The sequence below is a fragment of the Pseudomonas sp. SWRI68 genome (assembly GCF_014269165.1).
In the GTDB taxonomy this organism is placed as follows: domain Bacteria; phylum Pseudomonadota; class Gammaproteobacteria; order Pseudomonadales; family Pseudomonadaceae; genus Aquipseudomonas; species Aquipseudomonas capeferrum.
On record NZ_JABWRU010000004.1, the window covers coordinates 284,886 to 337,024 of the forward strand.

General features: G+C 64.1%; 52 protein-coding genes (1 of these 52 only partly in view). 18 read left to right on the top strand and 34 right to left on the bottom strand.

What is annotated here, in order from left to right:
• The 4 genes from livM to HU770_RS09390 all read left to right on the top strand — a co-directional run.
• Positions 1–1,267, top strand: the 3' portion of a protein-coding gene (gene livM / locus HU770_RS09375; RefSeq protein ID WP_186663523.1) for a high-affinity branched-chain amino acid ABC transporter permease LivM. The gene continues 35 nt to the left of window position 1, outside the view; 1,267 of the gene's 1,302 nt are visible here — the last part of the coding sequence; its start codon lies off the left edge, out of view; it ends in the stop codon at positions 1,265–1,267.
• Positions 1,264–2,139 carry an ATP-binding cassette domain-containing protein gene (locus tag HU770_RS09380; protein ID WP_033701787.1) on the top strand — a complete coding sequence of 292 codons (876 nt, stop codon included), beginning with the start codon at positions 1,264–1,266 and terminating at the stop codon, positions 2,137–2,139. Before livM ends, HU770_RS09380 begins: the two co-directional genes overlap by 4 nt.
• Positions 2,136–2,852 carry an ABC transporter ATP-binding protein gene (locus HU770_RS09385; protein ID WP_033701785.1) on the top strand — a complete coding sequence of 239 codons (717 nt, stop codon included), beginning with the start codon at positions 2,136–2,138 and terminating at the stop codon, positions 2,850–2,852. Before HU770_RS09380 ends, HU770_RS09385 begins: the two co-directional genes overlap by 4 nt.
• A gap of 596 nt (positions 2,853–3,448) precedes the next feature.
• Complete coding sequence (locus HU770_RS09390; protein ID WP_095063875.1) at positions 3,449–4,216, top strand: SDR family oxidoreductase; 768 nt, start codon at positions 3,449–3,451, stop codon at positions 4,214–4,216.
• A 48-nt stretch (positions 4,217–4,264) separates the two neighbouring features.
• Here the strand turns inward: HU770_RS09390 and HU770_RS09395 are convergent, their stop codons facing one another.
• The 4 genes from HU770_RS09395 to HU770_RS09410 form a co-directional block, all read right to left on the bottom strand.
• Entirely contained in the window at positions 4,265–4,510 is a 246-nt protein-coding gene (locus HU770_RS09395) for a hypothetical protein (protein WP_186652728.1), read from the bottom strand.
• Between the two features lie 74 nt (positions 4,511–4,584).
• Complete coding sequence (locus tag HU770_RS09400) at positions 4,585–5,682, bottom strand: AGE family epimerase/isomerase (protein WP_186663524.1); 1,098 nt, start codon at positions 5,680–5,682, stop codon at positions 4,585–4,587.
• Between the two features lie 50 nt (positions 5,683–5,732).
• Positions 5,733–6,365 (bottom strand): TetR family transcriptional regulator, encoded by a 633-nt coding sequence (locus HU770_RS09405; RefSeq protein WP_033701781.1) that lies wholly within the window; start codon positions 6,363–6,365, stop codon positions 5,733–5,735.
• Between the two features lie 123 nt (positions 6,366–6,488).
• Positions 6,489–6,896 (bottom strand): phage infection protein, encoded by a 408-nt coding sequence (locus tag HU770_RS09410; RefSeq protein WP_186663525.1) that lies wholly within the window; start codon positions 6,894–6,896, stop codon positions 6,489–6,491.
• 338 nt (positions 6,897–7,234) lie between these two features.
• Here HU770_RS09410 and HU770_RS09415 point away from each other — a divergent pair, with 338 nt between their 5' ends.
• On the top strand, positions 7,235–9,301 hold the full coding sequence (locus HU770_RS09415) for an AsmA family protein (RefSeq protein ID WP_186652724.1): 2,067 nt from the start codon (positions 7,235–7,237) through the stop codon (positions 9,299–9,301).
• Between the two features lie 31 nt (positions 9,302–9,332).
• Here HU770_RS09415 and HU770_RS09420 read toward each other — a convergent pair whose 3' ends face one another.
• Together HU770_RS09420 and osmE are read right to left on the bottom strand one after the other, a co-directional pair.
• The gene (locus tag HU770_RS09420; RefSeq protein ID WP_033701778.1) at positions 9,333–9,863 is read right to left on the bottom strand and encodes a ferritin-like domain-containing protein; all 531 of its coding nucleotides are present in this window, start codon (positions 9,861–9,863) and stop codon (positions 9,333–9,335) included.
• A 48-nt stretch (positions 9,864–9,911) separates the two neighbouring features.
• Positions 9,912–10,253, bottom strand: coding sequence for an osmotically-inducible lipoprotein OsmE (gene osmE / locus HU770_RS09425; RefSeq protein WP_033701777.1), 342 nt, complete (start codon positions 10,251–10,253; stop codon positions 9,912–9,914).
• A 123-nt stretch (positions 10,254–10,376) separates the two neighbouring features.
• On the opposite strand from osmE, the gene HU770_RS09430 reads away from it, so the two are divergent.
• Positions 10,377–11,267: a triacylglycerol lipase gene (locus tag HU770_RS09430; protein WP_186663526.1), complete on the top strand. Its 891-nt coding sequence runs from the start codon at positions 10,377–10,379 to the stop codon at positions 11,265–11,267.
• On the opposite strand, the gene HU770_RS09435 is transcribed toward HU770_RS09430, so the two are convergent.
• Positions 11,248–12,141: a DMT family transporter gene (locus HU770_RS09435; protein WP_186663527.1), complete on the bottom strand. Its 894-nt coding sequence runs from the start codon at positions 12,139–12,141 to the stop codon at positions 11,248–11,250. The two genes, HU770_RS09430 and HU770_RS09435, sit on opposite strands and share 20 nt — an antisense overlap.
• A gap of 133 nt (positions 12,142–12,274) precedes the next feature.
• Here HU770_RS09435 and HU770_RS09440 point away from each other — a divergent pair, with 133 nt between their 5' ends.
• From HU770_RS09440 to HU770_RS09450, 3 genes are all read left to right on the top strand, one after another.
• Complete coding sequence (locus HU770_RS09440) at positions 12,275–13,063, top strand: helix-turn-helix transcriptional regulator (RefSeq protein WP_186652720.1); 789 nt, start codon at positions 12,275–12,277, stop codon at positions 13,061–13,063.
• Between the two features lie 74 nt (positions 13,064–13,137).
• Positions 13,138–13,422 carry a PsiF family protein gene (locus tag HU770_RS09445; protein ID WP_047582340.1) on the top strand — a complete coding sequence of 95 codons (285 nt, stop codon included), beginning with the start codon at positions 13,138–13,140 and terminating at the stop codon, positions 13,420–13,422.
• Between the two features lie 71 nt (positions 13,423–13,493).
• A complete protein-coding gene (locus HU770_RS09450) occupies positions 13,494–14,501 on the top strand; it encodes a membrane protein (RefSeq protein WP_033701772.1) in 1,008 nt (335 codons plus the stop codon).
• Positions 14,502–14,539: 38 nt separating this feature from the next.
• On the opposite strand, the gene HU770_RS09455 is transcribed toward HU770_RS09450, so the two are convergent.
• The gene (locus HU770_RS09455; RefSeq protein ID WP_186652719.1) at positions 14,540–15,811 is read right to left on the bottom strand and encodes an Hsp70 family protein; all 1,272 of its coding nucleotides are present in this window, start codon (positions 15,809–15,811) and stop codon (positions 14,540–14,542) included.
• A gap of 164 nt (positions 15,812–15,975) precedes the next feature.
• Here HU770_RS09455 and cbpA point away from each other — a divergent pair, with 164 nt between their 5' ends.
• Together cbpA and HU770_RS09465 are read left to right on the top strand one after the other, a co-directional pair.
• The gene (gene cbpA, locus HU770_RS09460; protein WP_186663528.1) at positions 15,976–16,932 is read left to right on the top strand and encodes a curved DNA-binding protein; all 957 of its coding nucleotides are present in this window, start codon (positions 15,976–15,978) and stop codon (positions 16,930–16,932) included.
• 2 nt (positions 16,933–16,934) lie between these two features.
• Entirely contained in the window at positions 16,935–17,243 is a 309-nt protein-coding gene (locus HU770_RS09465; protein WP_033701768.1) for a chaperone modulator CbpM, read from the top strand.
• Positions 17,244–17,365: 122 nt separating this feature from the next.
• Here the strand turns inward: HU770_RS09465 and HU770_RS09470 are convergent, their stop codons facing one another.
• From HU770_RS09470 to cbiE, 17 genes are all read right to left on the bottom strand, one after another.
• Positions 17,366–17,881 (bottom strand): GNAT family N-acetyltransferase, encoded by a 516-nt coding sequence (locus tag HU770_RS09470; RefSeq protein WP_186652718.1) that lies wholly within the window; start codon positions 17,879–17,881, stop codon positions 17,366–17,368.
• A 31-nt stretch (positions 17,882–17,912) separates the two neighbouring features.
• On the bottom strand, positions 17,913–18,611 hold the full coding sequence (gene urtE / locus HU770_RS09475; RefSeq protein WP_047582342.1) for an urea ABC transporter ATP-binding subunit UrtE: 699 nt from the start codon (positions 18,609–18,611) through the stop codon (positions 17,913–17,915).
• A 37-nt stretch (positions 18,612–18,648) separates the two neighbouring features.
• Positions 18,649–19,506 (bottom strand): urea ABC transporter ATP-binding protein UrtD, encoded by an 858-nt coding sequence (gene urtD / locus HU770_RS09480; protein ID WP_047582345.1) that lies wholly within the window; start codon positions 19,504–19,506, stop codon positions 18,649–18,651.
• Positions 19,503–20,582, bottom strand: a complete 1,080-nt coding sequence (gene urtC, locus HU770_RS09485) for an urea ABC transporter permease subunit UrtC (protein ID WP_033701763.1) — start codon at positions 20,580–20,582, stop codon at positions 19,503–19,505. Before urtC ends, urtD begins: the two co-directional genes overlap by 4 nt.
• Positions 20,582–22,069, bottom strand: a complete 1,488-nt coding sequence (gene urtB / locus HU770_RS09490; protein ID WP_186663529.1) for an urea ABC transporter permease subunit UrtB — start codon at positions 22,067–22,069, stop codon at positions 20,582–20,584. The genes urtC and urtB overlap by 1 nt, the downstream gene beginning before the upstream one ends.
• A gap of 129 nt (positions 22,070–22,198) precedes the next feature.
• Positions 22,199–23,464, bottom strand: a complete 1,266-nt coding sequence (gene urtA / locus HU770_RS09495) for an urea ABC transporter substrate-binding protein (protein ID WP_033701760.1) — start codon at positions 23,462–23,464, stop codon at positions 22,199–22,201.
• Between the two features lie 185 nt (positions 23,465–23,649).
• Complete coding sequence (gene cycA, locus HU770_RS09500) at positions 23,650–25,056, bottom strand: D-serine/D-alanine/glycine transporter (RefSeq protein ID WP_186652717.1); 1,407 nt, start codon at positions 25,054–25,056, stop codon at positions 23,650–23,652.
• A 132-nt stretch (positions 25,057–25,188) separates the two neighbouring features.
• On the bottom strand, positions 25,189–26,553 hold the full coding sequence (locus HU770_RS09505) for a PepSY domain-containing protein (RefSeq protein WP_186663530.1): 1,365 nt from the start codon (positions 26,551–26,553) through the stop codon (positions 25,189–25,191).
• A 58-nt stretch (positions 26,554–26,611) separates the two neighbouring features.
• Positions 26,612–28,678: a TonB-dependent copper receptor gene (locus tag HU770_RS09510; protein WP_186663531.1), complete on the bottom strand. Its 2,067-nt coding sequence runs from the start codon at positions 28,676–28,678 to the stop codon at positions 26,612–26,614.
• A 66-nt stretch (positions 28,679–28,744) separates the two neighbouring features.
• Positions 28,745–29,185, bottom strand: coding sequence for a DUF2946 domain-containing protein (locus tag HU770_RS09515; RefSeq protein WP_186652714.1), 441 nt, complete (start codon positions 29,183–29,185; stop codon positions 28,745–28,747).
• Between the two features lie 23 nt (positions 29,186–29,208).
• Positions 29,209–29,694: a copper chaperone PCu(A)C gene (locus tag HU770_RS09520; RefSeq protein ID WP_186652713.1), complete on the bottom strand. Its 486-nt coding sequence runs from the start codon at positions 29,692–29,694 to the stop codon at positions 29,209–29,211.
• Between the two features lie 46 nt (positions 29,695–29,740).
• A complete protein-coding gene (locus HU770_RS09525) occupies positions 29,741–30,130 on the bottom strand; it encodes a DUF2946 domain-containing protein (RefSeq protein WP_033701753.1) in 390 nt (129 codons plus the stop codon).
• A 141-nt stretch (positions 30,131–30,271) separates the two neighbouring features.
• Positions 30,272–31,126, bottom strand: coding sequence for an SPFH domain-containing protein (locus tag HU770_RS09530; protein WP_186652712.1), 855 nt, complete (start codon positions 31,124–31,126; stop codon positions 30,272–30,274).
• A 26-nt stretch (positions 31,127–31,152) separates the two neighbouring features.
• Positions 31,153–31,590 (bottom strand): NfeD family protein, encoded by a 438-nt coding sequence (locus tag HU770_RS09535; RefSeq protein WP_186652710.1) that lies wholly within the window; start codon positions 31,588–31,590, stop codon positions 31,153–31,155.
• Between the two features lie 123 nt (positions 31,591–31,713).
• Positions 31,714–32,436, bottom strand: coding sequence for a cobalt-precorrin-6A reductase (locus HU770_RS09540; RefSeq protein WP_095063868.1), 723 nt, complete (start codon positions 32,434–32,436; stop codon positions 31,714–31,716).
• Positions 32,433–33,527, bottom strand: a complete 1,095-nt coding sequence (locus HU770_RS09545; RefSeq protein ID WP_186663532.1) for a cobalt-precorrin-5B (C(1))-methyltransferase — start codon at positions 33,525–33,527, stop codon at positions 32,433–32,435. The genes HU770_RS09540 and HU770_RS09545 overlap by 4 nt, the downstream gene beginning before the upstream one ends.
• Positions 33,520–34,731, bottom strand: a complete 1,212-nt coding sequence (cbiE, locus tag HU770_RS09550; protein WP_186663533.1) for a precorrin-6y C5,15-methyltransferase (decarboxylating) subunit CbiE — start codon at positions 34,729–34,731, stop codon at positions 33,520–33,522. Before cbiE ends, HU770_RS09545 begins: the two co-directional genes overlap by 8 nt.
• Before the next feature lie 131 nt (positions 34,732–34,862).
• Here cbiE and cobG point away from each other — a divergent pair, with 131 nt between their 5' ends.
• From cobG to HU770_RS09585, 7 genes are all read left to right on the top strand, one after another.
• Entirely contained in the window at positions 34,863–36,194 is a 1,332-nt protein-coding gene (gene cobG, locus HU770_RS09555) for a precorrin-3B synthase (protein WP_238347476.1), read from the top strand.
• The gene (locus tag HU770_RS09560) at positions 36,187–36,813 is read left to right on the top strand and encodes a precorrin-8X methylmutase (RefSeq protein WP_033701746.1); all 627 of its coding nucleotides are present in this window, start codon (positions 36,187–36,189) and stop codon (positions 36,811–36,813) included. The genes cobG and HU770_RS09560 overlap by 8 nt, the downstream gene beginning before the upstream one ends.
• On the top strand, positions 36,810–37,544 hold the full coding sequence (locus HU770_RS09565; protein ID WP_033701745.1) for a precorrin-2 C(20)-methyltransferase: 735 nt from the start codon (positions 36,810–36,812) through the stop codon (positions 37,542–37,544). Before HU770_RS09560 ends, HU770_RS09565 begins: the two co-directional genes overlap by 4 nt.
• Positions 37,532–39,229 (top strand): precorrin-3B C(17)-methyltransferase, encoded by a 1,698-nt coding sequence (gene cobJ, locus HU770_RS09570; protein ID WP_186663535.1) that lies wholly within the window; start codon positions 37,532–37,534, stop codon positions 39,227–39,229. Before HU770_RS09565 ends, cobJ begins: the two co-directional genes overlap by 13 nt.
• 99 nt (positions 39,230–39,328) lie before the next feature.
• A complete protein-coding gene (locus HU770_RS09575; RefSeq protein ID WP_186663536.1) occupies positions 39,329–40,018 on the top strand; it encodes a hypothetical protein in 690 nt (229 codons plus the stop codon).
• A gap of 63 nt (positions 40,019–40,081) precedes the next feature.
• Entirely contained in the window at positions 40,082–40,762 is a 681-nt protein-coding gene (locus HU770_RS09580) for a hypothetical protein (RefSeq protein ID WP_186663537.1), read from the top strand.
• The gene (locus tag HU770_RS09585; protein WP_186663538.1) at positions 40,749–41,372 is read left to right on the top strand and encodes a hypothetical protein; all 624 of its coding nucleotides are present in this window, start codon (positions 40,749–40,751) and stop codon (positions 41,370–41,372) included. Before HU770_RS09580 ends, HU770_RS09585 begins: the two co-directional genes overlap by 14 nt.
• Here HU770_RS09585 and HU770_RS09590 read toward each other — a convergent pair.
• From HU770_RS09590 to HU770_RS09630, 9 genes are all read right to left on the bottom strand, one after another.
• The gene (locus HU770_RS09590) at positions 41,369–41,965 is read right to left on the bottom strand and encodes a MarC family protein (protein ID WP_033701739.1); all 597 of its coding nucleotides are present in this window, start codon (positions 41,963–41,965) and stop codon (positions 41,369–41,371) included. The genes HU770_RS09585 and HU770_RS09590 overlap by 4 nt on opposite strands.
• 53 nt (positions 41,966–42,018) lie before the next feature.
• Positions 42,019–44,790, bottom strand: a complete 2,772-nt coding sequence (locus HU770_RS09595; RefSeq protein WP_186663539.1) for a hybrid sensor histidine kinase/response regulator — start codon at positions 44,788–44,790, stop codon at positions 42,019–42,021.
• Positions 44,791–44,925: 135 nt separating this feature from the next.
• Entirely contained in the window at positions 44,926–46,221 is a 1,296-nt protein-coding gene (purD, locus tag HU770_RS09600) for a phosphoribosylamine--glycine ligase (protein ID WP_186663540.1), read from the bottom strand.
• A 99-nt stretch (positions 46,222–46,320) separates the two neighbouring features.
• Positions 46,321–47,928: a bifunctional phosphoribosylaminoimidazolecarboxamide formyltransferase/IMP cyclohydrolase gene (purH, locus tag HU770_RS09605; protein WP_186652694.1), complete on the bottom strand. Its 1,608-nt coding sequence runs from the start codon at positions 47,926–47,928 to the stop codon at positions 46,321–46,323.
• 79 nt (positions 47,929–48,007) lie between these two features.
• Entirely contained in the window at positions 48,008–48,328 is a 321-nt protein-coding gene (fis, locus tag HU770_RS09610) for a DNA-binding transcriptional regulator Fis (RefSeq protein WP_012274390.1), read from the bottom strand.
• The gene (gene dusB / locus HU770_RS09615) at positions 48,325–49,338 is read right to left on the bottom strand and encodes a tRNA dihydrouridine synthase DusB (protein ID WP_186663541.1); all 1,014 of its coding nucleotides are present in this window, start codon (positions 49,336–49,338) and stop codon (positions 48,325–48,327) included. Before dusB ends, fis begins: the two co-directional genes overlap by 4 nt.
• 227 nt (positions 49,339–49,565) lie before the next feature.
• Positions 49,566–50,921 carry a DUF3426 domain-containing protein gene (locus tag HU770_RS09620; RefSeq protein ID WP_186663542.1) on the bottom strand — a complete coding sequence of 452 codons (1,356 nt, stop codon included), beginning with the start codon at positions 50,919–50,921 and terminating at the stop codon, positions 49,566–49,568.
• Between the two features lie 40 nt (positions 50,922–50,961).
• Positions 50,962–51,840, bottom strand: coding sequence for a 50S ribosomal protein L11 methyltransferase (prmA, locus tag HU770_RS09625; protein ID WP_033701732.1), 879 nt, complete (start codon positions 51,838–51,840; stop codon positions 50,962–50,964).
• Positions 51,841–52,056: 216 nt separating this feature from the next.
• Positions 52,057–52,139, bottom strand: an 83-nt coding sequence (locus HU770_RS09630; protein WP_186653653.1) for an IS3 family transposase, incomplete at its 5' end; no start/stop codon positions are given.

A 52,139-nucleotide genomic window follows, 5' to 3' on the forward strand; every position in this document is an offset into this window, starting at 1 on the left:
CAACGGTTTCGACCTCAAACGCAGCCTGCTGGAGACCTTTGTCGCCGGCCTGCTGGCGCTCATTGTCTTTGGCCCGGTCGTCGGCGTGGTGCTCGACGGCTACACCTTCAATGCCGAACCCCGCCGCGTGGCGTGGCTGGTCGGTGGTGTAATGGTCGGGCGCTTCCTGCTCAGCCTGTACCTGCAGAGCGGCGCTGGACGGCGCATGCTGCAAGGCTTCGACACTGGTGGCTCGGGCGTGCATGTGAACGCGCCGAACTACAAGTCACGCCTGCGCTACATCATCCCGGCGCTGATCGTGATCGCCATCGTCTTCCCGATCTTTGCCAACAAGTACCTGCTGACCGTGGTCATCCTCGGCCTGATCTACGTATTGCTGGGTCTAGGGCTGAACATCGTGGTCGGCCTGGCCGGCCTGCTCGACCTGGGGTACGTGGCGTTCTATGCCATTGGCGCTTATGGCCTGGCGCTGGGCTACCAGTACCTGGGCCTGGGCTTCTGGAGCGTGCTGCCGCTGGCGGCCATCGCCGCAGCGCTGGCGGGGTGCATACTCGGCTTCCCGGTGTTACGCATGCACGGTGACTACCTGGCGATCGTGACCCTGGGCTTTGGCGAGATCATCCGTCTGGTATTGAACAACTGGTTGTCGTTCACCGGCGGGCCGAACGGCATGCCGGCGCCGTCGCCAACCTTCTTCGGCCTGGAGTTCGGCCGTCGGGCCAAGGACGGCGGGGTGCCGATCCACGAGTTCTTCGGCTTCGATTACAACCCCAACCTGAAGTTCGTGTTCATCTACGCCGTGCTGTTCCTGGTGGTGCTGGCGGTGCTGTATATCAAGCACCGGTTGACCCGCATGCCAGTCGGCCGCGCCTGGGAAGCGCTGCGCGAAGACGAGATCGCCTGCCGCTCGATGGGGCTGAACCACGTGCTGGTCAAGCTCTCGGCCTTCACCCTCGGCGCATCCACTGCGGGCCTGGCCGGCGTGTTCTTCGCCACCTACCAGGGCTTCGTCAACCCGTCGTCGTTCACCTTCTTCGAGTCGGCGCTGATCCTTGCCATCGTGGTACTGGGCGGTATGGGTTCGACGGTGGGCGTAGTGATCGCGGCGTTCGTGCTGACTGTGGCCCCGGAGCTGCTGCGCAGCTTCTCCGAGTACCGCGTGCTGCTGTTCGGCGTGCTGATGGTGCTGATGATGATCTGGCGACCGCGTGGGCTGATCCGCATCAGCCGTACCGGTGTGGTTCCGCGTAAAGGAGTGGCGCCATGAGCGACGAAATCATTCTTTCGGTCGACAACCTGATGATGCAGTTTGGCGGCATCAAGGCGCTCAGCGATGTCAGCCTCAAGGTCCGGCGCAATCAGATCTTTGCCCTGATCGGCCCCAATGGTGCCGGCAAGACCACGGTGTTCAACTGCCTCACAGGCTTCTACAAGGCCAGCGGCGGGCGCATCGAACTGAACGTGCGCGGCAGCCAAACCAACGTCATCCAGTTGCTCGGCGAGCGCTTCCAGGCGGCCGACTTCGTATCGCCCGCACGCTTTGCCAACCGCCTGTACTACAAGATGTTCGGCGGCACCCACCTGGTGAACCGGGCAGGCCTTGCTCGGACTTTTCAGAACATTCGCTTGTTCAAGGAAATGTCGGTGGTGGAAAACCTGCTGGTGGCCCAGCACATGTGGGTCAACCGTAACCTGCTGGCCGGGGTGCTCAACACCAAGGCCTACCGCAAGGCCGAGAGCGATGCCCTGGACCATGCGTTCTACTGGCTGGAGGTGGTCGATCTGGTCGATTGCGCCAACCGCCTGGCCGGTGAGTTGTCGTACGGCCAGCAGCGGCGCCTGGAAATTGCCCGGGCCATGTGCACGCGGCCGAAGATCATCTGCCTGGACGAACCGGCTGCCGGCCTCAACCCGCAGGAAACCGAGGCCCTGAGTGGCATGATCCGCGTGCTGCGCGACGAGCACGACATCACCGTGGTGCTGATCGAACACGACATGGGCATGGTCATGAGCATCTCCGACCACATCGTCGTGCTCGACCATGGCAACGTGATCGCCGAAGGCGCGCCACAGGAAATCCGCAACAACCCGACGGTGATTGCCGCCTACCTGGGTGCAGACGAAGAGGAACTGGTATGAGTGCACCCATTCTCGAGCTCAAGGACCTGGATGTGTTCTACGGGCCGATCCAGGCGCTGAAGAAGGTGTCGATGCACATCAACGAGGGCGAGACGGTGAGCCTGATCGGCGCCAACGGTGCCGGCAAGTCGACCCTGCTGATGTCGATTTTCGGCCAGCCGCGCGCCGCGTCGGGGCACATCGTGTACCGCGGCACCGACATCACCCGCAAGTCGTCGCACTACATCGCCTCCAACGGCATTGCCCAGTCGCCGGAAGGGCGGCGGGTGTTCCCCGACATGACCGTCGAAGAAAACCTGATGATGGGCACCATCCCGATTGGCGACAAATATGCCAAGGAGGACATGGAGCGCATGTACGAACTGTTCCCGCGGTTGAAGGAGCGGCGTACCCAGCGGGCGATGACCATGTCGGGGGGCGAGCAGCAGATGCTCGCCATCGCCCGTGCGCTGATGAGCCGGCCTAAGTTGCTGCTGCTCGATGAGCCGTCGCTGGGGCTGGCGCCGATTGTGGTCAAGCAGATCTTCGCCACCTTGCGTGAGCTGGCCAAGACCGGCATGACCATTTTCTTGGTGGAGCAGAACGCCAACCATGCCCTGAAACTGTCGGACCGGGCGTATGTGATGGTCAACGGAGAAATCCGCATGACCGGGACGGGGCAAGAGTTGTTGGTGAATGAAGAAGTGCGTAGCGCCTATCTGGGCGGGCACTGAGTTGATTCGGGGGCTGCAAAGCAGCCCCCGCTGTAAATGTGGACAACTTGCTGCACCTCGCTCCCATGCCTCCATACAACTCCAGCCTAAGCCATTGTTTCCACAGCCTTGTTTTACCCACGGATAATGTGGAGCCGCCTGTGGAAAACATGGGTGCACCTCGCTGTAGCCCTTTGCAGTCGAGGCCTGCAGGCTTCTGATCGTTTTTTGATCGGTTTGCCCTTGTGGATGATTTTTAAGGGATTTTTACCCACATGCAGCTGTGTGTAATCGCTTTGAGCACCTGTGCATAACTCTGTGCAAAACCCTTGGACATACGGCTGCAAGCGGCATGGTTGAAAGCCTTGCGCCATCACTAAAAAGATATCCACCGACCCTGGAACGCTGAAAGGTTTCTGCTACCCCGACAAGTTGCCCCCAATCTGTGGGGAAAGCCTTGTGGATAACATGCGCATACATGACGCCAGGCTCTCTGCAACGGGGCTTTCGCCGATATGGTCAATATTTGATCAGTTGCTTCAATGGCTTGCTGCCTGCGTAGCACGAAGGCATGCTGCAACCCCCTGCCGAAATTAATCCACAGCGAGGAACAGAGCATGACGTCCACCGTATTCATCACTGGCGCGACTTCCGGTTTCGGTGAAGCTACCGCCCGACGTTTCGCCGAGGCCGGCTGGAAGCTGATCCTCACTGGCCGGCGTAAAGAGCGCCTGGACGCCCTGTGTGCCGAACTGTCGGCCAAGACCGACGTGCACGGGCTGGTCCTGGATGTGCGCGACCGCAACGCCATGGAACAAGCCATCGCCACGCTGCCGCCCGGTTTTGAGAAGCTGCGCGGCCTGGTCAACAATGCAGGCCTGGCGCTGGGCGTCGATGCGGCGCAGAACTGCAGCCTGGACGACTGGGAAACCATGGTCGACACCAACATCAAGGGCCTGATCTACACCACGCGCCTGCTGCTGCCTCGGTTGATCGCACACGGCCGCGGCGCGTCGATCCTCAACGTAGGTTCGGTGGCGGGCAATTACCCGTACCCGGGCAGCAACGTGTATGGCGGCACCAAGGCGTTTGTCGGGCAGTTTTCCCTGAGCCTGCGCTGCGACCTGCGCGGCACTGGCGTGCGCGTCAGCAACATCGAGCCGGGGCTGTGCGAGAGCGAGTTCTCGTTGGTGCGTTTCGGTGGCGACCAGGCCAAGTACGACGCCACCTACGCGGGTGCAGAGCCGATCCAGCCGCAGGATATTGCCGAGACCATCTTCTGGATCCTCAACCAGCCTGCGCACATCAACATCAACAGCCTGGAGCTGATGCCGGTGAGCCAGGACTGGGCAGGGTTCTCGATCGACCGGTCGCCCAAGGGCTGATCAGCATCCCCGGGCGTGCCCATGGCACGCCCATGCTGCCGCAGGCCTTCAGTTGTCTCGGAAAGTTTCGTTGGGGTTCAGAAGTTGCAGGGCTTGCAGCATATCGTTGACGACATCAGCGAGCATGGCATCTTCTCTACTCGGCTGCCCCTCGACATACTTCAAAAGGCTTGTAAGCAAACCAAGCTTTCGCTCATGCAGCAGCTTGTTCTTCTCAAGCTTGGAAGCCGCGATGTCCTTACTGGTAGCCTCAATTTCAGTTTGAAAGTGAGCCTTCAGAATTTCGTTGCCCATGACTGAACTCCTCTTTAGGGGAGCCTTTACGCTATCAACGCGTCTTGAGAACCGAAACTGGTAAAAATGTCAGGTCATTCCAAGTGATGAAGCCCTGCCAGGCAGGTCGCCAAGTGATAGGGCGTGGTCGAAGGCATGTCATGCCGGCTGACAGCGCCTTCGCCGTCCCGGCATTCATACCAGCCGCCGTCATGCAGGAACCGCTGCGTCATCGCCTGCAACTGCTGCGCAAGCTTGGCTTCGTTGCCTGAGCGCAACGCCAGCGCCCGCAGGTACTCCGCCTGGGCCCAGATCCGCTGGGTGGCATCGATGACCTTGCCGTCCACAGCCAGCATTGCCAAGACCGCCGAATCCTTTACCCCGCACTGCTCGGCATAATCGAACGCCCGGGCAATGGCGCCATGCAGCGGGGTGCCGCGTAACAGTGGCGAGGTGTCGAGCAGGTAGAACCACTCGAACTGATGCCCTGGTTCGAACCAGTTATCCACAGCGTCGCGTGGTTTTTCCAGCATCAGGCCGTGCTGCGGTTCGATGAACTGTGCCTGCAGGGCATCGCACAACTGCAGCAGTGCCTGCTGCACGCTGGCATCTTCACGCACGGTAAGCACCTGCAGGAAGGCTTCGGCCAAGTGCATCTGGGGGTTCTGCAGCGGGCCACTGCCAAGGTCGGCCCAGTCTTCAGCGAGGCTGGCCTCGTACAGGCCGTCGTCGCGGGCGAACTGCGTGCTGACGATTGCCAGGGCAGCGTTCAGCGCAGACTCCACCAGGCTGTCGCGGACCTTGCCCCAGTAATGCGCGCAGGCAAACACGATGAACGCGTGGGTGTAGAGGTCTTTGCGCCGGTCCAGTGGCTTGCCTTCGGCATCGATGCTGTAGAACCAGCCGCCGTGCTCGGCATCGTGGAAATGCCGCTGCAGCGAGCGGAACAACGCCGCTGCCCGCTCTGCCGCGCCTGGCTGCTCGATGCGGCTGCTGAACAGGTACAGCTGGCGCGCGCAGGCCATCGCTCGATAGCGCTGAACCGGCAACGGCCGGTGCTGGGCATCGAGGGCCTCGAAGGGCAGGGCCATTTCGACGTTCCAGCCCGGGCCTTGCCACAGCGGCACGATACGCTCGGCAAAGTGCTGGGTGAAGCGGGCCAGTTCGGGCGGAGTGGGGCGGGGGTCGGACATGAATGCGCTCGTCACAATCGGGCAGTGCGCCATGGTAGCAGAACTGCGCTTCAGCCCGGGTTACCCAGGCCTTGCCAGTGCCGCGCGCCGACGAAGATGAAGCGCAGCTGTTGGGTGATCTTTTCCTGCGCGGACAGCGCCTGTGGATAACCTGAATCAGGGTTGTCGATCAGCTCGGGCAGGGTGGCAAATACCGTCTTCACGACCAGGTCGGCCATCACCGCCAGTGCTGCTCCGTCCAGGTGCTGCCAGCGTTTCATGCGCGCAAGGTCGGTGGCCAGGTCGTCACTGATGTCCTGGCGCAGGCGGGCAATCGCCTGGCGTACCGCCTGCGAGCCACCGTATTGCTCACGGGCCAGGAACAGGAACTGCGCCCGGTGGGCGGCGACCACGTCGAGGAAGATGCGCACCGAGGCGTCGGTGATGCCGCCAAACTCGAATTCGTTCTGGCGCACCAGGCGGATGGTCTGGCGGAAGGTGGTATCGACCTCGGCCACCAGAGCCAGGCCCAGGGCGTCCATATCGGGAAAATGCCGGTAGAAACCGGTGGGTACGATACCTGCCGTTTTCGCCACTTCGCGCAGGCTGATGCTGCCGAAACCACGGCCACTCTCCATCAGCTGGCAGGCGGCATCGAGCAAGGCCTGGCGGGTCTGTAGCTTCTGTTCGGCACGCGGCAGCATGGGTCAGGGTTCTGTGTCGGTCGAGGCAGGGCACTCTAGATAATAAAACGAAGCCCGGTCAATGGACCGGGCTTGGAGGTGAGCAGGCATTGTGCCGCAGGTTGTTATTTTCGGCCATGGCGATCAGCTCACACGGCTGAGTTCAACCAGGCGATCCGAGCCACCTTCGGCTACTCGGCCGGAGCGTTCGATCAAGCGGTCCGAGCCACCTTCGGCTACTCGGCCGGAGCGTTCGATCAAGCGGTCCGAGCCACCTTCGGCGACCCGGCCGGTGCGTTCGATCAGGCGGTCCGAGCCACCTTCGGCGACCCGGCCAGTGCGTTCGATCAGGCGGTCCGAGCCACCTTCGGCGACGCGGCCAGTGCGTTCGATCAGGCGGTCCGAACCACCTTCGGTAACCGTTTTCAGGGGCTGGGCGATTTCAGCGGTGCTGGAGCGCGATTCGGCGGTCAGGTGCTGGTCAGCAGCCGGCAGGGCGAAGGCGTTGGCAGCAAGGATCGACAGGGTCAGGGTCAGCAGGTGGCGTTTCATGAGTGGTTGCTCCTCTGGGGGGCTGGAAAGTGGGTACGAAGCCAATGCTACGCCCGGTAACGCCAGAGAAAAGTTCATAAGGATAATGGTAACAATCGACAGCATTGATAGAGCTTTTTGGAGGCTCTAGCACGGTTGTTTCAACATGATTGGTGGCTTCTGGCCTTCATCTTTTCCAGGTAACGCATTGCCGTTGCCCAGACCAAATGCTGAGCAAGGCGCCAGGAAAAACTTCGTTATCATGGCGCCACCGATAAAACCCAGCGGGCTTTCATCAGTCCGAGTTAATGAGTGCCACCGGTGCCCGCTTTGTGCCATGCCGTCAGGAGAATCACGCAATGACGCGACCCGCCAGAATTCTTGTCTGGACCCTTGCCACCCTGTTGACCCTGTTGGCGATACTGGTGGTGGTAATCGCCACCTTCGACTGGAACCGCGTCAAGCCGTTGCTCAACGAGAAGGTTTCCGAGGCCCTGCACCGGCCTTTCGCAATCAATGGCAACCTTGCGGTGCAGTGGCGTACCGAGCCCGAAGAAGGCGGTTGGCGGGCGTGGGTGCCGTGGCCGCACTTCATTGCCGAGGACCTGACCCTGGGCAACCCAGACTGGCTCAAGGAACCGAAAATGGTCGCCCTCGAGCGTGTCGAGTTCCGCCTGGCGCCACTGCCACTGGTGTTCCAGCAGATCGTCATCCCCCGCATCAACCTGACCAAGCCCACCGCCAGCCTGACTCGACTGGCCGATGGCCGTGCCAACTGGACCTTCGACTTCGGCCCCAAGGATGAAAACGCAGAACCCTCGAAATGGCAGCTGGACATCGGTGCCATCGGTTTTGACCAAGGCAATGTCAGCCTTGATGACCAGACCCTGAAGACCAGCATGAAGGTACAGATCGACCCGCTGGGCAAGCCGATACCCTTCAGCGACATCGTCGGCAAGGCGCGGGCCGAGAAAACGGCGGGCGCCCAGGACTATGCCTTCGGCCTCAAGGCCCAGGGCCGCTACAAAGGGCAGCCGGTGTCCGGCACCGGCAAGATCGGTGGCCTGCTGGCGCTGCAGGACGCCAGCCAACCGTTCCCGTTGCAGGCTGACGTGCGCATCGCCGACACCCACGTGGTGCTCGCCGGCACCCTGACCGACCCGCGTAACCTGGGCGCCCTGGACCTGCGCCTGCGCCTGTCCGGCAAGAGCCTGGGCAACCTCTACCCGCTGACCGGCGTGACGCTGCCCGACACCCCGGCCTACGCCACCGACGGCCACCTCACTGCCAACCTGCATGCCGCGCAAGGTGCGACCTTCAATTACCAGGGGTTCAACGGCAAGATCGGCGACAGCGACATCCACGGCGACCTGGCCTTCGTGGCCAGCCAGCCGCGGCCCAAGCTCTCCGGCAAGCTGGTCTCCAACCAGCTGCTGTTCAAGGACCTCGCGCCGCTGATCGGTGCCGACTCCAACGCCGAGCAGAAGGCTCGCGGGGGCGCCAGCAAGCAGCCGACGGGCAAGGTATTGCCGGTCGAGGAGTTCCGCACCGAACGCTGGCGCGCCATGGACGCCGACGTCGAGTTTGCCGGCAAGCGCATCGTCCACAGCGAGCAGTTGCCGTTCAACGACCTGTCTGCCCACGTGATCCTCGAAGACGGCCTGCTGCGCTTGGAGCCGCTGCGCTTTGGCGTGGCCGGTGGCAACCTGGCCTCCAGGATCCGCCTCGATGGCCGCAGTGTACCGTTGCAGGGGCGGGCGCAGTTGACCGCGCGGGGCTTCAAGCTCAAGCAACTGTTCCCCACCTTCGCGCCGATGCAGACCAGCTTCGGCGAACTCAACGGCGATGCCGACATCACCGGCCGCGGCAACTCGGTGGCGGCGCTGCTGGGCACGGCCAATGGCGACCTGCGCATGCTGATCAACGATGGTGCGATCAGCCGCAGCCTGATGGAAATTGCCGGCCTCAACGTGGGCAACTACGTGGTTGGCAAGTTGTTCGGTGACGAGGACGTGCAGATCAACTGCGCGGCGGCCGATGTCGGAATCAAGGACGGGCTGGCGAGCACACGCCTGTTCATCTTCGATACCGAGAACGCGATCATCTACATCAACGGCACGGCGAATTTTGCCAGTGAGCAGTTGGACCTGAAGGTGACCCCGGAGTCGAAGGGGCTGCGGCTGTTCTCGCTGCGTTCGCCGCTGTATGTACGCGGGCCGTTTGCCAAGCCGAGTGCGGGTGTGCAGGCGGTGCCGCTGGCCTTGCGCGGGGCGGGGATGGTGGCCTTGGGGGTGGTTGCGGGCCCCGCGGCGGGGCTGCTGGCACTGATTGCGCCTAGCAGTGGGGACGAACCGAACCAGTGCACGCCGTTATTGCAGCAGATGAAGGCGGGCAAGGCGCCGGCGGCGGTCAAAGGCAAGAAATAATGTAAGGGGCCGCAGAGCGGCCCCCTTTCGATTACAAACCTTGCAACAGATCGGACATATCGTCTGCGTGCTCTTCTTCCTGCGCCAGGATGTCTTCGAAGATGCGCCGCGTGGTCGGGTCCTTGTCACCAATGTACTGAATGATCTCGCGGTAGCTGTCGATCGCAATCCGCTCGGCCACCAAGTCTTCCAGCACCATTTCTTTCAGGTTATTGCCCGCCACATATTGGGCATGGGAGTTCTTGGTCAGGTTGTCGGGGTTGAAGTCCGGTTCGCCGCCCAACTGCACGATCCGCTCGGCCAGCTTGTCGGCGTGCTCGGCTTCCTGGTTGGCATGCTCCAGAAACTCTTCGGCCGCCACGCTCGCCTTGATCCCGCTGGCCATGAAGTAGTGGCGCTTGTAGCGCAGCACGCAGACCAGCTCGGTGGCCAGCGACTCGTTGAGCAGGCGCAGGATCTCTTGGCGGTCGGCATGGTAGCCCTCGGTCACGGCGCCTTGCTCGACGTGCTGGCGGGCACGTTCGCGCAGGGTTTGCACATCGGTCAGTTCAACGTTGCTCATGGTTATCTCCAAAAAGATCAGGACGGGTGGTCAAGGTGTTGCGTAGGCTCACGCGCCGGGTACGGCTTCGCTGTCCTCTTCTCGTTGCTTGCAAGTCTTGAAGCCCTTGGCATCGACATGGCCGGTGGCGTCGAAGCGCACGTAGTACGCCTGTTGCTTGCCGTCGCGGTTGAGGATGTAGTCGTTGCAGGTGCCGCCGTGGGGCAGGTCGATCGCATTGGATGGGCTGCCACCAATGGCGATCACTTTCTGCATGGTCATGCCGTGCTCCACCTGCTTGACCAGCGGCTCGTCACGGTAGGTGACGTAGTCCACCGGGTTCTCCGGGCGGCTGCCGCAAGCGGCAAGTGTTGCGCTGGCCAGAAGGATTGCCAGGGTCTGTTTGTACATGGTCCCGCTCCTTGCTCAGGGTCTGTTTGGTTTGGAACCGCACGGCGCGCCAGGAGTTCGATTGCGATGGTCATCCAGGCCGCTGTAGTGTTGGCCGGTCGACCACGCAAAGGGGCAGGGGCTATGCCGCAGGAATTGGCCACGCGATACCCACTGGTGCTGGTGCCGGGCATGCTCGGTTTCGTCCGGGTGCTGCTCTACCCCTACTGGTTCGGCATCGTGCCGGCCCTGCGCAAGGGCGGGGCGCAGGTGTTCCCCGTGCAAGTCTCGCCGCTGCACGCCAGTGAGGTGCGGGGTGAACAGTTGCTGGCGATCATCGAAGCCATCTGCCAGCGCACCGGTGCCGACAAGGTCAACCTGATCGGCCATAGCCAGGGCGCCTTGGACGCGCGCTATGCCGCGGCCAAACGGCCTGAGCGGGTGGCCTCGGTGACGTCCGTGGCGGGGCCCAACCATGGCTCGGAACTGGCCGACCACCTGCACCGTACGGCGCCGGGCGACTCGCCCCAGGGGCGTATCCTCAAGGGCGCGCTGCACGGCTTGGCGGTGCTGCTGGTGTGGCTGGAAACCGGCTGGCGCCGCGAGCCATTGCCCATCGACGTGCACGCCTCGCACCAGGCGCTGACCAGTGCCGGGGTGGCGCTGTTCAACCAGGCTTATCCACAGGGCCTGCCCGACACCTGGGGCGGCGAAGGGCCGGCAGAGGTCAACGGCGTACGCTACTACTCCTGGTCAGGCACCTTGCAGCCCGGCCTGACCGACCAGGGGCGCAACCGCTTTGACGGCAGCAACCGCTTCTGCCGCCTGTTCGCCCGCAGTTTCGTCAAGGAAAACGGCCATTGCGATGGCATGGTCGGGCGCTTCAGCTCGCACCTGGGGCAGGTGATCGGCGACGACTACCCGCTCGACCACCTGGACATCGTCAACCAGTCGCTCGGCGCCGTGGGCAAGGGCGCCGAGCCGGTGCGCCTGTTCACCGAGCACGCCGCCCGGCTCAAGGCTGCGGGGCTGTAACGCTGCGGCGTACGGGGGTGGTCCAACGCTCGGCCAGGATCACCCCCAGCAGGGTCAACAGGCCGCCGACCAGGTGGTAGCTGGCCAGCTGTTCATCGAGCACCCCAGCGGCGATCAGCGCGGTGACCAAGGGCAGCAGGTTGAAGAACAGCGTGGTGCGGCTTGGCCCCAGGCGGTGCACGGCCTGCATCCACACCAGCGGGGCGATCATCGAGGCCAGCACGCAGGCGTACAGCACCAGGCCGACGTTGTGGGCATTCAGGCCGGTCTTGTTCGACAGCAGGAACAGCGGCAGCAACACAACGATGGCCACCTGCACCTGCAGGTACAGCAACTGCAAGGGCGGCAGGCGCAACTGCCATTTTTTCAGCAGGAAGCTGTACAGCGCATAGGCCAGGGTGGCCACCAGCATCAGCAGGTCGCCGCTGTTCAGGCCCTGTTCCAGCAAGGCCCCGGGTTGGCCTGCGCTGACCACTTCAAGCACGCCGAAAAACGACACCACGGCGCCGACCAGGGCGCCGAAGGTCAGGCGCTGGCCGAGCCAGGCAATCGACAGCGCCAGCGACATCAACGGCATCAGCGAGAGGATGATGCCCATGTTGGTGGCGCTGGTGATGCTGGCGGCGAAGTACGCCAGGCTCTGGTACAAGGCCATGCCCAGCACGCCGAGCACGAACACCTTGCCCAGGTGCGGGCGGATGGCTGCACGGTTGCGCCACACGGCGGGCAGCAGGAAGGGGGTGAACAGCAGGCCGGCCAGCAGCCAGCGGTAGAAGCCGATCTCGGCGGGGTGGATGGCACCGGCCGACAGCTTGGTGACCACGGTGTTGCCGGCCCAGATAAGGATGGCGGTGAGGGGGAACAGGTAATTCATAAAGGTGCAACTCTGGGTGAGACCAGGAATTTTGGGGCTGCCGCTCAGCAGGCCCAGGTTGCCCGGTATTATGAGTTGTCTGTCCGCAAGCCTATACTTGTATCCAGACAATCCGCCCTTCGAAGCAGACAGCATGCCGCGCAAATACCTCGACATCCCCGGTTTCGACCGGCTCCCGGCGCCGGTGTACTTGCGCCACGACGAGTTCGGTGCCGATACCCACAGCGCCCCCCACCGCCACGCCTGGGGCCAGCTGAACTACGCGGCCCACGGTGTCATGCACCTGGATGTCGAAGGCCAGCGCTTCCTCTCGCCGCCGCACTACGCCGTGTGGGTGCCACCGGGTATCGAACACGGCTGTTACAACCCCCAGGCCATCGTCTACCGCTCGCTCTACCTGGACCGCAGCTTGTGCGCCGGGTTGCCGCAACAGCCGTGCAGCCTGGTCATCAGCGACATCCTCAAGGCCATCCTCGGCGACTTCGCCCGGCGTGACCTGAACGTGGCGCAGGACGAACGCGACCAGCGCCTGGTGCAGGTGCTGCTCGACCAGTTGCTGCTGGCGCCGACCCAGACCTGCTATTTGCCCTTCGCCCGCAGCGAGGGCCTGGGCCAGGTGCTCGATGGCTTGAGCCGTGCCCCGGGCGACAATCGCCCGCTGGCCGATTGGGCGCGGCAGGTGCATGTCAGCGAACGTACCTTGGCCCGCCAGTTCATCCGCGAACTGGGCATCGGTTTTGGCGAGTGGCGCCTGCGCCTGCGCTTTCTGCGTGCCATCGAGATGCTGGAGGCAGGCTTGCCGATTCAGGCCATTGCCTTCGACCTCGGCTACAGCAGCGCCTCGGCCTTCATCGCCATGTTCCAGCGCCAGGCCAATTGCACACCGGAGCAGTACCGGCGTCAGGCGCGGTCTGGCGGCTGAAATGAGTGTAAAAAATCTTGTCTACACTCAGTGGCACCACCGTGCATCGGGCGCGGAGACAAGGAGACCACTCCATGAAGCTGCTGCAAATGCCATTGCTGGTGCTGGCTGTATTGTTCAGCGCACAGGGGTTCGCCGCCACTGCGCAACAGGAAAAGATGACCTCGTGCAACGCCGACGCCAGCGCCAAGGCGCTCAAGGGCGATGAACGCAAGGCGTTCATGAGCAACTGCCTGAAGAAGAGCGTACCTGCAACCCAGCAGGAAAAGATGAAGACCTGCAACGCCGACGCCAGCACCAAGGCACTCAAGGGTGACGAGCGCAAGGCGTACATGAGCGACTGCCTGAAGAAGAAATGACCTGCGCCTATGCCTGTAGGGCGAAGGCTGGCAGACTGCGGGTCTTTTTTGTTGTCTGCCCCTGAGGCTGTATGACCTTCACCCCCCGCCAGATCACCCTGGCCAGTTGGATCATCGTGTTTGCCGGCCTGTTGCTGGCGCTGCCCCTGAAGTTGCTGCCGAGCCTGCTTGCCGGTTTGCTGGTGTTCGAACTGGTCAACATGCTGACGCCGCGGTTACAGCCACTGATCGCCGGGCAGCGCGCCCGCTGGCTGGCCGTGGCCCTGCTCGGCACGTTGGTGGTCATTACTCTGACCCTGCTGATTGCTGGCGCATTCAGCTTCCTGCTGCACGAGGCGGAGAACCCCGGGGCTTCGCTGGACAAGTTCATGGCCTTGGTCGAGCGGGCCCGTGGGCAACTGCCGCCGTTCATCGAAGGCTACCTGCCGGCCAGTGCCGCCGAGTTCAAGGTGGCCATCGGCGACTGGCTCAAAAGCCACCTGGGCGAGCTGCAACTGGTAGGCAAGGGCATGGCGCACATGTTCGTCACCTTGCTGATCGGCATGATCCTCGGCGCCATCGTGGCCTTGCAGCGTATCCCCGACATTTCTCGGCGCAAACCGTTGGCCGCAGCCTTGTTCGAACGCTTGAGCCTGCTGGTGCAGGCGTTTCGCAACATTGTCTTCGCGCAGATCAAGATTTCGCTGCTCAACACCACCTTCACCGGCATCTTCCTGGCCGTGGTGCTGCCGATGTTCGGAGTGCATCTGCCGCTGACCAAGACGCTGATCGTGCTGACCTTCCTGCTTGGGCTGCTGCCGGTGATCGGCAACCTGATGTCCAACACCCTGATCACCATCGTCGGGTTGTCATTGTCGATCTGGGTGGCGATGGCGGCGTTGGGGTATCTGATCGTCATCCACAAGGTCGAGTACTTCCTCAACGCGCGGATCGTGGGGGGGCAGATCAGTGCCAAGTCGTGGGAACTGCTGCTGGCGATGCTGGTGTTCGAGGCGGCATTCGGCTTGCCGGGGGTGGTGGCGGGGCCGATCTACTATGCGTATCTGAAGAGCGAGCTGAAACGAGTGGAATTGGTTTGAGCTGAGATCTTGGGGCCGCTTTGCGGCCCCAAGATCGTTCAGATAACGCCGTAGCGTTTGCGTGCCTCGATCGCCAACCCGCTGCCAATGCTGCCAAAGATGTTGCCTTCCACATGCCGTGCATTGGGCAACATCGCCGCCACGCTGTTACGCAGCGCCGGAATCCCGCTGGACCCCCCGGTAAAGAACACCGTATCCACTTGCCCTTCGCCCACACCGGCCTTGTTCAGCAGCTCGCTGACACTGCCGCGCACGCGCTCCAGCAGGCTATCGATCGCTTCTTCGAACACCGCACGGGTCAGCTCGGCGGTCAGCTCAGGCTCGACACGGCGCAGGTCGATGCGGCGGCTGTCCTGTTCGGTCAGCTCGATCTTGCTGGCTTCCACTTCCATCGCCAGCCAGTGGCCGGCGCGCTGTTCGATCAGCTGGAACAGGCGGTCGATACCGAGGGTGTCCTCGATGTCGTAACGCATGTTGCCCAGGGCTAGCTGCGACTTCTGCGAGTACAAGGCGTTGATGGTGTGCCAGGTGGCCAGGTTGAGGTGGTAGCTGGTCGGCATCAACGCACCGCTCTTCATCCGGCTGCCATAGCCGAACAACGGCATCACGCCCTGCAGGCTCAGCTGCTTGTCGAAATCGGTACCGCCGATGTGCACGCCACCGGTGGCGAGGATATCGCTTTGGCGTTCGGCCACCAGGTGGCGCTCGGGCGACAGGCGGATCAGGGTAAAGTCGGAGGTACCCCCGCCGATATCGACGATCAGTACCAGCTCTTCACGGCTGATGCTCGACTCGTAGTCGAAGGCTGCGGCAATCGGTTCGTACTGGAACGACACGTCCTTGAAGCCGATTTTGCGCGCCACGTCGGCCAGGGTGTCTTCGGCTTCCTGGTCGGCGGCCGGGTCTTCATCGACGAAGAACACCGGGCGGCCCAGCACGACCTGGTCGAAGCTGCGCTCCGCGGCGGTTTCGGCGCGCTTTTTCAGTTCGCCGATGAACATGCCCAGCAAGTCCTTGAACGGCAAGGCGCTGCCCAGCACGCTGGTGTCGTGCTTGATCAGCTTGGAGCCGAGCAGGCTCTTGAGCGAGCGCATCAGGCGGCCTTCGTAGCCTTCCAGGTACTCGTGCAGCGCCAGGCGGCCATACACCGGGCGACGCTCCTCGATGTTGAAGAAGACCACCGAAGGCAAGGTGATCTTGCCGTCTTCCAGGGCAATCAGCGACTCGAGGCCAGGGCGGTGCCAGCCGACCGTGGAGTTGGAGGTGCCAAAGTCGATGCCAAGGGCACGGGCCGGGGATACGTCAGACATGGGAAAAAGGTTTCCGGAGGCAAAACGGCCGCGCAGTTTATGCCAGTTGGCAACAGAATCAAGACCAGTCGTCTGCCATACAGCAATCCCAAGCGGCCCTTGAAAGGCTATGCTTGACCCCTATCTTCAGTTGCAACACGCAAATTCACATTGGTGATCCATAAATGGACTTCAAAGACTATTACAAGATACTTGGCGTAGAGCCCACGGCGGACGAAAAGGCGATCAAGGCCGCCTACCGCAAGCTGGCACGCAAGTATCACCCCGATGTCAGCAAGGAGCGCGACGCCGAGGACAAGTTCAAAGAGGCCAACGAGGCCTATGAAGTGCTCGGTGACGCGCAGAAACGTGCCGAATTCGACGAGATCCGCAAGTACGGTGGCCAACATGGCCGGCCGTTCCAGGCGCCGCCGGGCTGGGAAAACCGCGGCGGGGGTGCGGGCGGTGGTTTCGAAGGCGGTGACTTCTCCGACTTCTTCAGCTCGATTTTTGGCGCGCGTGGGGGCAACCCCTTTGGCGGCGCCCGGCAACAGCGCAGCGCAGGCAGGCGAGGGCAGGACGTGGAGTTGGAACTGGCGGTATTCCTTGAGGAGACCCTGAGCAAGGAGTCCAAGCAGATCAGCTTCCAGGTGCCGCAGACCAATGCCGCCGGGCAGCGCACCGGGTTCACCACCAAGACCCTGAACGTCAAGATCCCCGCCGGGGTGACCGACGGCGAGCGCATTCGCCTCAAGGGCCAGGGTGCGCCGGGCAGTAGCGGCGGGCCCAACGGCGACCTGTTCCTGACCATCCGCATGGCACCGCACCCGCTGTTCGATGTCGAAGGCCATGACCTGATCATCACCGTGCCACTGGCACCGTGGGAGGCGGCACTGGGCGCCAAGGTGGCGGTGCCGACCCTGGACGGCAAGATCAACCTGACCATCCGTCCCGACAGCCAGAGCGGCCAGCGCCTGCGCGTACCGGGCAAGGGCCTGGCCAACAAGCAGGGCGAGCGCGGCAACCTCTATGCGCAGCTCAAGGTGGTCATGCCGACTGCATCCGACGAGTCGACCCGTGAACTGTGGGCCAAGCTTTCCGAGAAGGCCGCGTTCAACCCGAGGGCACAATGGAGTAAGTGATCATGAGCAGCACCCTGATCGTTCAACTGGACATGCGCACCCTCTGCCAGGAAGCTGACATTACGGCGGACTACGTGATCGAAATAGTCGAGCACGGCATCGTCGAACCCTCTGGGCGAACGCCTGAGGACTGGTTGTTCGACGATCAGGCGCCGCTTTTGGCCAAGCGCGCGGCGAAGCTGCACCAGGAGTTGGAACTGGAGTGGGAAGGCGTGGCGCTGGCGCTGGAGCTGTTGCAGGAAGTGCAGCAGCTGCGCAGTGAGAACAACATGCTGAAACAGCGCTTGGGCAGGTTCACCCAACTGGGATGAGGCCAGTGCGGGCCCCTTCGCGGGGCAAGCCCGCTCCCACAGTTACAGCACAATCAAGGACTGTGAGGTCCCTGTGGGAGCGGGCTTGCCCCGCGAAGGGGCCTGCACCGGCACCCTCACGTTCAGGCCGGCTCGGCCCCCGGGCTCAGCATCAACTGCATGAACGTCAGGTCCAGCCAGCGGCCGAACTTCACCCCCACCTGCGGCATCTGCCCGGTCACCACGAACCCCAGCCGCTCATGCAGGCGTACCGAGGCCGCGTTGCCGCTCTCGATGGCCGCCACCATCACGTGCTTGCCGCAACCCCGCGCGCGTTCCACCAATGCGCCCATCAACAGCGGCCCCAGGCCCTTGCCGCGCTGGTCGCCGCGGATGTACACCGAATGCTCCACGGTATTGCGAAAGCCCTCGAACGGCCGCCAGTCGCCAAACGACGCATACCCCAGCACGCCGCTCTCATCCACCGCCACCAGAATCGGGTAGCCCTGCTGCGCACGGGCCTCGAACCAGGCCTGGCGGTTGCCCAGGTCGACGGGTGTTTCGTTCCAGATCGCCGTGGTGTTGCGCACCGCGTCATTGTAGATGTCGAGGATGCCCGGTACATCGGCGGGCAAGGCGTCGCGGATTTCGTGGCTCATTGCAGCGTCTCACAAGGTCGATGGGCGCAGATTAAATGGTTACCAGCCCGCGTACACCTTCTGCCTGCATGTTATCCCCGCGCCCACGCTGAATGATCTCGCCGCGGGCCATCACCAGGTACTGGTCGGCCAGTTCTTCGGCGAAGTCGTAGAACTGCTCCACCAGCAGGATGGCCATGTCGCCACGTTGGGCCAGGCGCCGGATGACCGCGCCGATTTCCTTGATCACCGAAGGCTGGATACCTTCGGTGGGCTCGTCGAGTATCAGCAGGCGCGGGCGGCTGGCCAGGGCACGGCCAATAGCCAACTGCTGTTGCTGGCCGCCGGACAAGTCGCCGCCGCGGCGCTGTTTCATCTGTTCCAGTACCGGGAACAGTTCGTAGATGAAGGCGGGCACTTCACGGGCCTCTCGGGCGGGGAAGCGCGACAGGCCCATCAACAGGTTCTCCTCCACGGTCAGCCGCGCGAAGATTTCGCGGCCCTGGGGCACGTAGGCGATACCGGCCTGCACCCGTTGCTGGGGCTTGAGCGTGGTGATCGGCTTGCCTTCCCATTCGACGCTGCCTTCGCGGGCTGCGACCAGGCCCATCAGGCAGCGCAGCAGGGTGGTCTTGCCCACGCCGTTGCGGCCCAGCAGGCACGTGACCTCGCCGACCTTGGCCTCGAAGGACAGGCCGCGCAGGATGTGGCTGCCGCCGTAGTATTGGTGCAGTGTGTCGATTTTCAGCATGTCATGTCCCTGGAAGTTTGTGCGCTGGCTGTGAGGTTCATCGGCCCAGATAAACTTCGACCACCCGCTCATCCGCCTGCACCTGCGCCAGCGAGCCCTCCGCCAGCACGCTGCCTTGGTGCAGCACCGTCACATGGTCGGCAATGCTGCCGACAAACCCCATGTCGTGCTCCACCACCATCAGCGAATGCGTGCCGGCCAGCCCCTTGAACAGCTCTGCGGTGAACTCGGTTTCGGCATCGGTCATGCCCGCCACCGGCTCGTCGAGCAACAGCAGTTGCGGCTCCTGTACCAGCAGCATGCCGATCTCCAGAAACTGCTTCTGGCCGTGGGACAGCAACCCTGCCTGGCGCTGCGCCAGCGGTAGCAGGCGCAGGGTGGCCAGCACGTGTTCGATGCGCTGTCGTTGCTCGCCGCTCAAGCGCGCGGCCAGGCTGGCCCACACCGACTTGTCGGCCTTCAGCGCCAGCTCCAGGTTCTCGAACACCGTCAGCGCCTCGAACACCGTGGGCTTCTGGAACTTGCGGCCGACCCCGGCCTGGGCGATCTGGTATTCGCTCATGCGGGTCAGGTCGAGAGTGTCGCCGAAAAAGGCGCTGCCGCTGTCGGGGCGGGTCTTGCCGGTGATCACGTCCATCATCGTGGTCTTGCCGGCGCCGTTGGGGCCGATGATGCAGCGCAGTTCGCCGACGCCGATGTACAGGTTCAAACCATTCAGCGCCTTGAACCCATCGAAGCTGACGCTGATGTCTTCCAGGCTCAGCACCGTGCCGTGGCGGGTGTCGAGGCCGGCCTTGCGGCTCTGGCCGAGGCCGATGGCGTCGCGGCTGGCGCCAAGGGTGTCGAACACCGGCTCCAGCATGAACTCGGGATGAACCGGGGGCACGCCTCTCATGGCTGGCTCCTTTTCTTCAGCAGGCCCACCACGCCCTTGGGCAGGTACAGGGTGACCAGAATGAACAGCGCACCGAGGAAGAACAGCCAGTACTCGGGGAACGCCACGGTGAACCAGCTCTTCATGCCATTGACCAGGCCTGCGCCCAGCAGCGGGCCAATCAACGTGCCACGCCCGCCCAGGGCGACCCAGACAGCAGCTTCGATGGAGTTGGTCGGCGACATTTCGCTGGGGTTGATGATGCCCACCTGGGGCACATACAGCGCGCCAGCCAGGCCGCACAGCACGGCGCTCAGCACCCACACCAGCAATTTGAAGCCGCGCGGGTCGTAACCGCAGAACATCAGGCGGTTTTCGGCGTCGCGCACGGCAGTGAGCAGCCGGCCGAACTTGCTGGTGGTCAGGCGCCAGCACAGGTACAGGCTGGCCAGCAACAGGCCGACAGTCAGCAGAAACAGCACGGCCCGTGTGCCCTGCGCGGCAATGTCAAAGCCCAGAATGGTGCGGAAGCTGGTAAAGCCGTTGTTGCCGCCAAACCCGGTCTCGTTGCGAAAGAACAGCAGCATGCCGGCAAAGGTCAGGGCCTGGGTCATGATCGAGAAGTAAACGCCCTTGATCCGCGAGCGGAAGGCGAAGAAGCCGAACACCAGCGCCAACAGCCCAGGCGCCAGCACCACCAGGCACAGGGCCCAGGCAAAATGCTGGGTGCCGGCCCAGTACCAGGGCAGCTCGGTCCACGACAGGAAGGTCATGAAGCCCGGTAGGCCATCGCCGGCGGCCTGGCGCATCAGGTACATGCCCATGGCGTAGCCGCCGAGGGCGAAGAACAGCCCGTGGCCGAGCGACAGCAGCCCGGCATAGCCCCAGACCAGGTCCAGGGCCAGGGCGACGATGGCGTAGCAGAGTATTTTGCCGACCAGTGTCAGCGTGTAGGCCGAGACCTGCAGGGCATGGTCGGCCGGTAGCAACGACAGCAGTGGTAGTGCCAGCAGCAACAGCACGACGACAGTGCCGATGGCCAGCGACAGGCGCGGCCCGGCTTTTTGCGAAGCGGTGACAAGCAGTGGCTGGTTCATCAGTCGATTACCCGTCCCTTGAGGGCGAACAGGCCTTGCGGGCGCTTCTGGATGAACAGAATGATCAACGCAAGGATGAGGATCTTGCCAAGCACCGCGCCGATCTGCGGCTCCAGCAGCTTGTTGGCGATGCCTAGGCCGAAGGCGGCCCAGAGGCTGCCGGCCAGTTGCCCGACACCGCCGAGTACCACCACCAGGAACGAGTCGATGATGTAGCTTTGGCCCAGGTCCGGGCCGACGTTGCCGACCTGGCTCAGGGCCACGCCACCGAGCCCGGCGATACCGGAGCCGAGGCCGAAGGCGAGCATGTCGACGCGCCCGGTGGACACGCCACAGCAGGCGGCCATGTTGCGGTTCTGCGTCACCGCGCGAACGTTCAGGCCGAGCCGCGTGCGGTTGAGCAGCAGCCAGGTCAGCAGCACCACGGCGAGGGCGAAACCGATGATCACCAGGCGGTTGTACGGCAGCACCAGGTTCGGCAGCAGTTGGACACCACCGGACAGCCACGCCGGGTTGCTCACTTCGACGTTCTGCGCGCCGAAGATCAGGCGGATGGCCTGGATCAGGATCAGGCTGATACCCCAGGTCGCCAGCAGGGTTTCCAGCGGGCGGCCGTACAGGTGGCGGATCACCGTGCGCTCCAGCGCCATGCCGACCCCGGCGCTGACGGCGAACGCCACCGGCAGGGCGATCAGCGGGTAGAACTCGATGGCGCCCGGGGCGTAGCGCTGCAGCAGCACCTGGACCATGTAGGTGCTGTAGGCACCGAGCATCAGCATTTCACCGTGGGCCATGTTGATCACCCCGAGCAGGCCGAAGGTGATCGCCAGGCCCAGCGCCGCCAGCAGCAGGATCGACCCCAGCGACAGGCCGCTGAACGCCTGGCCCAGCAGCTCGCCAACCAGCAGCTTGCGTTTGACCTGGGCCAGGCTGGTTTCGGCAGCGGTACGCACGCCGGCATCGCTTTCGACGCCGGGCTGCAGCAGCGCCTCCAGGCGGGTGCGGGCGACCGGGTCGCCGGTCTCGCCGAGCAGGCGCACGGCGGCCAGGCGTACCGCAGGCTCGCTGGCGCCCAACTGCAGGTTGGCCAGGGCAAGGCCGAGGGCGGCGTGTACGGCAGGGTCCGCTTCGTTGGCGAAGCGCCGGTCGAGGAAGGCCATCTGCGCCGGTTGCGCGCTCTTCTGCAGTTGCTGGGCGGCGGCCAGGCGCGCGTCGCTGTTGTCGCTGAGCAACTGGTGGCTGGCCAGGGCGTTGTCGATCAGGCCACGCAGGCGGTTGTTCAGGCGCACCTTGCGGATGTCGCCTTCGGCGATGCGGCCTTGGCGCAGGTTTGCCAGCAGCGCCAGGCGCGCGGCATCGGGTTGCGCCGCCCAGCCTTCGAGCAGGCGAGCCTGTTCGGCGGGCTTGGCGCTGAGGAAGAATTCGCCCTCGCTGGCCTGGGATGCCAGGGGCAGCATAAGGAGCAAGATGAGCAGGAGTCTGAGCATGCGGGCAATCCTGGAAATCAGTGTGGATGCTTCGCGGGGCAAGCCCGCTCCCACAGGCTCGAGGCTGTTCTCAAGACCTGTGGGAGCGGGCTTGTCCCGCGAATGGGCTGCACAGCAGCCCCAGTGCACTCAGTTACCTTTCACTGCGTAATCAGGGCGCTTGTCGTTACCCGGAATGAACGGGCTCCAAGGCTGTGCCCGCAGTGGCTGCTCGGTCTCCCAGACCACGCTGAACTGCCCGTCATCCTGGATCTCGCCGATCATCACCGGCTTGTGCAGGTGGTGGTTGGTCTTGTCCATGGTCAGGGTGAAGCCGGACGGTGCCTTGAAGCTCTGCCCAGCCAAGGCTTCGCGCACTTTGTCGACCTCGGTGGACTTGGCTTTTTCCGCCGCCTGCGCCCACATGTGGATGCCCACATAGGTGGCTTCCATCGGGTCGTTGGTCACCGCCTTGTCGGCGCCGGGCAGGTTCTTGGCCTTGGCGTAGGCCTTCCAGTCGGCGACGAACTTCTGGTTCACCGGGTTATCCACCGATTCGAAGTAGTTCCACGCCGCCAGGTGGCCCACCAACGGCTTGGTGTCGATGCCACGCAGTTCTTCTTCACCCACCGAGAAGGCTACCACTGGCACGTCGGTGGCCTTCAGGCCCTGGTTGGCCAGCTCTTTGTAGAACGGCACGTTGGAGTCGCCGTTGACGGTAGAGATGACAGCAGTTTTACCGCCGGCGGAGAACTTCTTGATGTTGGCGACGATGGTTTGGTAATCGGCATGGCCGAATGGGGTGTAGACCTCTTCGATGTCCTTGTCGGCCACGCCTTTGCTGTGCAGGAAGGCGCGCAGGATCTTGTTGGTGGTGCGCGGGTAGACGTAGTCGGTGCCCAGCAGGAAGAAGCGCTTGGCGCTGCCGCCTTCTTCGCTCATCACGTATTCCACGGCCGGGATGGCCTGCTGGTTGGGCGCGGCGCCGGTGTAGAAGACATTTGGCGACATCTCTTCGCCTTCGTATTGCACGGGGTAGAACAGCAGGCCGTTGAGCTCTTCGAACACCGGCAGCACCGACTTGCGCGACACCGATGTCCAACAACCGAACACCACGGCAACCTTGTCCTGGGTCAGCAGCTGGCGGCTTTTCTCGGCGAACAGCGGCCAGTTGGATGCCGGGTCGACCACCACCGGTTCGAGCATCTTGCCATTCACGCCACCCTTGGCGTTGATCTCGTCGATGGTCATCAGCGCCATGTCCTTGAGCGATGTCTCGGAAATGGCCATGGTCCCCGACAGCGAATGCAGGATGCCGACCTTGATGGTCTCGGCGGCCTGGATGCTCCAGCTAAGGCCCATCGCCGCAATCGATGCGCTGAGGGTAAAGGCCTTGATCAGACTGCGACGCTTCATGTGCTCTCTCCGCTGGTTTTTTTGGTGTTGGCCAAGCGGGAGGGGCATTGCAAGGGGTGTGCCGAATGGCGAGAGGCGCGTAATAGACGGGGTGTGCGAGGTATTGGGGCGCGGGAAGGAGCCAGGTTGGTGCTTGAAAGATTTGCGTGCACAGCATTGGGGCTGCAAAGCAGCCCCTTGCTGCATCAGTTGTTGCGTACAGCCGCGCGCGGGTGGCGCTTGCTGCGCACACCCTGGTAGGTGACGGCCAGCAGCACGAACCAGATCGGCGTTACCAGCAGCGCCGAACGGGTATCCGCCTCCAGGCTCAGCAACACCAGGATGAAGGCGAAAAAGGCCAGGCACACGTAGCACATGAAGCGCCCGCCGGGCATCTTGTACTTCGAAGCCTGGTGCAGCGCTGCGCGGGTTTTGCGGTACTTCAAGTACGACAGCAGGATCAGCGTCCAGACGAACATGAACAGCACCGCCGAAACCGTAGTGATCAGGGTAAACGCCTCGACCACGTCAGGAATCAGGTAGATCAGCACCGCGCCCAGCAACAGGCAGGTACAGGAGAAGTACAGGCCGTTGGCCGGTACCGCGCGGCGCGACAGTTTTTCCAGTGCCTTCGGCGCGTCACCTTCCTGTGCCAGGCCGTAGAGCATGCGGCTGGTGGAAAACACGCCGCTGTTGGCCGACGAGGCCGCCGAGGTCAGCACCACGAAATTGATGATGCTGGCCGCTGCCGGCAGGCCGGCCAGGACGAACAGTTCGACGAATGGGCTCTTGCCCGGTACCACGTCGCGCCACGGGGTCACGGCCATGATCGCCAGCAGTGCCAACACGTAGAACACGATAATACGGATCGGGATCGAGTTGATTGCCCGGGGCAGGGTGCGCTCTGGGTTTTTCGCTTCGGCGGCAGTGGTGCCGACCAATTCGATACCGACGAAGGCGAACACGGCGATCTGGAAGCCGGCGAAAAAGCCCATCAGGCCATTGGGGAACATGCCGCCGTCGTTCCACAGGTTGGCCAGCTGCGCGGTGCGCCCGCTGGGCGACTCGAAGCCGCTGATGACCATGTACAGGCCGGTGGCAACCAGGCCGAGGATGGCGACGATCTTGATCAGGGCGAACCAGAACTCGAGTTCGCCGAACATCTTCACGGTCACCAGGTTCAACGACAGCAGCACCGCCACGCAGGTCAGCGCGGGTATCCACTGTGGCAGTTCCGGGAACCAGAATTGCGTGTAGGCGGCGATCGCCACCACATCGGCGATGCCGGTGACCACCCAGCAGAACCAGTAGGTCCAGCCGGTGAAGTAGCCGGCCCAGGGGCCCAGCAGGTCGGCGGAGAAGTCGATGAACGACTTGTAGTTGAGGTTCGACAGCAACAGTTCGCCCATGGCGCGCATGACGAAGAACAGCATGAAGCCGATGATCATGTAGACGAAGATGATCGATGGGCCGGCAAGGCTGATGGTCTTGCCCGAGCCCATGAACAGGCCAGTGCCGATCGCGCCGCCGATGGCGATGAGCTGGATGTGGCGGTTGGTCAGGTTGCGCTGCAGATGCTGCTCTTCAGCGGGAGGGGAAGAGGTCCGGGTCATTGGCTGCATTCCATTGAGGGTCAGTCTTTTTTTGTGAAAGCCAAGTAGGCTAACACGGGCGTCCCAATTCGGGGCGCGACAGATCGACACGATTCATGGGTTGCAGGGGGCCGCTTTGCGGCCCCGCAGGCCTCAAGCCTGGGCCAGTACCCGGCGGCGCACCACCAGGCTGTCGACCAGCCACATCACTACCATCGACACCCCCACCAGCGGGAACATCACCCCCAGCACGACCATCACCCCGACCGCCGTCTTCCAGCGCGGCAGGTCATGGCGCAGCGGCGGCACACCCAGCCCGCCCGTTGGCCGGCGCTTCCACCACATCACCAAGCCACTGACCGACCCCAGCAGAATCATCAGGCACACCACAAGGATGATGATCTGGTTCAACGCCCCGAACATCTTGCCTTCATGCAGCATCACGCCCAGCTCGGTAGCCCGGGCGACCGGGCTGTAGTCCTGCCAGCGCACGTCGGCCAGCACCTTGCCGGTGTACTGATCGACATGCAGGGTGGCGTCGTTGCGCGGGTCGTCGGCGAACACCGCAACGGTGAACACGCCGTCGGCCGTGGTCGGCAAGGTAATGCTGTAGCCCGGCTCGACCTGACGCGAAGTGGCGATGTCCTCGACCTGCTGCAAGCTCACTTGCGGCGCTGCCGGGGCGTTCGACATCATGTTGTGCCCGGCATGTTCGGCATGGGCGCCGGACTGCGGCATGGGGGTGTTCTCCACCGCCCAGGGCACGGTCTGGCGATGGGCGCTGTTGAGCTCGCGGGCCTGCTGGTCGGACTTGGGCACGTCGTTCCACATCGCGGCGGGAAAACGGTTCCATAAGTCGGCGTACTGCTTGCCCCACATGCCCGTCCAGGTCATGCCACTGAGCAACATCAGCAGCAACAGGGCCGAGCCCCAGAACCCGGTCACCGCATGCAGGTCACGCCACAACAGCCGACCGCGTGCGGAAAACCGCGGCCACAGCACGCCGGCGCTGTTGCGCCCGCGTGGCCACCACAGATACAGGCCCGACACCACCAGCACGATGCCCCAGCCTGCCGCCAGCTCGACCAGGCGATCACCGACCGTGCCGACCATCAGCTCGCCGTGCAGGGCACGGGCAACCGCCTGCAGGTTCTGTTTGCCATCCTGCTCGCCGAGCAGCGTGCCACTGTAGGGGTCGACGAACACGTTCAGTTCGCGCCCGCCGTCATGCACCACGAACTGCGCGCTGCGCTCGGCATCCAGCGGCGGCAGGTACTGGCCGACATGGCCTTGTGGATAAGCCTTGCGCACCTCGGCCAGCAGGGTGTCGGCAGGCTGTCGATGATGGCCGGCTTCGACCACCATCAGGTCGCGGTACAGCAGCGGGTCGAGCTGCGGTTTGAACAGGTAGATGATCCCGGTGATCGCCAGCAGGATCATGAACGGGGCGACGAACAGCCCCGCGTAAAAATGCCAACGCCAGGCCAGGTTGTAGAAAGAGATGCGTGTTCCGCGCATGGGAACCTCCTGTTTGACCAGGTGAGGGGCGCGACCGCAGCCGCGCCCATTGTTGTTGTCAGAAGCTGAAGTCGACCTTGGTCCAGAAGGTCCTGCCTGGCTCGTTCACCGGTTGTGGGTCTGTGGCCGGGTAGCCGAACCCGGCGTTCCCGGCCAGGTTCAAGTGCTCGGCGTAGGTTTTGTCGAACAGGTTGTCGACCCCTGCGCTGAGCTTGAGGTTGTTGTTCACCTTGTAGGCACCATTGAGCGAGAACACGCCGAAGCCAGCGCTCTTGTCGTAGTCCTTGCCCACCACATTGCCTTGGTTCTCGGCGATGCGGTTTTGCGCGGCCACCAGCCGCCACAGGGCGCCGACACTCCAGACGTCGCGGCTGTAGGTCAGGCCCAGGCGGCTCTCCAGGGGCGGCATCTGAGGTAGCGCTTTGCTATCACTGCTGTTCTTGCCCCAAGCGTAGGCCAGGGTAGCGTCGGCTTTCCAGTTTTCGCTGAGCGTGTAGGCCGCGCCCAATTCGCCGCCCATGATGCGCGCGTCGATGTTCTGGGCCTGTGAGGTGCTCATGCCCATCATGCCGGTGCGGTAGTCGAACAGAATGTAGTCGCGGATCTGCCCGACATACCCCGAGGCCCAGGCCTCCAGGCGTTCGTCGCGGTACTGGATGCCGAAGTCGAGCTGGGTGGTCTTCTCTGGCTTGATGCCGTCGAAGGCGTTGGCAGCACCGGCCGGCGCTTGCTTGGGCGAGAACAGTTCCCAGTAGTCGGGGAAGCGCTGGGCATGGCCCAGGCCGATGTAGGTGGTGGCGGAAATGGCCGCCAGGTCGTGCTCGTAGCGCACGAAACCGCTGGGCAGGGTATCGGCGCGGGTGTCGCCTTCAGTGGCACTGCCTTTGCGAAAGTCACGGGCCGAGGCACGGTCCAGGCGGGCGCCGCTGATCAGCCGGTCTGCGTCGCTGACATACCAGGTCAGCTCGCTGAAGGCACCGTAGTTATGGAAGTCGGCGTCCTTGGTCCAGGCCTGGCCCTTGTGCGCATCGACGCCCATGCCGCCGCGCTGGCGATGCTCGTTGGTCTGCGCATCGATGCCGCTGACCAGTTGCACATCGGCCCAGCGCCAGGTCGCCTTGACCCGGGCGCCCATGGTGCGGCGGTCGACGTTGCTGACCATGGGCATGCCCATCATGCCGCTGCCGGAGGGGGTACGCAGGCTGTAGTTGTCCATCACGTGGTCGGCGTAGTTGTAGTAGACCTGCGCCTCGACCTTGTCGAGCACGTCGCCGAGGTTGGACTTCTCGAACCGCAGCCCCAGGCTTTCACGCTTGAACTGCGAGCCGTCCATGCCGCGCCCGGCATAGCGTGCTTCGCCGTCGCCCTTGCCGGCGGTGAGTTCCAGCAGGGTGTCCTGGTCGGGGGTCCAGCCGAGGGTGACATCGCCGTTCCATTTGTCCCAGCGCGACGGCACGGTGTCATCGTTGCCGTCATGGTAGTCGTCCGAGCGCGACTGGTTGCCGACGAAGCGGGCATAGGCCTGGCTGTTGCCGGCGGCGGCGTCCAGTACCTTGTCGAAGCGGCCATTGGAGCCGGCCAGCAGGCTGGCGTTGACGCGGCTGCCCAGGGTGCCGAATTTTTCCGGTTCGCGTTCGAAGAGGATGGTACCGGCCGAGCCGCCAGGGCCCCAGATCACGCTTTGCGGGCCTTTGATCACGGTCAGGCGGTCGTAGGTTTCGGGTGATATGTACGACGTCGGTGCATCCATGCGGTTGGGGCAGGCGCCCAGCATCACGCCGCCATTGGTGAGGATGTTCAGGCGTGAACCGAACATGCCGCGCAACACGGGGTCACCGTTGGTGCCGCCGGAGCGGATTGCCGAGAAACCGGGGATGGTCTTGAGGTAATCGGCACCGTCACTGGCCGGTACCGGCTGGCGTGGGTCTTTCGGGTTGGTGACCACGGTCAGCGGCGAGCTGGGCGCCACGGCGGTGATCACCGTCGGGCTCAGCTCGGGGGCGGCATGCGCGTGCTCGGCGTGGCCGAGGTCGCTGGCCAGGGCCATGGGCGCGATCAGCGAACCGCAGACGGCGGCGATGGCCCCGCGCAGGGACAGGGCAAAAACAGGGGTGCAGCCAGACATAATGATTCCAGTCGATCAGTCATGAGTGAGCGCGAAGCCTCCTGGCTCCGTGCGGACAATGTGTTTTCAGACGCTGATCGAGGAAGGCGGCGCGCGGCTGCGCGCACCCGGGAATACAGCCTGCCGGGCATGCCCCTGGCGCGTGGTTGCAAGAAGGTGAGTGGAGGGGACTGCTACGCCGGCACTGAGCGGGCTGAGGGTTTGCGGCAGTGCGGGGCAGTTGAACAGCAGGCTGCAGTAGCCGCACTTTTCCCACATCACATGCAGTTGGCCATCGCCGCCATGGCCATCATGGCCGTGGTGCGAGTCCACGCTCTGCGCGTGCTCGGGGGCCATCGACATGCCCGTCGGCATGTTCATGCCGGCGTGGTGGCCCATCGGCATCGACTGGGAAACCAGCGGGCCGATGAAGATCATCCACATGGCGAACAGGCTCAGCCAGCCGCCCCCGACGCGCCTGCGTTCAGGGCGGGGGGTACGGCTGATGCTGTTGCGCGGCAGGCTCATGGCGAGTGCCTGTCAGCTAATGTTCAGTGCGCGTGTTCGTGAGCCTGGGGCTGGCCCGAGGGCGCCTCTTTCTGCACGGCGACTTCGACCGTGACATCACCGGCTTTCTCGAAGTGCAGGGTCAACGGGAAACGCTTGCCGTCGCTGAGCAGGCTGCGGTCCTTGGGCTGCATCAGCATCACGTGGTAGGCGCTGGGGGCGAAGGTCACATCCTTGCCGGCGGGTACTACCACGCTGGGCACCTGTTGCATCTTCATGGTGCCGCCGGCCGTCATGGCGTGCTCGTGCAACTGGGCGTCATCGCTGATGGGGCTGTCGACACTCAGCAGGCGGTCATCGGCCTGGCCATTGTTGTGCACGACGAAATACGCGGCGACGTTGGGCGCGTTGGGGGGCAGTTGCAGCGACCAGGGGTGCGCGATGTGCAGGTTGCCCACGGTGTATTCGTGGGCAGTGGCGAAGGCGCTGGGCAGCAGCAGGGCGGCCACGACGAGGGCTTGCTTGAGCATGGTGAGTCTCCGATCTGTTCAGGTTCAGGCAGACAGCGTGAGCAACTCAGACCAGAGGGGAGGCACGGGGGTTGAGCGCGGGCCATAGCTGGCGCGGCGTGGGTTGGTAGTCGGCAAGCAGCGGCAGGTGCCCGGCGTGCAGTGTCGGCGGGTTGTGCAACTGCGGCGGGTAGCCGGGCAAGGCCAGCAGCGGCGCGGCACCCGAGCAGCACCAGCAGTTCATCATGCTGGCGCTGTCGTCGCTTTGCGGGCCGAGGTCGATCTTGGCCAGGGCCTGGACGTCGACCTTGGCCTTGTTGGCCATGCTGGAACAGAAAGCCCCCCACAGCAACTGCTCGGCCGGGCCCTTGGGCGCGGCAGAAGACAGCGGCATGGCCAGCAGGTTGAACAGCACTGCTAGGCAGGCTATCCAGGCAATGTGCCGACGTGGGGGCATGGAGAGATCCGGTCAGGAATCGTGGTGGGTATTGTAAGGCGCAGTATAGGTAAAAAAGGCGGGGTGCGGTGAAGTGACGCAGGTGGGGAGGGGCTGGGGCCGCTTTGCGGCCCCTTCGCGGGGCAAGCCTGGCCCGCTAACTCAGGGCTTGTTGCGGCCCATCAGGCCGCGCACGGTCTCTTGCAGGTCTGCCGGCAACACCACGACTTTGGCATTGCTGCTGCTGGCCAGGTTCTCCATCGCGCCGATATAGCGCTCGCCCAGCAGGTACATGGCCGGCACGGTATCGCTGCCCACGGCCTCCTTGACCAGCGAAATCGCCCGTGCCGACGCCTCGGCCAGGTTGATCTGCGCCTCGGCGTCCAGCTTGGCGGATTGCAGGCGTGCTTCAGCTTCGAGGATCGCAGCCTGCTTGGCACCTTCGGCACGGGTGACGTCGGCTTTACGTTCACGCTCGGCAGCGGCCTGGCGTTCCATGGCCAGTTGCATGTTCTCGGACGGCTTGATGTCCTGGATCTCGACCGAGCGCACGGTCACGCCCCAGTCTTCGGTCTGTTCGGACATCGCCTCGCGCAGGCGGGCCTTGATCTGCTCACGGCTGGACAAGGCTTCGTCCAGGTCCATGGCACCGACGATGGCGCGCAGCGAGGTCATGGTCAGGCTGGTGACGGCGAAGGAGAAGTTCTGTACACCGTACGAGGCCTTCTGCGGGTCGACCACCTTGGCGAAGCACAAGGCGTTGGCGACGATCACCGCGTTGTCCTTGGTGATGATTTCCTGCTCTTGCACATCGAGGATGATGTCTTTGGTGGGCAGGCGGTAGGCGACCACGTCCACGTACGGAATGACGATGTTCAGGCCCGGTTTGAGGGTGTTGTTGTAGCGGCCCAGGCGCTCGACGATCCACTCCTCGCCCTGGGGCACGATACGCACCCCCTTGAACACGGTGATCAGGACGAACAGGGCGAGGGCGCCCACGACGATAAGGCTGGTCATGATACGAACTTCCTTTCAGTACGGATTCAGGCCCGGATGACGCGGGCGGTATTGCCTTCGATGGCGGTGAGGCGCACACGCTCGCCGGACGGGATTTCAGTGTCGGCGACGCAGGTCCATTCTTCGTTGCCGAGGATTGGCTTCTGGAAACGCACGCGGCCTTTCTGGAACTCGGAAACGCTGGCGGTCAGCAGGCCGACTTCACCGATCACGCTATCGGCCGTCCAGCGCACATCCGGTTTTTTGCGCCGGAACAACTTGAACCACAGGGCGGTGGTGGCTGAAGACAGCAGCACCCACAGCAGCACCTGCATATCCAGCTGCAGGCTGGGTGCGGCGAGCGAGATGAGCGAAACCAGCACGGCACCGATGCCGAACCAGAGAATGAAGAACGTAGGCAGGACCAGTTCGAGCAGGATCAGCGCGATACCGAATACCAGCCAGATCCACCATTGCATTTCCATATGACTGAAGCCTTCCGGGGGAGGGGGGAAGAGTTTAGGGCAGAGGATGGGCGGAAGGCTATTCAGACAAGTTGGCGTTGGGTGTAGGAAGACGCTACAAAGCTCACGCCATGCGTCTCTTCCTTACCCGCGACCCAAGTCAGCCATCAGTGCCCCTTGCGAGGCGTATTGCCGGTCTACATCGGGCAGCGCCGGCCGCTCCAGAATCAACACCGGCACCCCCAGCTCCCGGGCCACTTCAAGCTTGGGCTCGGTCGCCAGGCTGCCGCTGTTCTTGCTGATCAGCACATCAATCTGCCGCCGCGCGAACAACGCACGCTCGTCTTCAATACGAAACGGCCCACGTGCGCCAATCACTTCGCAGCGGTCGTTGCCCGGGCAGGCTTCCAGGGCCCGCAATGTCCAGAACTGTTCCGGCGGTATCTCTGCCAGGTGCTGCAACGGCTCGCGCCCCAGCGTGAACAGCGGCCGCCGGAAGGGCGCGAGTGCGTCGATCAGGCCCGCCCAGTCTTGCACCTCGCGCCAGTCGTCACCCGGCTGCGCCTGCCAGGCCGGCCGGCGCAACGCCCAGCACGGAACACCTGCAGCGCGTGAGGCAACAGCGGCGTTGTGGCTGATTTGCGCGGCATAAGGGTGGGTGGCATCGATCAGCAGGGTGATACCCGCCTCACGCAGGTAGCGGGCGAGGCCTTCGGCACCGCCAAAGCCGCCAACCCGCACCTGGCATTGCAGGCCCTGCGGCACGCGGCCGATGCCTGCCAGGCTGTAGACATGCTGCGGGCCCAGCTGGCGGGCGATGGCCAGGGCCTCGGTCACGCCGCCCAGCAGCAGGATGCGCGCGCTCATTGCACGCCCGCCTGGCCGACGATACCGCCTTGGCGGTCGATGGCGAACACCTCGACCTGTACCTGCGCGGGCACCACGCTGCGGGCGAATGCCAGCGCATGCGCGCAGACGGCGTCGCCCAGGGCGATGCCGGCGGCATGGGCCAGTGCCAGGGCTTGCTGGCTGGTGTTGGCGGCGATGATCGCGGCCTGCAGGTTTGCATCGGCGCCGACAGACGCCGCCCAGCCGGCCAGTTGCGGCAGGTCGATGCTCGAATGGCGGCTGTGCAGGTCCATGTGCCCGGCGGCCAGCTTGCTGATCTTGCCGAAGCCACCGCACAGGCTCAGGCGCGCTACCGGCACCTTGCGCAAGTGCTTGAGTACGGCACCGACGAAGTCGCCCATTTCGATCAGGGCGATTTCCGGCAGGCCGTAGACCCGGCGCATGGTGTCTTCGCTGGCGTTGCCGGTACAGGCGGCAATGTGCGTGTAGCCGTTGGTGTGGGCCACGTCGATACCCTGATGGATCGAGGCGATGTAGGCCGCGCAGGAAAACGGCCGGACGATGCCGCTGGTGCCCAGGATCGACAGACCGCCGAGGATACCAAGGCGCGGGTTCATGGTCTTGAGCGCCAGCAATTCACCGCCCTGCACGTTGACCGTCACTTCGAAGCCGCCGTGATAGGCACACGCCTCGGCCAGGCGTTGCAGGTGTTCGCCAATCATGCGCCGGGGCACCGGGTTGATCGCCGGCTCGCCCACCGCCAGTACCAGCCCCGGGCGCGTCACGGTCCCCACGCCATGGCCGGCGACAAAGCGGATGCCGGGCTCAGCCAGCAAGCGGACCTGGCTGTAGAGCAGGGCGCCATGGGTCACGTCCGGGTCGTCGCCGGCGTCCTTGAGGGTACCGGCTTCGGCGCACTGGCCTGCGCGACGGCAGAACTCCAGGCGCATCTGCACCACCTTGCCCTTGGGCAGGGTGATGCTCACTGCGTCGTCACAGACGCCTGTCAGCAGCAGGCGCGCCGCTGCGAGGCTGGTGGCGGTGGCACAGCTGCCGGTGGTCAGGCCGCTGCGCAGCGGCGCGGGTTGTTCGTGGGTTTCTTCACGCATCGAAGGGTTTCACCACGTCCAGCAAGGTGATCGGCAAGGCCTGGCGCCAGGTGTCGAACGCCCCCAGCGGCTGCACGTGGGCAACATGGATACGGGTCAGCTCGCCACCGTGCTGCTCGCGAAAATGCGCCAGGGCCAATTCGCTTTGCAGGGTGACTGCGTTGGCCACCAGTCGCCCACCCGGGCGCAGACGCTCCCAGCACAGCTCCAGCACGCCTTCACGGGTTACCCCGCCACCGATGAAGATCGCGTCGGGTTGCTCAAGGCCTGCCAATGCCGCTGGCGCCTTGCCGCGTACCAGTTGCAGGCCAGGTACGCCCAGTGCATCGCGGTTGTGTTCGATAAACCCCTGGCGCCCTTCGTCGGCCTCGATGGCCAACGCACGGCAGGCAGGGTGGGCACGCATCCACTCGATGCCGATCGAGCCACAGCCTGCGCCCACGTCCCACAGCAGCTCGCCGGGCTGCGGGGCGAGGCGGGCCAGGGTGATGGCGCGGACATCGCGCTTGGTCAGTTGGCCGTCATGCTGGAAGGCCGTGTCTGGCAGCCCGGCAACCCGTGGCAGGCGTGGTGCATCGGGCGCGGCGAGGCACTCGATGGCCACCAGGTTCAGCGCTGCAACCTGGGTGTGAGGCCAGTCCTGGGCGCTGCCGGCCAGTTCGCGTTCATCGGCGCCGCCAAGGTGTTCGAACACGCGCAGGCGGCTTGGCCCGAAACCACGCGCGCACAGCAGGGCGGCAATCGCGGCAGGGCTGTCGCCGTCGTTGCTCAGCACCAGCAGGCGGGCACCGCTGTGCAGCTGGGCATTGAGCGCCGCCAGCGGCCGGGCGACCACCGATACCACCTGCACCTCCTGCAGCGGCCAGCCCAGGCGGGCGGCAGCCAGGGCGCAAGAGGACGGCATCGACAGCACGCGCATCTCACTGGCGGGCACCTGGCGTGCCAGGCTGGCGCCGACGCCGAAGAACATCGGGTCGCCGCTGGCCAACACGCAGACAGGGGCACCGCGCGCTGCAAGTACCGGCGCCAGGGAGAACGGGGTGGGCCAGCTCAGCCGCTCGCCGACCACGCAGCGCGGCAGCAAGGCCAGTTGGCGGGGGCTGCCGAAGATCCGCGAAGCGCCCAGCAGGGCGCGCCGGGCCTGCTTGCCCAGGCCGTTGAAGCCGTCTTCGCCGATGCCTACTACTGTCAGCCAGGGTGCCATGTGTTTCAATCCGCCATTTCTGGGGCGCGAAGCGGCCCCGGGTAAACGATAAGCTCGACCACCGGCTTTTCATGCCGCCGGACAAAGCAGGCATAATACCGCGCCTTCTACACTCAAGCGCACTTCACAGATTGCCGGACACCCCTTTGAAGCAGGCCCAAGCCCCCGATGTTTCACCTCGCCCCTCGGCCTGCCCGGGGTTGTGGCGCATCGTCAGTGCGCGTGATGGTGGGATTTGCCGGGTCAAGCTGCCCGGTGGCCTGCTGCTGGCCGATCAGGCCGATGCCGTGGCCGAGGCCGCCGAGCGCTTCGCCGGCGGCGTGATCGAGGCGACCAACCGCGCCAACCTGCAGGTCCGCGGTATCGGCAGCGACCACAGTGGCCTGGTCGCCAGGCTGCTGGCCGCCGGCCTGGGCCCGCGCGATGCCGCCGGTGACGATGTGCGCAACCTGATGCTCAGCCCGCTGGCCGGGCATGACCCGGCCATGTTGCTGGATGCCCGACCATTGGCGGGGCAGATCCTCGCCATGCTCGAAAGCACACCGCGCTTTCATCAATTGTCGGCCAAGTTCGCCGTGCAGCTGGACGCCGGCGAAGGCCTGGCCATGCTCGAACACCCCCATGACCTATGGCTTTCGGCTCTGCACCTTGAGCAGCGCACGTGGCTGGCTTTTGGCCTGGCGGGCTGCCCGGCCGACGGCCAGGTGCTCGGTGCCGTGCCGCTGGAACAGGGCCTGGCCCTGGTGCGTGCGGTGCTGGCGCGTTTCCTTGATCTGGCGTCTGCGGACCAATCGCGTATGCGCCAATTGCTGGAAGGCTGTTCGGCCGCGTTTTTCGTCGAAGGGCTCGGCCTGGAGATTCGTCGCGATGCTGCCGTGCGGCAATGGCGCCGTGCACGAAACCACCCCATCTGGCTGGGGGTACTGCCACAAAACCACGGCCTTGCGCTGGGCGTCGCCCCGCCCCAGGGCCGGTTGACGCCGGAGATGCTGCGCGGTGCCGCGCACATCGCCCGCCACCTGGGTGACGGCAGCCTGCGCCTGAGCCCCTGGCAAAGCCTGGTGTTGACCAATCTCGATCCGGCCCACATCGAGCAGGCCCAGGCGCAGTTGTCCGCCTTGGGCCTGCTTTGCCACCGCCATGAGCCGCTGGCGCGCATCACCGCGTGCACCGGCAGCAGTGGGTGCGCCAAGGCCCACGGCGAGACCAAGGCCGATGCCGTTGCCCTGGCCGCGCTGCTCGGCCCAGGCGTTCCCGGCAGCGTGCACCTGTCCGGTTGCCCCCGATCCTGCGCCGTGGCCCATGTTGCCCCGGCCACTTTGCTGGCCCGTTCACCGGGCCGTTACGACTTGTATGTGCGCGATGCGCGCCTGCCGGGCTTCGGTGCCCTGCGCGCCATCGACCTCACCTTGAACGAAGCAGGCGCCATGCTCGACCTGCCGACGGAGCACCTTGATGATTGACTACATCCGCGATGGTCAGGAGATCTATCGCAATTCCTTCCGGATCATCCGCGAGGAAGCCCGACTCGAGCGGATACCCGCAGACCTCGAAAAGCTCGCCGTGCGCGTGATCCATGCCTGCGGCATGGTCGAGGCCATCGACGGCTTGCAGTTCTCCGAAGGGGCAGGCCGCGCCGGGCGCGAGGCCCTGGCCAAGGGCGCGCCGATTCTGTGCGATGCGCACATGGTTGCTGAAGGCATTACCCGCGCCCGGCTGCCGGCGAACAACCCGGTGATCTGCACCCTGCGTGACCCGAGCGTGCCTGGCCTGGCCAAAGACGCCGGCAATACCCGTTCTGCCGTGGCCCTGGAGCTGTGGCGCCCACACCTGGAAGGCAGTGTGGTGGTGATCGGCAATGCCCCGACCGCACTGTTCTACCTGCTGGAAATGCTCGACGCCGGTGCGCCCAAGCCTGCGCTGATTCTCGGCTTCCCGGTCGGCTTCGTGGGTGCGGCCGAATCCAAGGCCATGCTGGCCGCCGACAGCCGCGGCGTGCCGTTCGTGATCATGCAAGGCCGCCTGGGCGGCAGCGCGATGGCCGCTGCCGCGGTCAACGCCCTGGCCACGGAGGTGGAATGATGACCCCACGTGGACGTCTGCTCGGCCTGGGCGTAGGCCCCGGCGACCCTGAACTGATCACCGTCAAGGCCCTGCGCCTGCTGCGCGAGGCGCCGGTTGTCGGCTACTTCGTGGCCAAGGGCAAGCGCGGCAACGCGTTCGGCATCATCGAGGCGCACCTACAGGCCGAGCAGACACTGCTGCCGCTGGTCTACCCGGTCACCACCGAAGCGCTGCCGGCGCCGCTGTCCTATGAACAGGTGATCAGCGATTTCTACGATGAAGCCAGTGTGCAGGTTGCCGAGCACCTGGATGCCGGCCGCGACGTGGCGGTGATCTGCGAGGGCGACCCGTTCTTCTACGGCTCCTACATGTACCTGCATGACCGCCTGGCGCAGCGCTATGAGGCCGAAGTGATCCCTGGCGTCTGCTCGATGCTGGGGGGGGCGTCGGTGCTGGGCGCGCCGCTGGTCTACCGCAACCAGAGCCTTTCGGTGCTGTCGGGCGTGCTGCCGGCCGAGGAACTGAAGCGGCGCCTGGCCGATGCCGATGCTGCCGTGATCATGAAGCTTGGCCGCAACTTCCCCAAGGTGCGTGAGGTGTTGGCCGAGCTGGGCCTGGACAGCCGTGCGCTGTATGTCGAACGGGCAACCATGGCCAACCAGAAGATCGTGCCGCTGGCGGAGGTCGACCCGCTGTCGTCGCCGTACTTCTCGCTGATCATCGTACCGGGTGAAAAATGGCAGGGATGAGTATGCACAAGGCACCGGCAATCGTCGTGCTTGGCCCTGGCAGCCTGGCCACGGCGCAGCGCATTCAGCTGTGTTATCCACAGGCCTCGATCCATGGCCTGAGTGGCCGGGTCGAGGGCGCCGATCAGCTTTACGCATCGTTTGGCGACACCCTGCGCACGTTGTATCAGCAGGGCACCCCGATCATCGCCCTGTGCGCCGCTGGCATCGTTATCCGCAGCCTGGCCAGCCTGCTCAGTGAAAAAGGCGTCGAGCCGCCGGTGCTGGCAGTGGCCGAGGATGGCAGTGCGGTAGTGCCGCTGCTCGGTGGCCTGGGTGGGGTGAATGTGATGGCGCGTGAGATCGGCGAAGCACTGGGCGTGACCGCAGCCATCACCACCAGTGGCGAACTGCGCTTTGGCACCTGCCTGCTGAACCCGCCACAGGGCTATGCCCTGGCGGACATCGAGCAAGGCAAGCGCTTTGTCTCTGACCTGCTGGCCGGTGAGGCGGTGCGCGTCGAAGGCGATGCACCTTGGCTTGAGCAGGCGCAGCTGCCCGCGAGCGAGAGCGCCCGGCGCACCATCCATGTCGGCCATCAGGCACGCCCGAGCAGCCGTGATGAGCTGTTGATCCACCCGCGTTCGGTCGTGGTGGGCGTCGATACCGCTGACCTGCAAGGAATCCGCGCCGCGCTGCAGGCGGCGGGTATCGCCGAGCAATCGCTGGCCTGCCTGCTAGCTGGCGAGCACGCCATGGCCGATGCCGCCCTGCACGAGGCTGCACAGGCCCTTGGCGTGGCGCTGCGTTTTGCAGCCAAGCCTGGCGACCTGCGTGACATGTTGGCCCAGGCGCTACCCGGCGCCGAGTTGATCGAGCAGGCGGGTACCGTCATCGCCGTGGCCCCGGCGCCGGTGGATGCCGCGCAGGTCGGCCGCCGCCGTGGTCGGCTGGCGGTGATCGGCCTTGGCCCAGGCGCTGCCGAGCTGATGGTGCCGGCGGTCAAGGCCGAGCTGGCCCGCGCCGAGGACATCCTCGGCTACGAAACCTACGTGCGCATGGCCGGGCCGTTCCGCGCCGATCAGGTGCAGCATTGCACCGACAACCGCGAAGAGATGCAGCGCGCTCGGCATGCCTTCGAACTGGCCGCCCAAGGGCGTTCGGTGGTGGTGGTGTCGTCGGGTGACCCGGGCGTGTTCGCCATGGCCGCAGCGGTGCTCGAAGCGTTGCACGAATCCAGTGACCCGGCCTGGCATCGGGTCGATCTCGAGATCCTGCCGGGGGTTTCGGCCTCGCTGGCCACTGCCGCTCAGGCGGGGGCACCGCTGGGGCACGACTTCTGCGTGATGTCGCTGTCGGACAACCTCAAGCCGTGGTCGATCATTGAAAAACGTCTGGACCTGGCCGCCCAGGCGGACCTGGTGCTGGCCTTCTACAACCCGATTTCCAAATCCCGACCGCATCAGCTTGGGGTGGCACTGGAGGTTGTGCGTCGGCACCGCGATGGGAGCACGCCTGTAGTCCTTGGCCGTGACATCGGTAGGCCGGGGCAGACGCTGAAGGTAGTCACTTTGGCCGAGCTGCTGCCGGAAATGGTCGACATGCGCACCATGGTCCTGCTCGGGTCGTCCACGACCTGCCAATTTCCGAGGGCCGATGGCGAACAGTGGGTGTACACCCCGCGCTGGTACCCGGCCCCGGGTTGAGGCACCGAGGGAACCTGTTCATGCCTGTTACCCGGCCCTTTGCAGCATAGGGTGAAGGCCCCTCGACGATACCCGTCGGGGCCTTCAAGGACCCTGCAAATGACCGATGAAAACACTATCAATGGCGATAGCATCGCCGTTGTCGAGCAATCGCTGCTCGCGCTCAGCGCAGGCATGTCGGTGCAAAGCCGGCGCGATGCCAAGACAACGTTCCAGTTTGCCTCTCGTGTAGCGTCCAAGCTGCATGATCGCGATGGCGAATCCGAAGCCTGGTTCAACAAGTTCGTGGAGGTGATGCGCACCTTGGGTTGGACGGTGGGTAAACGCTCCTACGAGCGCGACTATGACCAAAGCCGATCGCTGACGTTGGGGCCGATTGCTTTCAAAGTCGCCAGCGCCGCAGGCCAGGCCTTGCTCGGCGGCCCCCTGGGCGCGGCCATGGCCAAGCTGGCGGGCAATGCCCTTTCGGCACTGGGCAACATCGAGGAAGCCCAGCAGATCTACAAGCAAAACCTCAAAGGCCACCCTGTCTCGACCACGGGGCTGGCGGCCTGCATCGAAACGCCTGAAGGCGAACTGTTCATGCTGGTGAATGCCTTCAGTGCCTCGCCGAGTGAAAACGACCTGAATACCACCGTGTTCGAATGGAAGAGTTCGAGCAAGGAGCGCTATTGCGGTTCGGTTGTGCTCAGTCTCAACGAAGTGGTCTACACCGACGAGGTGCGGGCAACGACCGAGCAGAAGCTGATCGACAAGGCGGTCAAGGCTGTCAGCGAATTTGAAATCTGACAGCGGAGCGGGGCTTTCAGGCCCCGTTTTTCTTCTCATGTGATTGAACATCGAGGTATTGCGATGAGTAAGGATGCCTATTCCTTATGGCTCGTTGGCGGCACGGCTTTGTTGGTCGCAGAAGTGGCATTGCCGTCTCGGCAATATGCACTGGACTCGTTGCTGTTTGCACAGTTGCGTTCGGACAAACTGAATGGCTCACGCTTTGCCGATTATGCACGCTGGTACAGCGGTTACCGTGAAGCGTTGGAAGCGCGTGGGTGGGTCATCCCAGGCAGTCGCAGTGATTATCAGCCCTTGCAGGGCAGCTTCCCGCTGACTCAGCGTCTTACCGATGAATTGCAGGCCCGTCATCCGGGGCTCACGCCCTATTTGCAGGCAGCCATCGCCAGGCTGTCTCAGAAAGAGGTGCAGCAGTACCTGCGGCCTTTCACCCTGGACGAGCACGGTCAGGCAACCCATGTGGTCTACGAGCTGGGGGTGATGCTGCCAGGCCCTTCCCTGGATCTGTGTGGGTTGGCCTTGACCACTGCCACGCCTGCCACCCAGATCCACCCTGGCGCGGTATTGGCGTCGTCACCCACCGATAAGGTCGATCTGCGCACTACCCTCGCAACCCTGGGCGAGCAACTGACCGAAGTTGACCGTGAAAGCCTGCACGTGCTGCTTGAGCGCAAGCAGTACGCAGAACGCATCAGGAACTTGGGCGTGCTGAACCCGGAGGGCAGCCATGCAAACCTATGAAGCCGCAGTGGTCGGTGCCAGCCTGGTCTCTTTCATCCCCGGTATCAGCTTAGGACAGCGCAAGGCCGTCAAGCTCGCCGCACTGTGGGCTGAGACTGTGACGTTGCAGGATATGGCCAAAGAGACTGCCCAGGAACAGTATCAGTACTACCGCAAGAAGTTGATGTACCTGGGGTGGGACGCGAAGTCGGCTGAAGAAGTGCATTGGCCGGACCCTGAGCGGCCGAAAATCGTTGATCAGGCGCTGAGCAAGATCGACGCCATCGCCGGGGTTCGGCATTCCAGCCATATGGCACTGGCGCTTGAGGCACTGAAGAAGAACAGCAAGCCGTTGCTGCATTTTGAAGCGCGCAGTATGGATAGGGCGCAGTTTCAGCTTCTGTCCTGCGCGCCGGTGAGTGGTAGCTACGTGGACATCGTGGTGTATCACGAGGCCGGCAAAACCGCAGCGTTCACGGCAGGATTTGTGTTTCGTGAGCGCCGCGACATGCGCGTGAACGCAGAGCTGGTGCGGTTCAATACACGTCTGTTCGACCAGGAACGCCGCAGTGCGGTTGAGCGTGCGTTGGTGAGCATCGCGCTGAAGGAAATCCATGAAATGGAGGTCTAGAGCACGAGGTAACCCTTGATCCCGGTAAAGATGATCTGCGCCGCCAGGGCACAGACGAACAGCCCCATCAGGCGGCTGACGATCTGCAGGCCCTGGTCGCCGAGCAGCCGCTCGATGCCGTGCGACAGGTACAGCACCAGGCCCACGGTAAAGCTGGCCAGCGCGATACTGACGATGGCCAGCAGCTTGTCGTCCCAGTGCGGCTGGCCCACGCCCATCACCAGCAGCGCACCGATGGTGCCGGGGCCGACGGTCAGCGGGATGGTCAGCGGCACGATGGTCACATCCTGCTGCACGTTGTCGGCTTGCACGGCGGGTTTGCCCTGGGCCATGCCCAGCGCAGAGATGAACAGCACACTGCCGGCGCCGATGCGGAAGGCGTCGGCGGTGATGCCGAAAATACCGAAGATCGCCCGCCCGAACAGGTACAGCAGTATGCTGGCGACCAGTGCGGCGAAGGCCACCTTCCAGGCCAGTTGCTTGCGTTCCTTGCTGGAGTGGCCGCGGGTCAGGCTGATGAAGCAGGACAGCACGAAGAACGGGCTGTAGAGCACGAGCATCTTCAGGTAGACGCTAAACAACTCATGGAGCATGGGCGTTGATCCTCGGCTGCGGTGCAGGCCTGTTGGCACTTCATCGGCATGGGTTACGGGATAGGCGCAGGGTCCGTCTTGGCTTCCCGGTGATTCGCCCAATACTGGATCAGCTCGCGCAACTGCGACAGCTCCACCGGCTTGGCCATGTGCCCATCCATGCCCGCCAGCTTGGCGCGCTCCTTGTGCTCGGCAAGGATATGCGCAGTCAGCGCCACCACCGGCGTGCGCTGGCGCTGCTGCGCGGCTTCCCACGCGCGCAGTTGCTGGGTCGCCGAGAAACCGTCCAGCACAGGCATCTCGCAGTCCATCAGCACCAGGTCATAGCGTTGCGCTTTCATCGCTTGCAACGCCTCTTCACCGTTGCAGGCCGTGTCCGGCTCAAGGTTGAGCTTGCCGAGCATGCCACGGATGACCTTGGTGGAAATACTGTTGTCCTCGGCGACCAGCACGCGGAAGTCGCTGGGCAGGTCCAGTGCTTGCGGGGTACCGGGCAGGCTGGCGGGCACCGCTTGCTCACGGCCGCGTTGGGCCAGCTCTTCAGCCAGCGTGGTCTTGAGTGTATAGCCCGCCACCGGTTTGGCGAGAATCCGCTTGACCCCGGCATTGCGCGCGATGACCTTGCTCGGCGCATTGCTGATGCCGGTGAGCATCACCACCAGGATGTCGTGGTTGAGGCTGGGGTCTTCCTTGATCTTGGCCGCCAGCTGCATACCGGTCATGCCGGGCATGTTCTGGTCCAGCAGCACGGCATCGAAGTAATCACGCAAGTGGGCCTTGGTGCGCAGCAACGCCAGCGCCTCCTTGCCTGACGGCACCGCGCTGACATTCATGCCCCAGGCGCTGCACTGCTGTACCAGCACCTTGCGGCAGGTGTCGTTGTCGTCCACCACCAGTACCCGAGCGTCGCGCAGCGGGCCGTCGAGGTCGGCGGGTGGCTGTTCAAGGCGCGAAGGGTCCAGCGGCAGGGTCAGCCACAGGGTGTTGCCCATGCCGCTGCTGCTCTTGATGCCGAATTCGCCCTGCATCAGGCCGATCAACTGCTTGGCGATGACCAGCCCGAGGTGGCCGCCCAGCTTGTTGCTGGAGAGGAAGTGGTGGCTGTGCAGCTCGGCTTGCAGCAGCGCTTCGCGCTCGGCGGCGGGCAACGGTTCGCCGCTGTCTTGCACGGCAATGCGCAAACGCGGGGTCGCGCCGCGCTGGTCGAGCGCCACCACCAGCAGGATCTCGCCCTGGTCGGTGTTTTTAAGAGCATTTTCCAGCAGGCTCGACAGCGCCTGGCGCAGGCGTGTCGGGTCGCCACTGATCACCCGTGGCACTTGCGGCTGGGTAAAGCTGATCAGCTCGATGTTCTGCTGCTCGGCCTTGGCCCGGAAGATGTTCAGGCAGTCCTCGATCAGGGCGTTGAGGTCGAACTGCACATCGTCCAGCTCGATCTGCCGTGACTCCAGCTTGGAGATGTCGAGAATCTCGTTGATCAGCGTCAGCAACTCGTTGCCGGCACTATGGATGGTTTGCACATAGTCGCGCTGCTTGACCGACAACGGCGTGCCGAGCAGCAGCTCGGTCATGCCCAGCACGCCGTTCATGGGCGTACGGATTTCGTGGCTGATCTTGGCCAGGAACTCGGCCTTGGCGTTGATCTCGGCATCGCTGGCGGCCAGTGCACGGCTGGCGCTGAAGCGCTCTTCGCTCATGCGCCGCAGGCGTTCGCTGACCGCCAGGTTCAGCAGCAGGCCGCTGATGACGGTCAGGCCCATGAGCACGCACAGCAGCCAGGGCGTGGAGGTGCGGGTCAGGCCCAGCAGCGCCGGCAGCAGTACCAGCCCGCCAAGGTTGTAGACCACCATGGCGAGGCTGAACAGACGGGCTGGCGCATAGCCCTTGTACCAGTGGAAGGTGCTGACCAGCAGCATGCTGACGCTGCCCAGGGCCAGCAGCGCATAGGTCATCAGGTTGAGCGGCAAGGTGTCGACGAACAGCAGCACCAGGCCACTGACTGCTGCCACCAGCATCTCGCCTTGCAGCAGGCGGTTCAGCCGCGGCGAATTGCGCGGCGAGAAGAAATGCAGGGTGAAATACAGCCCGGCCAGGCCCGCGAGCACCAGGGTGAGGTAGGCAGCGGGCGTTTGCGCACTGTGCCACACATGCCACCAGGGGCCGCTGAGGTTGAGCAGGATCAACCCGCTGAGCAACATCAGCCCGTGGTACAGGGCCAGAATCAGGGTAGTGCTGGAGCGGCTATAGAGGAAGCGGATCAGGTTGTGCAGGATCAGCATCACCAGGCCGCCAAAGAGCATGCCGAACAACAGTGGCCGGCTTTGGTCCGAGGCAGCCACGGCGGCGGGCTCCAGGCTGATCGCCGGGCGCAGTTGATGCTCTGAAACCAGGCGCAGGTAGATGTCCAGCGGCTGCTTGCTGTTGGGCAGGGGCAGTACATGGTCGCTGCCGCGCAGGGTCGGGCTGGCATTGCCGGCCTGGCGCCCGTGGTGCAGCTGACGGAGTAATTTGTCGCCCTCGAGGGCGTAGAGGTCCAGGCCAGACAGGTCTGGCGCGAAGACCCGCAGCAGTTGCTCCTGATCGCCGGGTTCCAAGCGATAGTGCAGCCACAGGGCTTGTTCTGCGGGGGCAGCGTCCAGGTCAGCGAGCAGCAGGGGGCTGAACTGGTTGCGGTAGCGGTCGGAGCGCACGTCGCTCAATTGCAGGTTGGCCTGTTCGTCGAGCAGCACGGACCAGCCTCCGCCTTCTTCGGCCGAAGCCGGGAGCAGGCAGAGCAAGGTCAGCAAGCTGACGATCAGAGCTGTGGCAATCCGAAGCCGACGCACTACGAAATCCCTTCTTAGCCGATGTGCCGGATACTAACTATGCGCGGCGCGCCAAGTCGAAGGCAAGGCCCACACAGGGCCCTGTCGACGAGCCGAAGGCCGTGGGCGCAAGGCGTCACGGCGCTTCGGTAAAGGTTACTGCTGGTGTTCACCGCGCTCGCGGGCGATGGCCCGGTAGCCAATGTCGGTGCGGTAGAAGCTGCCGTCCCATTTGACCTGCTCTGCCAGGCGGTAGGCCTGCTGCTGAGCGGCTTCGACAGTCTCGCCCAGGGCGGTCGCGCAGAGCACACGGCCGCCGGCGGTCACCACCTGGCCATCTTTGAGGGTGGTGCCAGCGTGGAACACCTTGCCTTCGAGCTTGGCAGCCGCGTCCAGGCCGCTGATTGCGTCACCCTTGGCGTAGTCGCCCGGGTAGCCGCCGGCGGCCAGTACTACGCCCAGGCTCGGCCGTGGGTTCCACTGCGCTTCGACCTTGTCCAGCGCCTTGGCGAAAGCGGCCTCGATCAGCAGCACCAGGCTCGATTCCAGGCGCAGCATGACGGGCTGGGTTTCCGGGTCGCCGAAGCGGCAGTTGAACTCGATGACCTTGGGGTTGCCGGCCTTGTCGATCATCAGGCCCGCGTAGAGGAAGCCGGTGTAGACGTTGCCTTCCTCGGCCATACCGCGCACGGTCGGCCAGATGACCTGGTCCATCACGCGCTGGTGCACGTCGGCGGTGACGACCGGGGCAGGGGAGTAAGCGCCCATGCCGCCGGTGTTCGGGCCGGTGTCGGCGTCGCCGACGCGCTTGTGGTCCTGGCTGGTGGCCATTGGCAGCACGTTGTGGCCGTCGACCATGACGATGAAGCTGGCTTCCTCGCCGTCCAGGAACTCTTCGATCACCACACGCGAGCCAGCGGCGCCAAAGGCGTTGCCAGCCAGCATGTCACGCACGGCGTCTTCGGCTTCCTGCAGGGTCATGGCGACGATCACGCCTTTGCCCGCAGCCAGGCCGTCGGCCTTGATCACGATCGGCGCACCCTTTTCCTGCAGGTAGGCCAGGGCTGGCTCGATTTCGGTGAAGTTCTGGTAGTCGGCGGTCGGGATCTTGTGACGCGCCAGGAAATCCTTGGTGAAGGCCTTGGAGCCTTCCAGCTGGGCCGCGCCCTTGGTGGGGCCGAAGCAGTCCAGGCCACGGCTGCGGAACAGGTCGACCACACCGATGACCAGTGGCGCTTCCGGGCCGACGATGGTCAGGTCGACGTTCTTCTCGGCGAAGTCGGCCAGTTGCTCCAGGGCGCACACGTCGATGGCAACGTTCTCGCACTTGGCTTCAATGGCGGTGCCAGCGTTGCCTGGGGCAACGAAGACTTTCTCGACGCGTGGGTCCTGGGCAACTTTCCAGGCCAGGGCGTGCTCACGGCCGCCGCTGCCGATGATCAAAACTTTCATGTCAAAACCTCGAATTCTTTCGGGCGTAAGGCAAAGCCTCACGCTGTACGAGGTCGCAATGAAGCAGATGCCTGCTTCAGTGCGGCCGATTGCCGTAAATCAGTGGCGGAAGTGGCGCATACCGGTGAAGACCATGGCGATACCGGCTTCATCAGCGGCAGCAATCACCTCGGCATCGCGCATCGAGCCACCTGGCTGGATCACGGCGCTGATACCCACTTTTGCTGCATTGTCGATGCCGTCACGGAACGGGAAGAACGCATCCGATGCCATGACCGCGCCTTGTACCTGCAGGCCAGCATGCTCGGCCTTGATTGCAGCAATGCGGGCGGAGTTGACGCGGCTCATCTGGCCGGCGCCGACGCCGATGGTCTGGCGCTGCTTGGCGTAGACGATGGCGTTGGACTTGACGAACTTGGCCACTTTCCAGGCGAACACCAAGTCATGGACTTCTTGCTCGGTCGGTGCGCGTTTGGTGACGATTTTCAGGTCATCGGCGGTGATCATGCCGATGTCGCGGCTCTGTACCAACAAACCACCGTTGACCCGCTTGAAGTCCCAGCCGGCAGCACGCTCGGCAGGCCACTCGCCGCACTCCAGCAGGCGTACGTTCTGCTTGGCAGCCACCACGTCGCGGGCGGCCTGGGAAATTTTCGGGGCGATGATCACTTCGACGAACTGGCGCTCGACGATGGCCTTGGCGGTTTCGCCGTCCAGCTCGCGGTTGAAGGCGATGATGCCGCCAAACGCCGACTCGGTGTCGGTGGCGTAGGCCAGGTCATAGGCCTTGCGGATGCCGCCTTCTGCTTCCGGTACCACGGCCACGCCGCACGGGTTGGCGTGCTTGACGATGACGCAGGCCGGCTTGACGAAGCTCTTCACGCACTCCAGTGCGGCGTCGGTGTCGGCCACGTTGTTGAACGACAGCTCTTTGCCTTGCAGCTGGATGGCGGAGGAGATGCTCGCCTCACCCTTGCGCGCTTCGACATAGAACGCCGCGCTCTGGTGCGGGTTCTCGCCGTAGCGCATTTCCTGAGCCTTGACGAACTGGCTGTTGAAGGTGCGCGGGAATTCGCTGCGGTCGGACGTCGACAGGGTTTCTTTGGCCTGGTCGATGGTGCCCATGTAGTTGGCGATCATGCCGTCGTAGGCAGCAGTGTGCTCGAAGGCCTTGAGCATCAGGTCGAAGCGCTGGGCGTAGGTCAGGCCACCGGCTTTCAGGCCGTCGAGGACGCTGGCGTAGTCGCTGGCGTTGACCACGATGGCGACATCCTTGTGGTTCTTGGCGGCCGAGCGGACCATGGTCGGGCCACCGATGTCGATGTTCTCGATGGCGGTCGGCAGGTCGCAGCCTGGCTTGGAGATGGTCGCTTCGAAGGGGTACAGGTTGACGGCGACCAGGTCGATCGGCTTGATGCCGTGCTCGTTCATGATGGCGTCGTCGACGCCGCGACGGCCCAGAATGCCGCCATGGATTTTCGGGTGCAGGGTCTTGACCCGGCCATCCATCATTTCGGCGAAGCCGGTGTAGTCGGCCACTTCCACCGCGTTCACGCCGTTATCCTTGAGCAGCTTGTAGGTGCCGCCGGTGGACAGGATCTCGACACCGAGCTGCTGCAGCTCACGGGCGAATTCGAGGATACCGGTCTTGTCGGAGACGCTGATCAGGGCGCGGCGGATCGGCAGGCGGGTAGTCTGGTCGGTCATTTCGGATTCCATAACGCGGTGGAGTCAGCAAAAAAGGCGTCCCTTTGCAGGAGCCGCCTTTTCTGATTGGGATTCTGGCTTACAACAAGTCGTACTGCTTGAGCTTCTTGCGCAGGGTGCCTCGGTTGAGCCCGAGCATCTCGCTGGCCTTGGTCTGGTTGCCCTTCACGTAGTTCATCACGCTTTCAAGCAGGGGCGCCTCGACTTCGGAGAGCACCAGGTTGTACACGTCCGTGACGGTCGCGCCTTCCAGGTGGGCGAAGTAGTTGTGCAGCGCCTTCTCGACGCTGTCGCGAAGGGTCTGGCCCTCTTCGCTCGGCGTGTTGAGGTGCTGTTTCAGGTTGGCGTTGTCGCTCACGGGCGTTGTTCCACTCACAAATGTCTCGGTCATCATCGTCATGCGGCCACCCCTTGTCCGTCCTCTGTCTCAAGGCTCTGTCGACGTTCACTGAAAAACGCGCGAACGTTGGCGCACTGCGCTTGTGTGTCTTCCAAAGCATTGAACCGGGAGCGAAACTCCTTGCCGCCGGGTCGTGTCGCCAGGTACCAGCCAACGTGCTTGCGGGCAATACGTACGCCCATCACATCGCCATAGAAGGCATGCAGCGCGGCCAGGTGCTCCAGCAGGATGCGTTCCACTTCGTCCAGCTGCGGGGCTGGCAAGTGTTCGCCAGTACGCAGGTAATGCTCGGTCTCGCGAAAGATCCATGGCCGCCCCTGGGCGGCGCGGCCGATCAACAGGCCATCGACGCCAGTGGCGTCCAGTACCGCCCGGGCCTTTTCTGGCGAAGTGATATCGCCGTTGGCAAATACCGGGATAGACACCGCCTGCTTGATGGCAGCGATGGTGTCGTATTCTGCTTCGCCTGTGTACAGGTCGGCGCGTGTGCGGCCATGCACCGCCAGCGCCTGGATACCGGCCTGCTCGGCGATCTTCGCCACATTCAGGCCGTTTTTGTTCGCCCGATCCCAGCCAGTGCGGATCTTCAGCGTCACCGGGACGTCCACGGCGCCTACCACGGCGTGGAGAATCTCGCTGACCAAGGCTTCATCTCTCAATAAAGCAGAGCCTGCAGCTTTGTTGCAGACTTTTTTTGCCGGGCAGCCCATGTTGATATCGATGATCTGGGCACCCGCTTGTACGTTGGCCTTTGCCGCCGCCGCCATCATCTGTGCGTCACCACCGGCGATCTGTACCGAGCGTGGCTCGGGATCACCTTCGTGGATGCGGCGCAGGCTCGACTTGCGGCTGTTCCACAGGTTCATGTCGCTGGACACCATCTCCGATACCACCATGCCTGCGCCAAGGCGCTTGCAAAGTGTTCGGAAAGGCTGGTCCGTGACCCCGGCCATGGGGGCGAGGATCAGGTTGTTGCGCAGTGTGTATGGGCCGATGCGTACCGCCGACATAGGTGATCCCTGTTGTGGGGCCGAATCTTGGAGTTCGAAAAAGGGTGGGCATGATACCCGCTCTCGGTGACCGGATAAAGATGGATTTGGATAAAATCTGAACAGTTGTCGGCTTATGACTTTGAGCTTCAAGCCGCAAGCCGCAAGCAGCAAGCTTCAAGCGGCAAGACAAAAGCGGGCGCGGTCTGGGCCTCTTGTCTTGTAGCTTGCGGCTAGCCGCTTGTCGCTTATTCCGGCGAGCGGAAGCTGAGGCTGTAGTTCACGGCCTTGGGGCCCGGGTCGAGGATGTCCAGGGCGATGTGGATCGGGGTCTGGCTGGGCATTTCGCCACGCCCGGCCAGTTCGCCGGAGAGGTACTCGCTCGGTTTGAAGCGCCGGCTGGCGATCAATTGGCCATTGAGGTCGGCGAAACGCAGCTCCAGCAGCGGGAACGGCTGGGCGAAGGGCGCGCGGTTGTAGATGATCGCATCGACGATCAGCGCACCCTTGAAGTCCGGATGGCTGCGCACCACCAGGTTGCTGCTCTTGATGCGGGCGATGTCGACGCGGGTCGGCACCTTGCAGCCCAATACCGGGCACAACTGCTGGAAGATCGGCCGGTACTGGTCTTGGCGGGCCATTTCGTCGAAGTGGAACCAGACGTACTGGAACGCCAGCAGGCCGGCGGCCAGCAGCGTCAGGCAGCCCCACAGCAGGCGCTTGCCCCAGTTCGGCTGGGGTTTTTCCCAGCCCAGTTGCAGCGGGTCGTCGACCACGTCGACCAGCGGCTCCTTGCGCGGCGCACGCTCGGGTCTGCTGGACAGGCCTGGCTCCAGGCGTTCGCCGGGCAGCGGCGCGTCAGGGTCGTCGTGATGGGCCGACAGGTGCAGGTCCAGTTCGTCGTCGTCGCGGGCGCTCAGGCCCTTTTTCGGGGCGGCATCATCGCTGGCGGCGAAGTGCTCGCTGACGAACGCATGGTGCTCGTCGGCCTCGATGTCCCGGCGTACAGGCGGCTCATCGTCGATGTCCAGGTCCAGATGGCCGCCCAGGGTAGGCTCGGTGCGATCGCCCGGGGCCGGCTCCAGGTCCAGAGGTTCCTGTTCCAGCAGCACCGGTGCAGGCGCGGGCGCCTGCTGCGGTTCGAAGCGGTCGTCGGTGGCGTTGCCGAACAGGGCGTCGGCATGCGTGTCCGGCTGATGCTCGTCACGGCGGGCCTGCAAGCCGTTGTCCGGCTTGACCGGGCGAGCGGCGGCAGGGTCGCCGCGACGTTCAAGGCGGGCAAGCTCCTGGTCAAGGTCCAGTTCATCCAGGGCCTGGGCGGTGAGCGCCCAGTCTTCCTCGATGGCCGCTGGGCGCTCGCTGATGGGCGGATCGGGCGTAACCGCAGGCGCGGCAACCGGTTCGGCAGGCGCAGTCGGTGCTGGCGGCACCACGGGGGTGCTGGCGGCATCGGTACGGTTCTGCTCCAGCAGTTGCTTTGCGGCGTTGAACACCTGCAGGCAATGGCCGCAACGCACCACCCCGCGCGCCACACTCAACTGGTGATGGGTGACGCGAAAGCTGGTCTGGCAATGCGGGCACTGGGTGACGAAACTGTCGGTCATGCGGCGATCCGGGGTTGTACAGAGGTTATTCTAGGCCCGCTTAACGGCGGCGACCACTGATGCGCACCCAACCATCGCGTACGGCGATCGGGTCCAGCTCGAAGTCGGCGGCGTAGGCAGCGGCCACTTCCTCGCCTTGTTCGGCAAGGATGCCCGACAGTGCCAGCAGGCCGCCAGGGCGAACCAGGCCAGACAACTGTGGCGCCAGCGAGACCAGCGGGCCGGCCAGGATGTTGGCGACCAGTACGTCGGCTTGCATGGCCGGCATGTGCTCGGGCAGGTACAGGGGGAACTGTGCGTCAGCGATGCCGTTGCGCCCGGCGTTGTCGCGCGAGGCTTCCAGCGCCTGCACGTCGATGTCGGTGCCGACCGCTTCGCGGGCGCCCAGCAGCAGCGCCGCGATGGCCAGAATCCCCGACCCGCAGCCGAAGTCCAGCACGTGGGTGCCTTCGAGTTGCTGGCCGTCGAGCCATTCCAGGCACAGGGCGGTGGTCGGGTGCGTGCCGGTGCCAAACGCCAGGCCCGGGTCGAGCAGCAGGTTGACTGCGTCCTTCTCCGGGGCTTCGTGCCAGCTTGGCACGATCCACAGGCGGCGGCCGAAGCGCATCGGCTGGAAGTTGTCCATCCAGCTGCGCTCCCAGTCCTGGTCTTCGATCACTTCTGCCTGATGCTCGGGCAGCTCGGCGCCGGTCAGCAGGCGAACGTGGGCGAACACCTGCTCGGGTTCGGCATCGGCCTCGAACAGGGCCAGCAAATGGGTGTGCGACCACAGGGGCGTGGTGTTGAGGTCGGGTTCGAAGATCGGTTGGTCTTCTGCGTCCACGAACGTGACCGAGACGGCGCCGACTTCAAGCAGCGCGTCTTCGTAGGTTTCGGCTTGTTCCGGGCTGATGGCCAGGCGTACTTGCAGCCAGGGCATGGCGGGCACCTTTGGTAAATCGACAGGGGCAGCCCGAGGCTGCGCGAAGGCTGGCAGTTTACGCGAGTGCGCAGGGTTTGTAGAGAAGACCAGGCGCGGACCCTGTAGGAGCGGCCTTGTGTCGCGAAAGGGCCGCAGAGCGGCCCCGGCGATGGCCGAGCAAGCACCAGGCAGTTGCTCCCACAGTTTGGACTGCCCCCAAAAAGTTGGACAGTTCTATGCTGCCGCCTGGGTCCTGTACTCGACAGGGCTCAGGCCATTGAGCCTCAGCTTGATGCGGTCATGGTTGTAGTAGTGGA

What these genes read in the sequence shown, in the direction of transcription:
- HU770_RS09380 (WP_033701787.1), top strand. Translation starts at nt 1,264, where the DNA reads ATGAGCGACGAAATCATTCTTTCGGTCGACAACCTGATGATGCAGTTT.
- HU770_RS09385 (WP_033701785.1), top strand. Translation starts at nt 2,136, where the DNA reads ATGAGTGCACCCATTCTCGAGCTCAAGGACCTGGATGTGTTCTACGGG.
- HU770_RS09390 (WP_095063875.1), top strand. Translation starts at nt 3,449, where the DNA reads ATGACGTCCACCGTATTCATCACTGGCGCGACTTCCGGTTTCGGTGAA.
- HU770_RS09395 (WP_186652728.1), bottom strand. Translation starts at nt 4,510, where the DNA reads ATGGGCAACGAAATTCTGAAGGCTCACTTTCAAACTGAAATTGAGGCT.
- HU770_RS09400 (WP_186663524.1), bottom strand. Translation starts at nt 5,682, where the DNA reads ATGTCCGACCCCCGCCCCACTCCGCCCGAACTGGCCCGCTTCACCCAG.
- HU770_RS09405 (WP_033701781.1), bottom strand. Translation starts at nt 6,365, where the DNA reads ATGCTGCCGCGTGCCGAACAGAAGCTACAGACCCGCCAGGCCTTGCTC.
- HU770_RS09410 (WP_186663525.1), bottom strand. Translation starts at nt 6,896, where the DNA reads ATGAAACGCCACCTGCTGACCCTGACCCTGTCGATCCTTGCTGCCAAC.
- HU770_RS09415 (WP_186652724.1), top strand. Translation starts at nt 7,235, where the DNA reads ATGACGCGACCCGCCAGAATTCTTGTCTGGACCCTTGCCACCCTGTTG.
- HU770_RS09420 (WP_033701778.1), bottom strand. Translation starts at nt 9,863, where the DNA reads ATGAGCAACGTTGAACTGACCGATGTGCAAACCCTGCGCGAACGTGCC.
- osmE (WP_033701777.1), bottom strand. Translation starts at nt 10,253, where the DNA reads ATGTACAAACAGACCCTGGCAATCCTTCTGGCCAGCGCAACACTTGCC.
- HU770_RS09430 (WP_186663526.1), top strand. Translation starts at nt 10,377, where the DNA reads ATGCCGCAGGAATTGGCCACGCGATACCCACTGGTGCTGGTGCCGGGC.
- HU770_RS09435 (WP_186663527.1), bottom strand. Translation starts at nt 12,141, where the DNA reads ATGAATTACCTGTTCCCCCTCACCGCCATCCTTATCTGGGCCGGCAAC.
- HU770_RS09440 (WP_186652720.1), top strand. Translation starts at nt 12,275, where the DNA reads ATGCCGCGCAAATACCTCGACATCCCCGGTTTCGACCGGCTCCCGGCG.
- HU770_RS09445 (WP_047582340.1), top strand. Translation starts at nt 13,138, where the DNA reads ATGAAGCTGCTGCAAATGCCATTGCTGGTGCTGGCTGTATTGTTCAGC.
- HU770_RS09450 (WP_033701772.1), top strand. Translation starts at nt 13,494, where the DNA reads ATGACCTTCACCCCCCGCCAGATCACCCTGGCCAGTTGGATCATCGTG.
- HU770_RS09455 (WP_186652719.1), bottom strand. Translation starts at nt 15,811, where the DNA reads ATGTCTGACGTATCCCCGGCCCGTGCCCTTGGCATCGACTTTGGCACC.
- cbpA (WP_186663528.1), top strand. Translation starts at nt 15,976, where the DNA reads ATGGACTTCAAAGACTATTACAAGATACTTGGCGTAGAGCCCACGGCG.
- HU770_RS09465 (WP_033701768.1), top strand. Translation starts at nt 16,935, where the DNA reads ATGAGCAGCACCCTGATCGTTCAACTGGACATGCGCACCCTCTGCCAG.
- HU770_RS09470 (WP_186652718.1), bottom strand. Translation starts at nt 17,881, where the DNA reads ATGAGCCACGAAATCCGCGACGCCTTGCCCGCCGATGTACCGGGCATC.
- urtE (WP_047582342.1), bottom strand. Translation starts at nt 18,611, where the DNA reads ATGCTGAAAATCGACACACTGCACCAATACTACGGCGGCAGCCACATC.
- urtD (WP_047582345.1), bottom strand. Translation starts at nt 19,506, where the DNA reads ATGAGAGGCGTGCCCCCGGTTCATCCCGAGTTCATGCTGGAGCCGGTG.
- urtC (WP_033701763.1), bottom strand. Translation starts at nt 20,582, where the DNA reads ATGAACCAGCCACTGCTTGTCACCGCTTCGCAAAAAGCCGGGCCGCGC.
- urtB (WP_186663529.1), bottom strand. Translation starts at nt 22,069, where the DNA reads ATGCTCAGACTCCTGCTCATCTTGCTCCTTATGCTGCCCCTGGCATCC.
- urtA (WP_033701760.1), bottom strand. Translation starts at nt 23,464, where the DNA reads ATGAAGCGTCGCAGTCTGATCAAGGCCTTTACCCTCAGCGCATCGATT.
- cycA (WP_186652717.1), bottom strand. Translation starts at nt 25,056, where the DNA reads ATGACCCGGACCTCTTCCCCTCCCGCTGAAGAGCAGCATCTGCAGCGC.
- HU770_RS09505 (WP_186663530.1), bottom strand. Translation starts at nt 26,553, where the DNA reads ATGCGCGGAACACGCATCTCTTTCTACAACCTGGCCTGGCGTTGGCAT.
- HU770_RS09510 (WP_186663531.1), bottom strand. Translation starts at nt 28,678, where the DNA reads ATGTCTGGCTGCACCCCTGTTTTTGCCCTGTCCCTGCGCGGGGCCATC.
- HU770_RS09515 (WP_186652714.1), bottom strand. Translation starts at nt 29,185, where the DNA reads ATGAGCCTGCCGCGCAACAGCATCAGCCGTACCCCCCGCCCTGAACGC.
- HU770_RS09520 (WP_186652713.1), bottom strand. Translation starts at nt 29,694, where the DNA reads ATGCTCAAGCAAGCCCTCGTCGTGGCCGCCCTGCTGCTGCCCAGCGCC.
- HU770_RS09525 (WP_033701753.1), bottom strand. Translation starts at nt 30,130, where the DNA reads ATGCCCCCACGTCGGCACATTGCCTGGATAGCCTGCCTAGCAGTGCTG.
- HU770_RS09530 (WP_186652712.1), bottom strand. Translation starts at nt 31,126, where the DNA reads ATGACCAGCCTTATCGTCGTGGGCGCCCTCGCCCTGTTCGTCCTGATC.
- HU770_RS09535 (WP_186652710.1), bottom strand. Translation starts at nt 31,590, where the DNA reads ATGGAAATGCAATGGTGGATCTGGCTGGTATTCGGTATCGCGCTGATC.
- HU770_RS09540 (WP_095063868.1), bottom strand. Translation starts at nt 32,436, where the DNA reads ATGAGCGCGCGCATCCTGCTGCTGGGCGGCGTGACCGAGGCCCTGGCC.
- HU770_RS09545 (WP_186663532.1), bottom strand. Translation starts at nt 33,527, where the DNA reads ATGCGTGAAGAAACCCACGAACAACCCGCGCCGCTGCGCAGCGGCCTG.
- cbiE (WP_186663533.1), bottom strand. Translation starts at nt 34,731, where the DNA reads ATGGCACCCTGGCTGACAGTAGTAGGCATCGGCGAAGACGGCTTCAAC.
- HU770_RS09560 (WP_033701746.1), top strand. Translation starts at nt 36,187, where the DNA reads ATGATTGACTACATCCGCGATGGTCAGGAGATCTATCGCAATTCCTTC.
- HU770_RS09565 (WP_033701745.1), top strand. Translation starts at nt 36,810, where the DNA reads ATGATGACCCCACGTGGACGTCTGCTCGGCCTGGGCGTAGGCCCCGGC.
- cobJ (WP_186663535.1), top strand. Translation starts at nt 37,532, where the DNA reads ATGGCAGGGATGAGTATGCACAAGGCACCGGCAATCGTCGTGCTTGGC.
- HU770_RS09575 (WP_186663536.1), top strand. Translation starts at nt 39,329, where the DNA reads ATGACCGATGAAAACACTATCAATGGCGATAGCATCGCCGTTGTCGAG.
- HU770_RS09580 (WP_186663537.1), top strand. Translation starts at nt 40,082, where the DNA reads ATGAGTAAGGATGCCTATTCCTTATGGCTCGTTGGCGGCACGGCTTTG.
- HU770_RS09585 (WP_186663538.1), top strand. Translation starts at nt 40,749, where the DNA reads ATGCAAACCTATGAAGCCGCAGTGGTCGGTGCCAGCCTGGTCTCTTTC.
- HU770_RS09590 (WP_033701739.1), bottom strand. Translation starts at nt 41,965, where the DNA reads ATGCTCCATGAGTTGTTTAGCGTCTACCTGAAGATGCTCGTGCTCTAC.
- purD (WP_186663540.1), bottom strand. Translation starts at nt 46,221, where the DNA reads ATGAAAGTTTTGATCATCGGCAGCGGCGGCCGTGAGCACGCCCTGGCC.
- purH (WP_186652694.1), bottom strand. Translation starts at nt 47,928, where the DNA reads ATGACCGACCAGACTACCCGCCTGCCGATCCGCCGCGCCCTGATCAGC.
- fis (WP_012274390.1), bottom strand. Translation starts at nt 48,328, where the DNA reads ATGACGATGATGACCGAGACATTTGTGAGTGGAACAACGCCCGTGAGC.
- dusB (WP_186663541.1), bottom strand. Translation starts at nt 49,338, where the DNA reads ATGTCGGCGGTACGCATCGGCCCATACACACTGCGCAACAACCTGATC.
- HU770_RS09620 (WP_186663542.1), bottom strand. Translation starts at nt 50,921, where the DNA reads ATGACCGACAGTTTCGTCACCCAGTGCCCGCATTGCCAGACCAGCTTT.
- prmA (WP_033701732.1), bottom strand. Translation starts at nt 51,840, where the DNA reads ATGCCCTGGCTGCAAGTACGCCTGGCCATCAGCCCGGAACAAGCCGAA.